Annotated in this window: 29 protein-coding genes, 5 tRNA genes, 3 rRNA genes and 1 pseudogene (1 of these 38 running past the window's edge); 30 read left to right on the top strand and 8 right to left on the bottom strand. The window is 45.9% G+C overall.

What is annotated here, in order from left to right; genetic code table 11:
* A protein-coding gene (locus GJV44_RS01110) for a valine--tRNA ligase (protein WP_226806673.1) crosses the window boundary here: on the bottom strand, positions 1-2,025 show its 5' portion. It extends 837 nt beyond the left edge of the window; 2,025 of the gene's 2,862 nt are visible here — the first part of the coding sequence; it begins with the start codon at positions 2,023-2,025; its stop codon lies off the left edge, out of view.
* Positions 2,026-2,230: 205 nt separating this feature from the next.
* Here GJV44_RS01110 and GJV44_RS01105 point away from each other — a divergent pair, with 205 nt between their 5' ends.
* Positions 2,231-4,600 carry a UvrD-helicase domain-containing protein gene (locus GJV44_RS01105; protein ID WP_226806852.1) on the top strand — a complete coding sequence of 790 codons (2,370 nt, stop codon included), beginning with the start codon at positions 2,231-2,233 and terminating at the stop codon, positions 4,598-4,600.
* Between the two features lie 125 nt (positions 4,601-4,725).
* On the opposite strand, the gene GJV44_RS01100 is transcribed toward GJV44_RS01105, so the two are convergent.
* From GJV44_RS01100 to GJV44_RS01090, 3 genes are all read right to left on the bottom strand, one after another.
* Positions 4,726-5,514, bottom strand: a complete 789-nt coding sequence (locus GJV44_RS01100) for a BPSS1780 family membrane protein (protein ID WP_226806672.1) — start codon at positions 5,512-5,514, stop codon at positions 4,726-4,728.
* Positions 5,505-6,473 carry a homoserine kinase gene (locus GJV44_RS01095; protein WP_226806671.1) on the bottom strand — a complete coding sequence of 323 codons (969 nt, stop codon included), beginning with the start codon at positions 6,471-6,473 and terminating at the stop codon, positions 5,505-5,507. Before GJV44_RS01095 ends, GJV44_RS01100 begins: the two co-directional genes overlap by 10 nt.
* A gap of 94 nt (positions 6,474-6,567) precedes the next feature.
* A complete protein-coding gene (locus GJV44_RS01090) occupies positions 6,568-6,978 on the bottom strand; it encodes a hypothetical protein (protein ID WP_226806670.1) in 411 nt (136 codons plus the stop codon).
* Between the two features lie 1,806 nt (positions 6,979-8,784).
* Here GJV44_RS01090 and polA point away from each other — a divergent pair.
* The 5 genes from polA (at position 8,785) to folE2 (ending at position 16,275) form a co-directional block, all read left to right on the top strand.
* A complete protein-coding gene (gene polA, locus GJV44_RS01085; protein ID WP_226806669.1) occupies positions 8,785-11,526 on the top strand; it encodes a DNA polymerase I in 2,742 nt (913 codons plus the stop codon).
* A gap of 726 nt (positions 11,527-12,252) precedes the next feature.
* Positions 12,253-12,528 carry an exodeoxyribonuclease VII small subunit gene (locus GJV44_RS01080; protein ID WP_226806668.1) on the top strand — a complete coding sequence of 92 codons (276 nt, stop codon included), beginning with the start codon at positions 12,253-12,255 and terminating at the stop codon, positions 12,526-12,528.
* A gap of 5 nt (positions 12,529-12,533) precedes the next feature.
* Positions 12,534-13,415 carry a polyprenyl synthetase family protein gene (locus GJV44_RS01075; RefSeq protein WP_226806851.1) on the top strand — a complete coding sequence of 294 codons (882 nt, stop codon included), beginning with the start codon at positions 12,534-12,536 and terminating at the stop codon, positions 13,413-13,415.
* A gap of 107 nt (positions 13,416-13,522) precedes the next feature.
* Positions 13,523-15,391, top strand: a complete 1,869-nt coding sequence (gene dxs, locus GJV44_RS01070) for a 1-deoxy-D-xylulose-5-phosphate synthase (protein ID WP_226806667.1) — start codon at positions 13,523-13,525, stop codon at positions 15,389-15,391.
* A 71-nt stretch (positions 15,392-15,462) separates the two neighbouring features.
* Positions 15,463-16,275, top strand: coding sequence for a GTP cyclohydrolase FolE2 (gene folE2, locus GJV44_RS01065; protein ID WP_226806666.1), 813 nt, complete (start codon positions 15,463-15,465; stop codon positions 16,273-16,275).
* A 143-nt stretch (positions 16,276-16,418) separates the two neighbouring features.
* On the opposite strand, the gene tsaD is transcribed toward folE2, so the two are convergent.
* Positions 16,419-17,450: a tRNA (adenosine(37)-N6)-threonylcarbamoyltransferase complex transferase subunit TsaD gene (gene tsaD / locus GJV44_RS01060; protein WP_226806665.1), complete on the bottom strand. Its 1,032-nt coding sequence runs from the start codon at positions 17,448-17,450 to the stop codon at positions 16,419-16,421.
* A gap of 1,318 nt (positions 17,451-18,768) precedes the next feature.
* Between tsaD and dnaG the strand changes: the two genes are divergently transcribed.
* The 10 genes from dnaG (at position 18,769) to aroC (ending at position 33,977) form a co-directional block, all read left to right on the top strand.
* Positions 18,769-20,679, top strand: coding sequence for a DNA primase (gene dnaG / locus GJV44_RS01055; RefSeq protein WP_226806664.1), 1,911 nt, complete (start codon positions 18,769-18,771; stop codon positions 20,677-20,679).
* A gap of 334 nt (positions 20,680-21,013) precedes the next feature.
* Positions 21,014-23,050: an RNA polymerase sigma factor RpoD gene (gene rpoD / locus GJV44_RS01050; protein WP_226806663.1), complete on the top strand. Its 2,037-nt coding sequence runs from the start codon at positions 21,014-21,016 to the stop codon at positions 23,048-23,050.
* Positions 23,051-23,079: 29 nt separating this feature from the next.
* Positions 23,080-23,158 (top strand) — tRNA-Ile (locus GJV44_RS01045).
* 1,045 nt (positions 23,159-24,203) lie between these two features.
* Positions 24,204-25,734, top strand: a 16S ribosomal RNA gene (locus tag GJV44_RS01040).
* Positions 25,735-25,802: 68 nt separating this feature from the next.
* A tRNA-Ile gene (locus GJV44_RS01035) sits at positions 25,803-25,879 on the top strand.
* A 52-nt stretch (positions 25,880-25,931) separates the two neighbouring features.
* A tRNA-Ala gene (locus tag GJV44_RS01030) sits at positions 25,932-26,007 on the top strand.
* Between the two features lie 251 nt (positions 26,008-26,258).
* Positions 26,259-29,144 (top strand): 23S ribosomal RNA (locus tag GJV44_RS01025).
* Between the two features lie 152 nt (positions 29,145-29,296).
* A 5S ribosomal RNA gene (gene rrf / locus GJV44_RS01020) occupies positions 29,297-29,410 on the top strand.
* The 16S, 23S and 5S rRNA genes sit together here with 2 tRNA genes alongside, the layout of an rRNA operon.
* 1,286 nt (positions 29,411-30,696) lie before the next feature.
* Positions 30,697-32,043 (top strand): YihY family inner membrane protein, encoded by a 1,347-nt coding sequence (locus GJV44_RS01015; protein ID WP_226806662.1) that lies wholly within the window; start codon positions 30,697-30,699, stop codon positions 32,041-32,043.
* A gap of 833 nt (positions 32,044-32,876) precedes the next feature.
* The gene (gene aroC, locus GJV44_RS01010; protein WP_226806661.1) at positions 32,877-33,977 is read left to right on the top strand and encodes a chorismate synthase; all 1,101 of its coding nucleotides are present in this window, start codon (positions 32,877-32,879) and stop codon (positions 33,975-33,977) included.
* A gap of 69 nt (positions 33,978-34,046) precedes the next feature.
* Here aroC and GJV44_RS01005 read toward each other — a convergent pair whose 3' ends face one another.
* Positions 34,047-35,717: an electron transfer flavoprotein-ubiquinone oxidoreductase gene (locus tag GJV44_RS01005; RefSeq protein ID WP_226806660.1), complete on the bottom strand. Its 1,671-nt coding sequence runs from the start codon at positions 35,715-35,717 to the stop codon at positions 34,047-34,049.
* Between the two features lie 844 nt (positions 35,718-36,561).
* Here GJV44_RS01005 and GJV44_RS01000 point away from each other — a divergent pair.
* The 8 genes from GJV44_RS01000 (at position 36,562) to GJV44_RS00965 (ending at position 44,230) form a co-directional block, all read left to right on the top strand.
* Positions 36,562-36,638 (top strand) — tRNA-Val (locus GJV44_RS01000).
* Between the two features lie 228 nt (positions 36,639-36,866).
* Positions 36,867-38,774, top strand: coding sequence for a threonine--tRNA ligase (gene thrS, locus GJV44_RS00995; RefSeq protein ID WP_226806659.1), 1,908 nt, complete (start codon positions 36,867-36,869; stop codon positions 38,772-38,774).
* Between the two features lie 49 nt (positions 38,775-38,823).
* Positions 38,824-39,348 (top strand): translation initiation factor IF-3, encoded by a 525-nt coding sequence (infC, locus tag GJV44_RS00990; protein ID WP_226806850.1) that lies wholly within the window; start codon positions 38,824-38,826, stop codon positions 39,346-39,348.
* A 202-nt stretch (positions 39,349-39,550) separates the two neighbouring features.
* A complete protein-coding gene (gene rpmI / locus GJV44_RS00985) occupies positions 39,551-39,748 on the top strand; it encodes a 50S ribosomal protein L35 (protein ID WP_226806849.1) in 198 nt (65 codons plus the stop codon).
* A 28-nt stretch (positions 39,749-39,776) separates the two neighbouring features.
* Positions 39,777-40,136, top strand: coding sequence for a 50S ribosomal protein L20 (gene rplT / locus GJV44_RS00980; RefSeq protein ID WP_226806658.1), 360 nt, complete (start codon positions 39,777-39,779; stop codon positions 40,134-40,136).
* A gap of 140 nt (positions 40,137-40,276) precedes the next feature.
* The gene (gene pheS, locus GJV44_RS00975; protein WP_226806657.1) at positions 40,277-41,302 is read left to right on the top strand and encodes a phenylalanine--tRNA ligase subunit alpha; all 1,026 of its coding nucleotides are present in this window, start codon (positions 40,277-40,279) and stop codon (positions 41,300-41,302) included.
* Positions 41,303-41,326: 24 nt separating this feature from the next.
* Positions 41,327-43,795: a phenylalanine--tRNA ligase subunit beta gene (pheT, locus tag GJV44_RS00970; protein ID WP_226806656.1), complete on the top strand. Its 2,469-nt coding sequence runs from the start codon at positions 41,327-41,329 to the stop codon at positions 43,793-43,795.
* A gap of 69 nt (positions 43,796-43,864) precedes the next feature.
* A complete protein-coding gene (locus GJV44_RS00965; RefSeq protein ID WP_478210272.1) occupies positions 43,865-44,230 on the top strand; it encodes an integration host factor subunit alpha in 366 nt (121 codons plus the stop codon).
* A gap of 885 nt (positions 44,231-45,115) precedes the next feature.
* Here GJV44_RS00965 and GJV44_RS00960 read toward each other — a convergent pair.
* Entirely contained in the window at positions 45,116-45,727 is a 612-nt protein-coding gene (locus GJV44_RS00960) for a phosphatase PAP2 family protein (protein WP_226806654.1), read from the bottom strand.
* A 1,762-nt stretch (positions 45,728-47,489) separates the two neighbouring features.
* Here GJV44_RS00960 and GJV44_RS00955 point away from each other — a divergent pair.
* From GJV44_RS00955 to GJV44_RS00940, 4 genes are read left to right on the top strand one after another with little or no spacing between them, the layout of a single operon-like run.
* Entirely contained in the window at positions 47,490-47,993 is a 504-nt protein-coding gene (locus tag GJV44_RS00955) for an iron transporter (protein WP_226806848.1), read from the top strand.
* A gap of 30 nt (positions 47,994-48,023) precedes the next feature.
* Complete coding sequence (locus GJV44_RS00950) at positions 48,024-48,341, top strand: cupredoxin domain-containing protein (RefSeq protein WP_226806653.1); 318 nt, start codon at positions 48,024-48,026, stop codon at positions 48,339-48,341.
* A gap of 32 nt (positions 48,342-48,373) precedes the next feature.
* Positions 48,374-49,195 carry an FTR1 family iron permease gene (locus GJV44_RS00945; protein WP_226806847.1) on the top strand — a complete coding sequence of 274 codons (822 nt, stop codon included), beginning with the start codon at positions 48,374-48,376 and terminating at the stop codon, positions 49,193-49,195.
* A 22-nt stretch (positions 49,196-49,217) separates the two neighbouring features.
* The gene (locus GJV44_RS00940) at positions 49,218-50,633 is read left to right on the top strand and encodes a 4Fe-4S binding protein (RefSeq protein ID WP_226806652.1); all 1,416 of its coding nucleotides are present in this window, start codon (positions 49,218-49,220) and stop codon (positions 50,631-50,633) included.
* A 504-nt stretch (positions 50,634-51,137) separates the two neighbouring features.
* Here GJV44_RS00940 and fabI read toward each other — a convergent pair.
* Entirely contained in the window at positions 51,138-51,950 is an 813-nt protein-coding gene (gene fabI / locus GJV44_RS00935) for an enoyl-ACP reductase FabI (protein ID WP_226806651.1), read from the bottom strand.
* Positions 51,951-55,250: 3,300 nt separating this feature from the next.
* Between fabI and gltX the strand changes: the two are divergent.
* Positions 55,251-56,378: pseudogene (gltX, locus tag GJV44_RS00930) on the top strand (glutamate--tRNA ligase); the annotation flags it as partial.
* Between the two features lie 66 nt (positions 56,379-56,444).
* Positions 56,445-56,520 (top strand) — tRNA-Ala (locus GJV44_RS00925).
* The last annotated feature ends 1,151 nt before the right edge of the window (positions 56,521-57,671 follow it).

The following is a 57,671-nucleotide window of genomic DNA, read 5'->3' as shown; positions in this document are numbered from 1 at the left end:
CAGCCACCGATCGACCAGCGAGAAGTCGAGCATATTATGCAGCCTACAATCGCTTTGAGGCATCACGATACCGCAATCATGCCCCTCGCAATTCATTAACACAAAGCGTGTGGCATTCCATAATTTGTTGCAAAAGTTCCGATACCCCTCGCAGCGTGCTAGATCAAAATTTGCGTTACGCCCAAGCGTAGCCATCGACGCCATGGTGCAGCGTAGCGCATCAGCGCCATGGGCAAGAATCCCCCTTGGGAAGGCCTGGCGTGTCTTTTTCGCAATCGATGCTGCCTGCTCTGGTTTCATCAACCCAGTTATGCGTTTATTGACGAGTGTCTCTAGGCTAATGCCATCAATAATATCGATTGGATCAAGGGTATTACCGCGGCTTTTAGACATCTTTTGGCCTTCGGTATCACAAACTAAGCCGTGTACATACACGGTATGAAACGGAACTTTTCCAGTGAAATGAGTGGTCATCATCACCATTCTAGCAATCCAGAAAAAGATGATGTCGAAACCCGTCACTAGCACTGTTGACGGAAGGAAGTGCTCGAGTTCCGGCGTCAATTTTGGCCATCCCAGCGATGAGAACGGTACAAGCGCAGATGAGAACCAGGTATCAAGCACATCCTCGTCGCGTTTAAGCGTACCGCTATAGCCTTGCATACGGGCCTGTTGAAGAGCATTGGCTTCACTGTGTGCGACGAAAACCTGGCCATTATCTGCATACCAGGCTGGAATCTGATGGCCCCACCAGAGTTGGCGTGAGATACACCAGTCTTCGATGTTTTCCAGCCACTGATAGTATGTAGTGGTCCAATTTTCCGGTACAAATTTAATATGGCCAAACCGCACTGCATCTAAGGCAGTTTGCGCAATCGACTTTCCTGGATACAGCGTGTCTTTAGGCGCTGGCCGGCTTGTTGCGACAAACCATTGATCAGTAAGCATCGGCTCGATGATGGATTGTGTACGATCACTACTCGACACAAGTATCCGGTGCGGTTTAACCGACTCGAGTAGTCCAAGAGTATTTAGATCTGAGACGATGCGCGTGCGTGCATCGAAACGATCTAAACCACGGTAAGCAGCTGGCGAATTTTCGTTAATCTTTGCGTCGAGCGTGAACACAGTGATTTGGGGCAATCCGTGGCGTTTCCCGATCTGGTAATCGTTAAAATCGTGCGCTGGCGTGACCTTAACGGCGCCGGTGCCAAACTCGCGCTTCACATAGTTGTCAGCGATCACCGGGATTTCGCGTCCAACTAATGGTAATATAACGGTTTTACCGACTAATGCTGCATAACGCGCGTCTTGCGGATGCACCATCACTGCAACATCACCGAGCATTGTTTCTGGTCGTGTGGTCGCAATAGTCAAGTAGTCTGAGCTATCAGTAAGCGGATAGCGGATATACCAGAGCTTGCCGTCTTCCTCCTTGCTGACAACTTCTAAGTCAGATACCGCGGTCCTTAACTTTGGATCCCAGTTTACAAGCCGTTTTCCGCGGTAGATTAACCCTTGCTGGTAGAGGCAAACGAACACATCAGTAACAACGCGAGACATACGCTTATCCATCGTGAAATACTCGCGCGACCAGTCAGTCGACGCGCCGAGCCGACGAATTTGCCGCGTGATCGTAGATCCTGATTCCTGTTTCCACTGCCAGACGCGTTTTATAAAGCTTTCCCGTCCTAATTCATGCCGTGATTGCTTTTGCTCATCAAGTTGACGCTCTACAACGATTTGCGTAGCGATGCCAGCATGGTCTGTGCCGGGTATCCACAACGTGTTCTTGCCGTGCATCCGATGGTAGCGGGTTAACCCATCTATAATCGTCTGATTAAACGCATGACCCATGTGCAGCGTACCGGTTACGTTCGGTGGCGGCAGATGAATTGCAAAGTCGGACCGATGTGGATCTAAAGTTGTCTTCGTGTGGCCACGTCTTTCCCATTCTGCTCCCCAGTACGCCTCAATTGTTGAAGGATTAAAACTTTTTGCAAGCCTGGTATTTCTATCGCTCATTGTCGAAATCTGCCGGAAAGACGGTGAAAATGCGGTGGAATAAATGGCTATATTTAATTATAAGGGAGCTAGTGATGCGCTGGTGCTGATTACTTCAACGCATGCTTATGCAATTTTCTCTATAGGGCTGTATACAGCGGCATTCGATGAACGCTTGTTTGACTACGGTCATATAATGGCAGGCTTATTTTGCCTCAAACTACTCATGTCTGATTTTCTTGCCAATCTGAATCCAGAGCAATGTGCAGCGGTGACGCTGCCCAATGAACCCGCGCTAATTCTTGCGGGAGCAGGTAGCGGAAAGACTCGCGTGCTCATTACCCGCATTGCATGGTTAATCTCGCGCGGCAAAGCAGACCCATCAGGCATTCTGGCTGTCACTTTTACGAATAAGGCAGCGCACGAGATGCTGGTCCGCCTCGAGGCGATGCTGCCAGTTAGTACGCGCAACCTGTGGATTGGTACATTTCATGGATTATGCAACCGGATGCTACGATCTCATTACGGCGATGCTGGGTTACCACAGAGCTTTCAGATCTTAGATGCGGCAGATCAGTTGTCAATAATCAAGCGGCTGATGAAGAGCCTGAAAATCGATGACGAGAAATATTCCGCAAAGAATTTTCAGTACTTCATCAACAACGCGAAAGAGCAAAATTTGAGATCTGAGCAGGTTGATGCGAATGACAATTTTCATCGTAAGTGCGTAGAGCTATATGCTGCCTACGAACAACAGTGCCAACGCGAGGGGGTTGTCGATTTTTCAGAATTACAGCTGCGTTGCTATGAGCTGCTGCAACACAACCCGGCTCTGCGGGCACATTATCAGGCCCGATTCCACCATATTCTAGTTGACGAGTTCCAGGATACCAATAAATTGCAATATGCGTGGCTGAAGCTGCTTGCCGGGCAGAACGACACAATATTTGCGGTTGGCGACGACGACCAGTCGATTTATGCATTTCGTGGCGCTAACGTTGGAAACATGCTCGACTTTAAGCGCGAATTTAACGTCCAGCATCTCATCAAGCTTGAGCGAAACTATCGTTCGCACGGCAATATTCTCGATACCGCTAATGCGCTAATCGCACATAATTCTAAGCGTCTTGGCAAAAATCTGCGTACCGATGCTGGTCACGGAAAACCGGTGTTAGTCTATAGGGCAATGACCGATTCACAAGAAGCCAGTTGGGTTGTCGAGGAAATCCGCGCTCTCATTGACACGGGCCTATCGCTCAGCGCGATTGCGGTGCTTTATCGAAGCAACGCTCAGTCTCGTATAGTCGAACATACACTAATCAATGCCGGGATTCCATATCAGATCTATGGCGGACTGCGTTTTTTTGAGCGACAAGAAGTCAAGCATGCGCTTGCGTACCTGCGGTTGATTATTAATCGAAATGATGATACTGCATTTGTTCGGGTAGTTAATTTCCCAGCCCGTGGTATTGGTGCACGCTCGCTTGAGCAACTAGCCGATGCTGCTCGGCTATATAACTGCTCGATGGTAGAGGCAATTCCTTATATATTCGGTAAGGCCGGCCAGACCCTTGGCAGGTTTCTTGAATTGATTGAGCTGATACGTAGTGAAACCTACGTGATGAGCTTGCCAGATATGGTTGAGGCGGTGATTCGCTTGAGTGGACTAGAAAAATTCTATGCTAATGAGCGTGACGGCCAGGAACGCATTGATAACTTGCTGGAACTAGTGAACGCGGCTAACGCGTTCGCCTCGGAGGAGGGTTATAGCCTTGATATACCGGCGCACCCGATTCCGCTTGCTGCGGGAAGCGAAAGCTGCGTTTCGATGCTGCAGTGGTCGGATAATAACGGCGGGCGGGACCTACTAGATGAGTCACGACTTGATCTACTAGCACAGCATTCTGACGAGATGACGCCGCTGGCCGGTTTTTTAGCGCATGCCTCGCTCGAGGCGGGCGATAATCAGCTACAGAATAGCGAGCACTCGGTAAAATTGATGACAGTGCATGCTGCTAAGGGGCTTGAATTTTCCGCCGTCTTTATTACTGGCCTTGAAGAAGGCTTGTTTCCGCATGAAAACAGTATGATCCAGCGGGATGGGCTTGAGGAAGAGCGTCGCCTGATGTACGTTGCAATCACACGCGCCAAAGAGCAACTTTACTTGTCGTTTGCCCAAAGCAGAATGCTGCATGGTCAAACACGCTATAACGTGCGTTCACGTTTCTTTGATGAATTACCGAATGCGGTATTGAAGTGGCTCTCGCCTAAGCGAGAGCACAGTCCATACCTAGGAAAACCGGGAAAAAGCGTTAATTCTAGTGACTCTACTAAATGGAGGAAAAATTGGTCTAGCCGCGGCGGTGGTAGCCAGAAAAACGTGCACTTTGATGACCGTGTTCCGGCATTTTCGAACCAGCATCGCACTTCGAAAAGTGGCTTTTGGATTGGTCAACCCGTCTTCCACGAAAAATTCGGCGAGGGCAAGATTACTGCATTAGAAGGAGAGGGAGAAAACGCGAAAGCACAAGTTATATTTAATCGGCGCTGCACGAAATGGCTTGTACTAGCAGTCGCAAAATTGCGGTCAATATAACAAACCACTGTCAATCTTTAAACAATGCAGTTAAATAGCCCCCCCGTTCTGCGATACAACGCTGGTCACTCGCATTGTGCCACTCACATTGCAACAGATTACGCGTCAGGCAGTGAAATAATGCACTATTCGATAGTGAAACAGCCGCGATAAGTCGCGTAAAATGAGCAGTAAATCATTGCCCACAAGATTATACTCACAGGCAAAAGTACAGTCAGAACACCGTTTGTTAAGCCGCAGGCGTTCAGCACGAAACCGAGCATCAGCGATACAGCTATTACGAGCATGAACCACGTAGCTAGGTAGACGAGAAACGCACTACGGTTATACCAACAGGCTACGACGCTAAAAAACATTGCCTTGATTGGCGGCACACGATGCCAAGCGGTTAGCAGTGGCGCGAACCAGAAAAGCATCATTGTCGGCACGTGGATAATCAAGCCCATTGCGATATGGGAAAGAAAGATACCACTGGTGGAGACATCGTTATTTGGCTTTAACTCGCTAACAATAGTTTTGATCAGCGATCCACCGTGAATTAGCGACATTATAGATAAGCTTGCAGTAATTAGCCCGAGATAGATTAGACCGAGCTTAAATAGCTGTCGTATGACATCACTACGATGTACGCGAAAGCTGGTAAATAACGCGAGAGGTAACACATGATGACCAGCAATCACATCGCGGCATATACTCATAAACCCAACGAATAAGCTCGGTACAAGTATCAGCCATAGCATGGAACCAACTATCGGTAGATGGGTGACGAGCAGCATCGAGACAAAATAGGTAAAGAAAATTGTCAGGAAGGTCAGAGGGCTCTTGCTGAAAAGCCAGATACCTTGGCGGAACCAGACATAGCCGGATTTCGCTGGTGTCTTAATTAGTCGCATAGCAGAAAAGATTAAAGCCACGGCAACGCGCTGGTGCCGATACGCTCACGCAACACGCACTCGAAATGAGTGGGATTGTGCGGCTTGAGGAGATGAGCATCGCGTGGCAAGTAAAAATCATACAGCCGAGATAGCCAAAAGCGCAATGCACCAGCGCGCAGCATGTTGCGCCAATGCCGCGCCTCAGTAGAGGTAAAGGGTCGAACAGTGTGGTATGCACGCAACAACGCCTGTGTTTGTGCGTGATCTAGACGACCGGTATCTAGATTTATGCACCAGTCGTTGACAGTTACGGCGACATCGAACAGCCACTTATCACAGCCAGCAAAATAGAAGTCAAAAAAGCCACATAACGTATCTCGCCCATCACGCGATTCGAAGAGTACGTTATCACGAAATAAATCGCAGTGGCATGGCCCGCCGGGCAGCAATGCATAGTCGGGCGAGGAAAAGAATATCTGATGATACGCTAATTCACTGACTAGCAACTGCTGCTGTGCATCAGTAATGTAGGGCAATACCGCTGGGACATTATCTTTCCACCAAGATAAGCTGCGCAAATTCGGCTGTCGCATGAGGATATCTTCCCCGGCAACGTGCATTTTTGCTAGCATTTGTCCGACTTCGGCACAGTGCATAGGCTGCGGTGTTAGACGCGGAGAGCCCTCCAGCCGAGTCACAATTGCAGCTGGCTTATCCATTAATATACCGAACAACGCACCGTCGTCTCGGCGCATTGGATCGGGCACTGGCACGTGATGTGCTGCTAGATGTCGCATCAATTCCAAGTAAAACGGTAACTCATGTGCATCAAGCTTCTCAAAGATGGTTAGCACGTACTTACCAGTGGTTGTCGTCAAGAAAAAATTGCTGTTTTCGATTCCCGATGCAATGCCGCGGAAATCGATAATTTTGCCTATCGCGTAGTGCTGAACCCAGGCGGCAAGTTGGGCTTCGGGAACGGCGGTGAAAACGGCCATGCAGACGTCGTTGGACAGGTTCAAAGGCTGCCACCAGAGAGGTGATCAGTACTTGAGTGTTAAGAGCAGAGGCCGTATAAACAGCGTGTCACTCTTATTTATTTATGGCGAAGCATTCGGCAAAGCACTGATCTGGTTGCACATGTCGAAGTTCGAATGGACCTGGATCTCGATGTGTTTGCCACGATTGCAATATTCGGTCATTAATATATCGTTCGGACTCTTTTAATGAAGGCTGGATGTACGGGGTATATCGAATGCTGCTGTTGCATATGTAACGCCGGCAGTGTTGGTGTGTGACCTTTCGATTCGAAAAGATAACGGCCTCTTTTATACCCCTCAAAGCGGCGGCGATACCCGTCTTTTTGCTGCGGCGTCCGACCTTAATAAGATCATCTGTAGAAACGATCATGGCAGTAAATGCCTGGGTAAGTACTACTAACATGGTCGCGGCCCAGTTCGTAACGCGAGCGGTTGCTTCAAATGCAGTGTGGAACGGCTTCATGACAATTCTCCGAAACAGTTGGCTGATTTTAACAAACCAGCGTACGTAATATGCGCTAGCGTAATTTTGTTGCTGTATTTTCGCACCCCATATCCTAGCCATGTTCTGTGATATATCGATCAGCGCAGATCTGTGCAGGCGCGCTGCCCTCTTTTGTGCTCATGCCATTGCAATCTACTCTAGATAACAATAATGAACGCATCTGCTGTATTTTTCGCGGAAGCTTTCAATAATCTTGGCAGAATTTCCGGGTAGCTATCCGCTATTTATCACATCATCAATGCATCGAAACGTATATCAGTGACATGTATATCTACGAGTCTTACCACTTGTATAGTTTGCTCGTGGCTCCTAACATTGATGAAACTATGCCAATAACCCCAGTGGGCTTGTTCGCTCACTACTACCGTGAATAATGCGGATTACTCGTAAAGAATCATAAAATCTCGATCGAGATAAGGTATGCGCGGTTGTTCATTACGACTTATCCCGCATCTGCGGGAAGGGCATCTACTTGGGCGGGGGGTTGGGATGTTGACCGCTTGTGGCAGATACGCTCCCTCTTTGATACACCAAGTCTGTCAGTATTGGATAGCCGCATTGTAAAGGCTGACAGTGGTGCGCATTCTACTGTTTTATATCAGTACCTGCGTTGTCTAAGTTATATCGTAGCAAATAGTATTCACTTACGCGTGCAGTACTGGGCTGTCAAGCTGCTGCACGACAAACTGGAGGATGTTCAGGAATTTGTAGATCGGTTTTGCTATGTGCAGGTAAGATCACTATAAATTAGCGTATAGACGCTACAGCGTCTATACATAGTAGACGAGATAAATCTACTACATAGCCTCAATGCGCCTAGTTGTAATGTAGTAATATTTCAGTAGTAAATCTATATGAGGCAGTAGTGTTGTCGGCCTCGCCTAATTTTTCTTTATCTATGCTTATCTTAGGTAGGTTAATTAGTGCGGCTTATAGACACAGGAAAATACATTGATTTCCCACAATTTTCTGTTGTGCGCAGTCTCAGCATGTTTTTTGTTCCGGAGATTCTTCTCGAGTTAAACAAGATAGTTTGGGTTCGACGTCTATAAGTAGAGCATTTGGTCTTCGTCGCTCTTGGCCTGGATTGTGAGGTAGCACTCATGTTTCGTAGAATGCAAGTATATTCTCCGCATGACAGCCTCAGCTGATCGAACAGTTATATTAACTACGATATCGGGTGGGTCAATTAAGTCTTATCGGCTCGAGCAAATTGTGGAGCTAGTCTAGCAGGCCCATTCGAATGCACTTTTTTAGTGTGTATCGGCGCCCACACTTTTTTCGCGTATGTCGGAAGCTCCGAACTCATCGAGAATGATGATTACTCATCCGCATTTTCCGCGAATGTAATCTTATAGGCGAAGAATAGAGTGAGGCGTAGTGAAATATTCTAATATCGCTGCCGATTTACTCATGCTGCAACTCGAGATTTAGATCGACTCAAGGGGTGTTTTGGTCCGCATGCGCTTCTTTTTGTTGATAGATTCAAATAATGCTGTGATCTGTTATACAGATCGCTAAAATCTAGCATGGAGATGCCTGTAGGTAATCGAAGTAGCAAGTTTACGTTGTCGGAAGTTAAGCACAAGGTGGGTAAAATTATAGATGGAGATAGATGAATAGATTATAGATAAGTACTCAGCTGTATCGATCTACTCTGCGATAATCATGAGCACCCTCCAGAATGGATAACCATTTTTGGCTGTCGCTATTTTTTAATATGCGAGCAAACGCAGCCTCATAGTCAATTTTCTGTTGGTTATAATGCTCGAGAAGCGAAACCTCGAAGGTGAAACTCTGCTATTAGTCGATGGTTCGAGTTATTTGTACCGATCATATTATGCGATGCCGAACTTGCGTGGGCCGGATGGTAGTCCGACAGGTGCGCTATTTGGTCTGATTAATATGATGAAGCGATTGCGTCGCGACATTTCAGCAAAATATAGCGCGTGCGTGTTCGATGCAAAAGGCAAGACATTTCGTGAAGACTGGTATCCGGACTATAAAGCAAACCGATTACCAATACCAGAAGACTTGTCCCAGCAGATTGAGAAAATCCACGTTGCGGTACGTGCGCTAGGCTGGCCGCTGCTAATGATCGAGCATGTAGAAGCTGATGACGTGATCGGAACTCTGGCAGTGCGCGCCGCGCAGGCCGGTATGCATGTGGTGGTGTCCACCGGGGATAAAGATCTCACGCAACTGGTAAACGAGCGTGTCACATTGATTAATACGATGACCAATCAGTGGCTAGATCGTAACGGCGTGATCGCGAAGTTCGGCGTGACTCCTGAGCGTATCGTCGACTACCTAGCGTTGATCGGTGATACTGCCGATAATGTACCTGGCGTGGATAAATGTGGGCCAAATACTGCACTTAAATTGCTTGCGCAATATCAGTCTCTAGATGGCATTATCAAGCATGCGAATGATATCAAGGGTACAATCGGCAACAATCTACGTCGTGTACTCACATTCCTACCCACTGCGCGCAGGCTCGTCACCATACACACTGCATGCGACCTGTCCTCGCATATGCAATCCATTGCAATGTCTCTACAGACGCGAATAGAAGATAAAGACGAACTGCGCGACGTCTATTCGCGATGCGGTTTTAAAAAGTGGTTACGCGATCTCGATAGCGAATCCGGGCACGTTAGATGCGTAACTAATTGCGAGACTCAGTGCGCGCCTGACATCGAACGGCAGTATGAAACTGTTAACGCATGGGAGCAGTTCGAGCAATGGTTGGCCATGATCGAGGTGGCACCACTTACGTCTTTTAGTACTAAAACTACGTCGCTGGATCCAATGTGCGCGCACATTGTCGGAATATCATTTTCAACTGTGCCAGGGCGCGCTGCATATATTCCACTTGCGCACTGTGGACCGGATCACCCAGTGCAACTCTCTCGCACTGAGGTACTCAAACGACTGAAGCCGTGGCTGGAGAACTCTGCGCATAAGAAAGTTGGCCAACATCTTAAGTATGATGCGCAGGTTTTAGCTAATTACGCTATCACGCTAACCGGCATTGAGCACGATATTTTATTGGAGTCGTATGTACTCGAATCGCACTGCTCACACGATATCAGTACGCTTGCGATGCGGCATCTCAGCGAACAAATACTGAAGTACGAAGATGTGACTGGAAAAGGCACGGCACAAATTAGCTTCGATAAGGTCGAAGTGGGTATAGCTACCCGATATTCTGCCGAGGATATAGACATTACATTACGGTTACATCGGGTTCTATATTTCAAAATCCAGGTTGAGAAAGGGCTAGACTACGTCTACCGATCAATCGAGCTGCCAACGTCTCGAGTGCTGCAGATCATCGAACGCAATGGGGTTCTAATCGACAAGAATCGGCTAATAAGACAAAGCAACGAACTTGGCATTCGGCTGCTGGAATTACAGGCTGAAGCGTATGCACTAGCCTGCGGCGAGTTCAATTTAAACTCGCCAAAGCAGATTGGGAAAATCTTCTTTCAACAATTACAGTTTCCGGTGATCAGGAAGACTCCATCAGGCATGCCATCCACCGATGAGGATGTATTACAAAAACTCGCCGAGAATTATCAGCTACCCAGGGTATTGCTCGACTACCGTGCGTTAACTAAGCTCAAGTCCACTTATACAGATAAGCTTTCAAAAATGATTAAACCGGATACCGGCCGTGTGCATACACAATATGCACAAGCGGTAGCTGTAACTGGTCGACTGACATCTAATAGTCCTAATCTACAGAACATCCCGGTTCGTACGCCGGAAGGTCGGCGCATTCGAGAGGCATTCATCGCTCCGCTGGGTAGCAGAATCGTCTCAGCCGATTACTCGCAGATCGAATTGCGCATCATGGCACACATCTCAGCCGACTCAGCACTAATAGAGGCTTTCAGACATGGCGAGGATGTGCATTGTGCAACTGCATCGGAACTTTTTGGTGTGACGAAGCAGGACATCACGAGTAACCAGCGGCGCATTGCAAAAGTCATCAACTTTGGCTTGATTTACGGCATGAGTGCGTTTGGCCTTGCATCGAATTTGGGTATCTCGCGCGATACGGCCAAGCTCTATATCAACCGCTATTTTTTCCGCCATCCTGGGGTCGCGCAATATATAGATGAGACTCGGGTAAAGGCGAAATCGTGTGGTTTCGTCCAGACCGTGTTTGGTCGCCGGTTATGGCTGCCGGAAATTAGTGGTGGCAACAGCCTGCGCCGTCAAGCTGCTGAACGTGCCGCAATTAACGCGCCAATGCAAGGTACTGCAGCCGACCTGATCAAAATGTCGATGATCGCCGTACAGAATTGGATCGAGCGCGAGCGCGTCAATTCTCGACTAATTATGCAAGTCCATGATGAACTGGTGCTGGAGGTGCCTGACAACGAATTAGAGCTAATCCGTACTAAGGTTCCTGAACTCATGTGTTCAGTCGCTACATTTAACGTGCCCTTGATTGCTAAGTTAGGCGTGGGCGTCAATTGGGAGGAAGCGCATTAACGTGGAGTAGTTCCAGAATTAGGCCGATATTTTAGCGAGCAGCAGCTGCCTGCTGGATGCGTTGATCCATTTGATAGACTGTACCGGTCATAACATAGGAAAAGTTCAAAATACCGGCAGAGCAAGTTGCTGAGACTTGCTCATATAATAAACGATCTGTATGAGTAAGACGTTTAATAAAATTGCGATTAGACAGGTATCACAAATTTTTTGGCATACTAGCGGTGCGGCAGGAAGATAATATTATCGACATGTATACGCTCATTGAGCATAATGCTTTAATAGTGTTGGTATGTATTTTCTAGCAGTTCGATACAACTAAATAGATTATACATTCCTCAGTATACAACCTGATTCTCTTCGGATATAGCGAGATAATCACTCATCTTCTACATTTAGCATCATTATTTAATGACCTATATAGTATCGTTCGCGTTTTAAAATAGGAAATCGAGCTTATGTATAGAAAGAGCTTCGTCAAAATAGGCAGTCGGCTATGAATAGCCTTAAGCTACATAGCAGATTACACATTTCTACTTTTCCATATGGAGGCGTAGAAAGTAAACACAAACTAGCCATATAAAAAATAATGTAAAGCGCCTAAAAGTATATCTATTGCGAGAAAATAAAATTATCTAAAGTATGCGGCGCGCGGAATGCTGATTCCGCATTTTCTAACAGCCGATATTTTCCTAAAAATAGGCAACTTGAAAACAATACCTGTGCATGATTCTGAACACTGCTGCCCAAGCCTATGATGGAACACATACCCCATTGCCAGATAATTACGAAACAGCACTTAGTGAGCTAGAGCGCTTAGTAGAGCAAATGGAAGAGGGCACGTTGAGCCTCGAAGCATCTCTTGCAGCATATCATCGCGGTTCAGCTTTGGTTGGGTATTGCCAACAGCAGCTCGAAAAAGTCGAACAACAGGTTCGCGTACTCGATGGCGAAACGCTCAAGCCTATGAATCGATCGATGGACGACGGAGAATACACATGAGCGATATGGCATTTAATGAGTGGGTATGTGAAGTGCTGCTGCAAACCGAAGCAGCGCTCTCAGCAATACTACCGTCAGCGGATATTGAGCCAATACGTTTGCATCGGGCAATGCGCTATGCGGTTCTAGGAGGCGGTAAGCGTGTGCGCCCGATGTTATGTCACGCAGCTGGCCAGGCACTGGGCGCACCAGGCCAGCTGCGTGACACAGCGGCTTGCGCGCTCGAGTTAATTCATGTGTATTCACTAGTCCACGACGATTTGCCGTCGATGGATGACGATAATATGCGTCGCGGTAAGCCGACCGTACATATACGATATGAGGAATCAACAGGACTTCTCGTCGGTGACGCGCTGCAATCGCAGGCATTTATTGCGCTCTCTTCGGATGCGCTCGACGTGCACCGGAAAGCCGCTTTGATGCGTGAACTTGCTTATGCAAGCGGTTCGCTCGGCATGGCTGGCGGGCAGGCGCTCGATTTAGCAAGCGTGGGCGTGCGGTTGTCGCAAACGCAGTTGGAGGCGATGCATCACATGAAAACCGGCGCACTGCTACGTGCAGCGGTCAGGATGGGTGCGCTATGCGGTAACGGTCTATCAGCCGATATCGAGGAGGGGCTTGATGTGTATGCGAGAGCGGTAGGCCTAGCATTTCAGATTGTCGACGACATTCTAGACGTGACAGCCGATTTAACTACACTCGGCAAAACAGTCGGTAAAGATGCAGCTAACAAAAAACCAACCTATGTATCAACCATTGGACTGCAAGCGTCTCGAGAACTTGTAACACAACTACGTCGCGACGCGCATCTAGCGCTAGCCCCGCTGGGCGAACGTGGGCTGAGGCTTGCGCAAATTGCTGACCTGGTGGTGGAGCGTATGAATTAAGATGATCTATTGGCAGTAGGTATGCTAGTAGCAACATACCAGCATTAGGACACATTAGCTAGGAGCATTGGCGCATGCTCTGCAGGATTATTTAGAATGGAACGACGATGTACGACCTTCTGAAAACCATCGATAACCCCACCGCTCTGCGGTGTCTAGAACTCCGGCAGTTGCAGCCGCTAGCCGATGAGCTGCGCGCTTTTGTGCTTGACAGTGTATCGCGCACTGGCGGCCACTTATCATCGAACCTTGGTACCGTCGAACTAACGATCGCCCTGCACTATGTATTCGACACACCGCAGGAACGGATCGTGTGGGATGTAGGCCATCAAACCTATCCGCACAAAATCCTGACCGGGCGGCGAGATAAGATGAGCACACTGCGTCAGTGGAATGGAATCTCGGGTTTCCCTCGTCGCTCGGAGTCAGAGTACGACACTTTTGGCACTGCGCATTCCAGCACGTCTATTTCGGCAGCACTAGGTATAGCCGTTGCTAGTCAGCTCAATAGCGAAGACCGGTATACAATCGCCGTGATTGGCGACGGTGCAATGACTGCCGGTGAAGCATTCGAAGCGCTGAACAATGCTGGCGTATGTGAGGAAATCCCATTTTTAGTGATTTTGAACGATAATGATATGTCGATTTCGCCACCCGTCGGTGCACTGAACCGGTACCTTGCGCGATTAATGTCAGGTAAGTTTTATGCGACCGCAAAAAAAAGTGTTGAGCGGGTGTTGCGTCACTCACCGTCGATGTTAGAACTTGCGCGCAGACTCGAAGAGCATGCAAAAGGCATGGTGGTACCAGCAACATTATTTGAAGAATTTGGTTTCAACTATATTGGCCCGATCGATGGGCACGACCTCGATTCACTGATTCCAACGCTGCAGAACATCCGCAGACTGCGTGGGCCGCAGTTCTTACATGTAGTAACAAAGAAAGGTCAGGGCTACAAGCTCGCCGAAGCCGATCCGGTGCTATATCACGGTCCAGGTAAATTCAATCCCGCAGAGGGCATTAAACCGGTTGCATCTTCTGAGAAGACATATACACAGGTCTTCGGTGAATGGCTGTGCGATGCAGCAGAACTCGACTCGCGGGTGGTTAGCATTACGCCGGCAATGCGAGAGGGTTCAGGGTTAGTCGAATTTGAGCGGCGTTTTCCGAAACGCTATTTTGATGTCGGCATTGCCGAACAGCATGCAGTAACCTTTGCCGGTGGTTTGGCTGTAGAAGGATTGAAGCCGGTGGTAGCAATTTACTCGACGTTTCTGCAGCGGGGCTATGACCAGCTCATCCATGATATAGCGTTGCAAAATCTACCAGTACTATTCGCGCTAGATCGCGCGGGCCTGGTAGGCGCGGATGGTGCCACACATGCGGGTGCATACGATATGGCTTATCTGCGCTGTATCCCGAACATGGTGGTGATGGCGCCAGCTGATGAGAACGAGTGTCGGCAGATGCTGCATACAGGCTTGCGGCTTGATGGGCCGAGCGCAGTACGCTATCCGCGAGGTACGGGTCCGGGGGTGGCTATACAAAAACAGTTGCGCGCGTTGCAGGTTGGCAAAGGGGAAATCCGACGGAAGTCGCATGCTTCGGCTGGCCACCGCATAGCGATCCTGGCGTTCGGCTCGATGCTAACACCGAGCTTGACAGCGGCCCAGGAGTTCGACGCGACGGTTGTGAACATGCGTTTTGTGAAGCCGCTTGACGAAGCGCTCGTTCGGCAGATCGCCGATACACATGAGTTGCTTATAACTGTCGAAGAAGGCTGTGTAATAGGCGGTGCTGGCTCTGCATGCATCGAGTCCTTACAAACTGCAGGGGTAAGAAGACCAGTATTACAATTGGGCCTTCCTGATCATTTCGTCGACCATGGTGATTCAGCGCAGCTGCTTGCTTTATGCGGTCTAGATGCAGTAGGAATTGCTAATGCGATCCGCGATCGCTTTTCAAGCATGGCATGAAAAACCATAATGGTAACAAGAAAACGTCGAAATAGATTGGGGAGCGCATCGGCTGGCGTAAAGGAATTCGAATGAATCAGATAAATCCCCCCTTGGGGATGCTAGACGTGCAAAGCGCGTCGGATACTCGACAGATCCCGATTCAGCGGGTCGGTATCAGAGCTGTTCGCCATCCGATGATGGTAAGGACGGCGCAAGGCGATATCCAACCAACAGTGGGATACTGGGGTCTCAACGTGCACCTTCCCGCTGAGAAGAAGGGTACGCATATGTCGCGCTTCATGGCGCTACTACTAGACCAAGCGCAGACGCCGTTAGATATTACTCATTTTCGCGCTATGATAGCGACTATGCTAGAAAAACTCGAAGCTACGTCGGGTCGAATCGAAGTCACGTTTCCTTATTTCATTCGGAAAACAGCACCCGTATCTGGCGCACACAGCTTACTTGACTATGAAGTAACGCTCAGTGTCGATACGCGCGATGGCGTTACACAACTATTCACTAAAGTGCTAGTACCAGTTACTAGTCTGTGTCCGTGCTCAAAAAAGATCTCCGAATACGGCGCACATAATCAGCGTTCACACGTGACGATTACCGCTGAAGTGGCTGATAACATGCCGGTTGAAGACCTGGTACGGATAGCTGAAGAAGAGGCATCATGTGAGTTATGGGGGCTGCTCAAGCGCCCAGATGAGAAGTTTGTTACTGAACGGGCGTATAACAACCCGAAGTTTGTTGAAGATTTGGTGCGCGATATTACACAGCGGCTCAACGCCGATCCACGAATTGTTGCCTATGTACTTGAAGCGGAGAATTTCGAATCGATTCACAATCATAGTGCATACGCGTTGATCGAGTATGATAAGCGGCTTTCCAGATAACCCTGAGTATCAACTCGAGAATCTGAATCCGTTATAAGGTGTGCGGCCACATCCACGGAACGAAGCTCTTAGATGTGCAAGGATTTTTATTAACCTCTATACAAGAATATATGCTAAATGTTGTTGTGTTTCTAGGCTAGCGATTAGTCTCGATTATAGATAGCGCTCAGATCCCAATTAGGCTTTACAGTAAACGCATACGATGTATTCGATTCTGCAGGATTGCGTTGCAATCGCAGCGCGCCCACGAGTGCAATCATTGCTCCGTTATCAGTGCATAGTTCGAGATCAGGGTAGTATACGTCAAAGCCGCGTTCATCGGAAATAATAGACAGCGCTTCGCGTAACTGGCGGTTGGCACCAACCCCACCTGCCACAATAAGCCGCCTCATGCCTGTGCGATTTAAGGCGGCAATTGCTTTCGCGACTAGTATGTCGACGGTGGCATCAATAAAGCCACGTGCTAGATTGGCTTTTTCCTGCCTGCAAACGTTTGAGCCGATCCGACTCAGGTGCATGAGAGCTGCTGTTTTTAATCCACTAAAGCTGAAGTTAAGGTCTCCAGAATGGAGCATGGGGCGCGGCAATTTAACAGCGCCAGGTACACCAAACTCAGCGAGACGCGAAACTTCAGGACCTCCTGGGTAGTCTAGTCCTAGTAATCTTGCAGTCTTGTCAAACGCTTCACCAGCGGCATCATCTAGGGTTTCGCCAAGCATTTGGTAGGCACCGATATTATCCACCTGCATCAGTTGCGTATGGCCTCCAGATACTAACAGCGCAACGAATGGAAAGGGCGGCGGCATTTGTGTAAGCAATGGCGAAAGTAGGTGTCCCTCGAGGTGGTGAATGCCAATTACAGGTTTGTTAAGTGCCAATCCTAATGCATTTGCAATGCTAGCTCCGACAAGCAGCGCACCGGCAAGCCCAGGTCCCTGCGTAAATGCAATCGCATCGATTGATGTGCGTTCAATCCCGACCCGCTGCAATATCTTCTCTAGTAATGGTAGCGCGTTCCGGATATGGTCGCGTGACGCAAGTTCTGGCACTACGCCACCATAGTCTCGGTGCATGATGATTTGTGAATGTAGTACGTGTGCAAGCAGGCCTCGCTGGCTGTCGTATAGTGCGATCCCGGTTTCATCACATGAGCTTTCGATACCTAAGACCAGCATGAGATTCAGATAAAATAGAGATCGATCTTGATGCAACGTTGTTTGTTCTGCCGACTTGCTAAAGTAGTATTACGTGGTAAGCGAGGTCCATAATATGACTTGGGTATTATAATACCATTATAGTACAATGGCTAATATGTTCATCAATCCCATAGAGTGCGAGCCATAGAATGATGGGATATCGCTATAATTAGCGCTGTCGCTGCGAGCAGATGTATATGGCTATCGTTGTCAGATTAAGCTATATCGTTTTAATTAATTACGAACCACTTCTTTCTCAGAAATTCGACATTTCTAGAAGAAGTGAATTTCATCAGCGTGTATACGAACTCGGCTCTCTACCTGCCTACGACCCTGTTATTTTTCTCCACGCTCTGTGCTATATGCTTCAAGATTTGCTAACGCTGTTACGCGCACTATGTATGTCAGTGTGATGACACTTACAAGAAGCAGTTTGTCTCGACTATTGTAGCCTGACGATTAGAAGATATGCTCCAGCACCAATATAGCACTTTTGACTATATTTTTAGCAGAACGCGTGCTGACCAAAAGCATTATAGGTGCTCGTGATGGTAGTAGCCACACTTTTATAAATGACGGTCAGCACAGTAGTATTAACAGACCTATAGATCATTCAATCATAATGATTGAAGTCAGGCACTAGAGTTATAATTTTATCTAAAAAGTCGTATACTAATGATATTAGCGGATTTTAGTAAAATTGCCAGTATGCGTGTGATTTGTAGTTGTAGTGGATCGGGCTGCTGCATCGTTTTTACTGTTGGAAAACGCTTAAGGCAAAAATAATCTGTGCGTATATCTGCTATAATTCTAACACTTAGGCATGTGTTAATACACTACACAGTCCCATTAAAAAACGAGTCCTGTAAGGTTTTTATATACTATCTCAAGCGTACGACGTGTTAAATAACAGATTGCTGTCTTTGTGTAGTGAGATACTTTCGAAGTAATCCTTACTTATCTATTGCGCTGGTTTGGCAGTTTGGTTTAAGCGGCTCTCCTTAAATCTGTGTCGCGTACGCATTCACAGGAACACTGCCTATAAAAAGCAATGTAGGATCCATTATACTGCCTAGACTCGATTCTAGATCGAGTACTGGACAAGGTTTATTCGAAACATCAGCTTCTAAATTTTAAAGTTTTATAGGTAAGCCTCGTCTGTTAGGTTGCAATACAGATCAGATGAGCTTAAAAATCTCACTCATTCCAGCCTCGCAGAGGGGAGGCGTTTCGATATAACAACGATACCTGAAAGTAAAAGTGACCTTGCCAGCAAAATAGCCTTGCCGGGAAAATAGTGATTCCACATTCATTCCTACAAGACCTACTAAACCACGTCGATATTACCGACGTGGTAGGACGCTATATTCAATTAAAAAAAGGTGGGAAAAATTTCAGTGGGTTGTGTCCATTCCATAGCGAAAAAAGCCCATCGTTCACCGTCAGTTTGACTAAACAGTTCTACTATTGTTTCGGCTGTGGCGCGAACGGCACCGCGATCGGTTTCCTCATGAAATATGCTGGCTTAACATTTCTTGAGGCCGTTAATGAGTTGGCGCAGTCCGTTGGGCTTACCGTTCCATATGAGCCCGCCGCAGTGAATACATATAGTCGTTGTAGTGCGTCCCGACCGCGGGATAGCGTTGATCGATTAGCCGCCAATCACAGCAAAAGACGTTCGCTCGTCGACATCATGCAGGTCGCGGCTGACTACTATCGCACTCAACTGCGAAGTTCGCCAGATGCAATCGAGTACTTAAAGGGGCGAGGCTTGACCGGTGAAATCGCTTTACGTTTCGGATTAGGATATGCGCCGGATAGATGGCAGAACCTCGAGGCAGCATTTTCGAACTATCGCAACGACGCGTTGCGTGCCGCAGGTCTAGTAATTATTAGTGACAAGACTGCGAGTAATGGCGAAGCCCGCCGCTATGACCGCTTTCGCCAGCGCATCATTTTCCCTATTCGCAACCTACGTGGCTGGGTGATCGGCTTTGGAGCACGCTCCCTTAATAGTGTTGAGGAGCCAAAGTATTTGAATTCACCGGAAACGCCACTATTTAATAAGGGAACTGAATTGTATGGCTTATTTGAGTCACGCCTTGCAATCCGAGAAAAGGGTTTTGTTCTAGTTGTAGAAGGTTATATGGATGTCGTTGCGCTGGCACAGTTGAGCTTTCCAAACGCAGTAGCGACTCTAGGCACTGCATGCACGCCAATACATGTCCACAAACTACTGCAGCAAACAGATACGTTGATTTTTAGCTTCGATGGCGACGCCGCAGGCCGTCGCGGTGCGCAGCGCGCGTTAAACGCCTGTCTGCCTCATGCGGCAGATAATCATACCATTCGTTTCCTGTTTCTGCCTGCAGAGCACGATCCGGACAGCTATATCCGCGAGTACGGCGCTCGTGCATTTTCGGAGCAGATTGAGATGGCAATACCGCTATCGCAGTTCCTGCTCAACGAAGTACTAGCGGGCAAAGAAATTGCTCAGCCAGAGGGACGAGCTAAAGCCCTGTATCACGCTAAACCACTACTGCAAATACTGCCGTCTAACGCACTAAGAGCTCAGATTATACACATACTAGCAGATCGTTTATCGACACCTATCGAAGAAGTAGCACAATTCTGTAAAATCAACTTGTGTCAGTCTACTGCGAACTATAAGCACAATGCATCAACACGGTCTAATCGTTGTTATGTTACTAATAATGAGAATCGGGCACTACGAAACATAATCATGTATCCAAGAATTGTCTCAATGCTCGATGCACGAGATTGTGACACACTAGCTATGCTGTCCCGACAGGGAAGCTTATTTTCTGAGATAATCGAGCATGCACGACAACTAGGCGATGCCGCTGAGTATCGATTGTTAAAAGACCTATTACTTAATTCTCCACATGCTCCGACGTATGAGAAAATCTTCCGGAATATTCTAATCTATGACGAAAATATACGAGATTTGCTGCATGTGCCGCTAGACGAAGACACCGCGAAGCGGCGTGATGAGCAAGAGCAGATCGCATCTGATGAAGTCAGAGCAGTAGTCGAGAAAATTCGTTATAACGCTTGCTGTGAGAGGCTTACAATCTTGTCTCGGCAGACTAGATTAGAAGGAGAGCAAGCTAGGGAGTTTGTCGAGTTGTTAAAGCGACGGGCCGAGCTAAAACGTCGAAACGCATTGCCCTCGCTTGGGGGGTAAATATAAGCACTATGCTAGAATTGAAAGTTTTTAGCTAGATTGTTGTCCGGTTAGCTGCAAATAAAGCGGATCAAAGTTGGGTGAGACGCACAGCGAAATCATTGGAAAGCATCGCGCAATCGAGGTAGCAGGGGGAGACCGGGTTGATGTAGCTCTATCCGCCAGCGCAGTCCGCCCCGAGTAAGTTCATGATATTTACAGGGCTGTAAAGTTCTAGAAAAAAGCGAGTCAGCAGAGGGGGGTTACCGTCACTGGGCACTAACTAGGATAGTTGTACTAAAAGAGTATCTACGATTAAAGCGGCTTCTGTCGAAGAGCCGTAATGGCGATATCCATGACGAAAAAGCTAAATGAGGTACCAGTTGATAAGGAGGCCAGCCAACTTGATGAGTTAGCCGGTTCGGCCACACCGACAAAGAGTGAAAAGACTAAAGCACGAGATCGCAGGGCTAAAGAAAAAGCGCTGCTGAAGGATGCGTTCGCGTCTCACCAGCCAGGTACTGCTGAGGAGCTTGAAGAGCGCCGCTCAAAGCTGCGAGCGCTCATTAGGCTAGGTAAAGAACGCGGCTTCTTAACGTACGCTGAAATCAACGATCATCTACCAGATAATTTCGCAGAAACTGAGGCGACTGAAGGAATTATCAGTACGTTTAACGATATGGGCATATCTGTCTATGAACAGGCGCCTGATGCAGAGATGTTGCTCCTCAACGACAACGCGCCATCAGCGTCATCCGATGACGAGGTCGAAGAAGAAGCTGAGGTCGCATTATCAACGGTAGACTCTGAATTTGGCCGTACAACTGACCCGGTTCGCATGTACATGCGCGAAATGGGTACTGTTGAGCTGTTAACGCGGGAAGGTGAAATTGAGATTGCTAAGCGTATCGAAGATGGTCTAAATCATATGGTTCAGGCAATTTCAGCGTGTCCGACGACTATCTCCGATATCCTGTCGATGATCGAGCGGGTCGCGAACAATGAAATCCGCGTGGATGAACTGGTGGATGGTCTACTCGATCCCGACACCTTAGATAAGGATGGCTTTAGCACGTTAGACGCAGATGAGATCGAATCGGAAACCGATGTCACTAACGAAGGTGATCATGAAGAAGACGAAAGTGCCGTGGCAGCCGCTGCTAGCGCCGCGCAGCTCGAGTTGCTAAAGCGTACATCACTAGAGCGCTTTGCACTAATCCGAGAATGGTTCAGCAAAATGCGGTGCGCGAATGAGAAGGAAGGCTACAAGTCTAAGTCGTACTTAAAGGCACAAGAGGCAATTCAAGCTGAATTAATGTCGATCCGCTTTACTGCCCGGACGGTTGAGCGGCTCTGCGATACATTACGCGCTCAACTTGACGAGGTTCGTCAAGTTGAGCGCCAGATTTTACATATCGTCGTAGACAAGTGCGGTATGCCGCGCGCAGAATTTATTGCGCGTTTCCCAGGTAATGAAACTAACCTAGACTGGACCAAAAAAATTGTCGCTGGAGAACATCCATATAGTGTAGTGCTTGCGCGCAACATCCCGGCGATCCGCGAACAGCAGCAGCGTTTAATCGACTTGCAGGCGCGTGTTGTGTTGCCACTGAAAGATTTAAAAGAAACTAATCGCCGGATGGCGGCCGGCGAGCTCAAAGCGCGCCAGGCCAAGCGCGAAATGACGGAGGCTAACTTAAGATTAGTCATTTCTATTGCAAAAAAGTACACGAACCGCGGCTTACAATTTCTAGATTTAATTCAGGAAGGTAATATCGGCCTAATGAAGGCTGTTGATAAGTTCGAATATCGACGGGGCTATAAGTTCTCCACATATGCGACGTGGTGGATTCGTCAGGCAATTACGCGGTCAATTGCAGACCAGGCGCGCACAATTCGGATTCCAGTTCACATGATCGAAACGATTAATAAGATGAATCGAATCTCACGGCAAATCTTGCAGGAGACAGGTCTTGAGCCGGACCCAGCAGCACTCGCTGAAAAAATGGAGATGCCAGAAGATAAAATCCGCAAGATTATGAAAATTGCTAAGGAACCGATTTCAATGGAGACGCCGATTGGCGACGACGATGATTCTCACTTAGGTGATTTTATCGAAGACAATAATACAGTGGCCCCGGCCGACGCTGCATTGCACGCCAGTATGCGAGACGTTGTAAGGGATGTACTAGACTTATTAACTCCACGCGAGGCTAAAGTATTGAGAATGCGCTTTGGTATCGAGATGAGCACAGACCATACACTAGAAGAGGTTGGTAAGCAATTTGACGTGACACGGGAGCGAATCCGTCAAATTGAGGCAAAGGCATTGCGAAAATTGCGTCATCCAAGCCGATCAGATAAACTAAAGTCCTTCTTGGAAGGCAACTAAACTTTATTTTTACCTATAATTACTACTTTGGGCCTCTAGCTCATGCTTGGTTAGAGCAGCGGACTCATAATCCGTTGGTGCCGTGTTCGACTCACGGGAGGCCCACCAATATCTACGCAGATTTTCGCGAATTGCGCGATCTTCTGCGTTTCTTTTGGCAGGTTTGAACTAGCCCGTAATAACTATTACATATAATGTAATAATGTAGATTTATTCAAAATTTAAAAAAATAGGCATCAACTACATTAATAGCTACAATACAAACTTATGTAATGACTTCATCTATTCATTATACGCAAAGCAGCGCGCCTGATAACATATATATAGATATCATCTATCTAGCACAGATACCGCCCAATCCTTAACTTACCTATTTGAGAAATAATGTACTCATGCGAGTAGGAGGGTATTGAAACAGAGTATTAGTTTTTAAATTAAAGAGGGTATCCAGAATTATCTAGTAAGTTGTGCATATCGTTCACGTACGGGGCACTAGAAGATAGGCAAAATATTCAGAACAAGGCAGCATGCCAAGATTGGAACAATTTAAAAATTTACAAATTAAAGCATATACCGCACACGACACTTTACATATCTACGCTTCTATATTACAATAATTGGAATAGAGTAAAAAAAGTAACTTAACAGAGTAATTAAGCATAGTCATTGTATCATTACAAAAAACTTAGCAATCATCAAAGCAGTGTTAAGTATTTTGGGGCAATTGTAGAATTACAAAAACGCACCAGAAAATATGCGGACAGCGATAGCTAACTTAATTTAAGTTGCAGCGTTAAGTCAGTAAATTAGTTTATAGCGATCAGCGTCTCACTGACCGCTTCAAGAAACTGCTTGACGCTTTGAAAGATTATGTTCACAATCGTTGTTCTGTACTACTTACGTAGTAACGCGACCAGAATGCCAAGCTTAAGTAGGTAAAGCGTGGCTAACGCAATGTTCTTTAACAAAAAAAAGCCGATAAGTGTGGGCACTTGATGGATAGATAAACTGCACCTGCTTTTAAATTCAGGCGCAGAAAAGCAAAGAAAATCATCAGGTTTTATTCAAATAAAGACAATTTTTAAGAAATTAAAAATTGTAAGAATTTTGAGTTAACCAACTAGCTCGAAAGAGCTAGATAAGTAACAAATTTAAACTAAAGAGTTTGATCCTGGCTCAGATTAAACGCTGGCGGCATGCCTTACACATGCAAGTCGAACGGCAGCGCAGGCTTCGGCCGGGCGGCAAGTGGCGAACGGGTGAGTAATACATCGGAACGTGTCTTAGAGTGGGGGATAGCCCGACGAAAGCCGGATTAATACCGCATATTCTCTAAGGAGGAAAGCGGGGGACCTTTGGCCTCGCGCTCAAAGGGCGGCCGATGGCAGATTAGCTAGTTGGTAGAGTAAAAGCCTACCAAGGCGACGATCTGTAGCTGGTCTGAGAGGACGACCAGCCACACTGGGACTGAGACACGGCCCAGACTCCTACGGGAGGCAGCAGTGGGGAATTTTGGACAATGGGGGAAACCCTGATCCAGCAATGCCGCGTGTGTGAAGAAGGCCTTCGGGTTGTAAAGCACTTTTATCCGAGAAGAAAAAAACCTGGCAAATACCTAGGTTCAATGACGATACCGGAAGAATAAGCACCGGCTAACTACGTGCCAGCAGCCGCGGTAATACGTAGGGTGCAAGCGTTAATCGGAATTACTGGGCGTAAAGCGTGCGCAGGCGGTTTGCTAAGACCGATGTGAAATCCCCGGGCTCAACCTGGGAACTGCATTGGTGACTGCCAAACTAGAGTATGGCAGAGGGAGGTAGAATTCCACGTGTAGCAGTGAAATGCGTAGAGATGTGGAGGAATACCGATGGCGAAGGCAGCCTCCTGGGTCAATACTGACGCTCATGCACGAAAGCGTGGGGAGCAAACAGGATTAGATACCCTGGTAGTCCACGCCCTAAACGATGTCAACTAGTTGTTGGGGATTCATTTCCTTGGTAACGTAGCTAACGCGTGAAGTTGACCGCCTGGGGAGTACGGTCGCAAGATTAAAACTCAAAGGAATTGACGGGGACCCGCACAAGCGGTGGATGATGTGGATTAATTCGATGCAACGCGAAAAACCTTACCTACCCTTGACATGGTTAGAACTCCACTGAGAAGTAGAGGTGCTCGAAAGAGAACTAACACACAGGTGCTGCATGGCTGTCGTCAGCTCGTGTCGTGAGATGTTGGGTTAAGTCCCGCAACGAGCGCAACCCTTATCCTTAGTTGCTACGCAAGAGCACTCTAAGGAGACTGCCGGTGACAAGCCGGAGGAAGGTGGGGATGACGTCAAGTCCTCATGGCCCTTATGGGTAGGGCTTCACACGTCATACAATGGTCGGAACAGAGGGCTGCCAACCCGCGAGGGGGAGCTAATCCCAAAAAAACCGATCGTAGTCCGGATTGTAGTCTGCAACTCGACTGCATAAAGTTGGAATCGCTAGTAATCGCGGATCAGCATGTCGCGGTGAATACGTTCCCGGGTCTTGTACACACCGCCCGTCACACCATGGGAGTGGGTTTTACCAGAAGTGGCTAGTCTAACCGAAAGGAGGACGGTTACCACGGTAGGATTCATAACTGGGGTGAAGTCGTAACAAGGTAGCCGTATCGGAAGGTGCGGCTGGATCACCTCCTTTCTAGAGCAAAATATCTAAACTTCAAGTGTTCACACTTATCGGCTGTAAAAATCACAGAGGCAGACAAAGGGTCTGTAGCTCAGTCGGTTAGAGCACCGTCTTGATAAGGCGGGGGTCGTTGGTTCAAATCCAACCAGACCCACCATACAAATCTAATAAACGACAAGCACTGTGTAAATCAAAAAAAGCTAAAAAAAGGGGGTATAGCTCAGTCGGGAGAGCACCTGCTTTGCAAGCAGGAGGTCGTCGGTTCGATCCCGTCTGCCTCCACCACTGATCAATCGAGAGCGCTTAAAATCTGAGCGTTGACGATTGATTTTAAAGTAAAATCAGTAAAATATAGTTGTAACGTTCTTTAACAATTTGGAATAGAAGCAAAATATTCATTACATCTAGAGATGAATGTAATGAATAGACGGGTAGTAGTTCAAAATACTTTTTAAGTAGTTGAATTAGTTTAAACAACTCAATACATACAGCGCAAAAACTAAACGTTATCGCGCTGTAAGACGGACTTGTTATAGGATCAAGCAAACAAGTGCATGTGGTGGATGCCTTGGCGATCACAGGCGAAGAAGGACGTGGTAGCCTGCGAAAAGCTGCGGGGAGCTGGCAAATAAGCTTTGATCCGCAGATGTCCGAATGGGGAAACCCGACCCATATGGGTCATCCATGACTGAATACATAGGTCATGTGAAGCGAACGCGGCGAACTGAAACATCTAAGTAGCCGCAGGAAAAGAAATCAACCGAGATTCCCAAAGTAGTGGCGAGCGAAATGGGATCAGCCTGTATCATTTATCACTATAGTTAGCTGAACGTTCTGGAAAAAACGGCCATAGCAGGTGATAGCCCTGTAAGCAAAAACTAAAGTGTAGAACTAAGGGTACGACAAGTAAAACGGGGCACGTGAAATCCTGTTTGAAGATGGGGGGACCATCCTCCAAGGCTAAATACTCGTGATCGACCGATAGTGAACCAGTACCGTAAGGGAAAGGCGAAAAGAACCCCGGGAGGGGAGTGAAATAGATCCTGAAACCGCATGCATACAAACAGTCGGAGCCTTGTAAGAGGTGACGGCGTACCTTTTGTATAATGGGTCAGCGACTTACGTTCAGTAGCAAGCTTAACCAAATAGGGAAGGCGTAGCGAAAGCGAGTCCGAATAGGGCGATTAGTTGCTGGGCGTAGACCCGAAACCAAGTGATCTATCCATGGCCAGGTTGAAGGTGCGGTAACACGCACTGGAGGACCGAACCCACTAACGTTGAAAAGTTAGGGGATGAGCTGTGGATAGGGGTGAAAGGCTAAACAAACTTGGAAATAGCTGGTTCTCTCCGAAAACTATTTAGGTAGTGCCTCGTTTATCACCTTCAGGGGTAGAGCACTGTCATGGTTGAGGGGTCCATTGCGGATTACTTCACCATAGCAAACTCCGAATACCGAAGAGTGTAATGACGGGAGACAGACGCCGGGTGCTAACGTCCGACGTCGAAAGGGAAACAACCCAGACCACCAGCTAAGGTCCCTAAAATTGGCTAAGTGGAAAACGAAGTGGGAAGGCAAAAACAGTCAGGAGGTTGGCTTAGAAGCAGCCATCCTTTAAAGAAAGCGTAATAGCTCACTGATCGAGTCGTCCTGCGCGGAAGATGTAACGGGGCTAAGCCAATTACCGAAGCTGTGGATGCGCACGTTAAATGCGCATGGTAGGAGAGCGTTCCGTAAGCCTGCGAAGGTGTACTGAAAAGTATGCTGGAGGTATCGGAAGTGCGAATGCTGACATGAGTAGCGATAAAGGGGGTGAAAAGCCCCCTCGCCGTAAGCCCAAGGTTTCCTACGCAACGTTCATCGGCGTAGGGTAAGTCGGCCCCTAAGGTGAGGCAGAAATGCGTAACTGATGGAAAACAGGTTAATATTCCTGTACCGTTGTTAGATGCGATGAGGGGACGGATCGCGGAAGGTTGTCCGGGTGTCGGAAATCCCGGTCCCTGCATTAAAGAAGGCGCTTTGGCAAATCCGGGCGCGCAATTCAAGGATGCGGGGCGAGCAGCTTTTTAAGCTGCGAAGCAATTAGAAGTGGTCCCAAGAAAAGCCTCTAAGCTTCAGTCTAACAAGACCGTACCGCAAACCGACACAGGTGGGCGAGATGAGTATTCTAAGGCGCTTGAGAGAACTCGGGAGAAGGAACTCGGCAAATTGGTACCGTAACTTCGGGATAAGGTACGCCCTATTAGCCTGACTGGCCTGCGCCAAAAGGGTGAAAGGGTTGCAATAAACTGGTGGCTGCGACTGTTTAATAAAAACACAGCACTCTGCAAACACGAAAGTGGACGTATAGGGTGTGACGCCTGCCCGGTGCCGGAAGATTAAATGATGGGGTGAAAGCTCTTGACTGAAGTCCCGGTAAACGGCGGCCGTAACTATAACGGTCCTAAGGTAGCGAAATTCCTTGTCGGGTAAGTTCCGACCTGCACGAATGGCGTAACGATGGCCACACTGTCTCCTCCCGAGACTCAGCGAAGTTGAAATGTTTGTGATGATGCAAACTACCCGCGGCTAGACGGAAAGACCCCATGAACCTTTACTGTAGCTTTGCATTGGACTTTGAACCGATCTGTGTAGGATAGGTGGGAGGCCTTGAAGCGTGAACGCTAGCTCACGTGGAGCCGTCCTTGAAATACCACCCTGGTTTGTTTGAAGTTCTAACCTAGGGTCCTGAATCGGGCTCGGGGACCGTGCATGGTAGGCAGTTTGACTGGGGCGGTCTCCTCCTAAAGCGTAACGGAGGAGTACAAAGGTACGCTAGGTACGGTCGGAAATCGTACTGATAGTGCAATGGCATAAGCGTGCTTAACTGCGAGACCGACAAGTCGAGCAGATGCGAAAGCAGGTCATAGTGATCCGGTGGTTCTGTATGGAAGGGCCATCGCTCAACGGATAAAAGGTACTCTGGGGATAACAGGCTAATACCGCCCAAGAGTTCATATCGACGGCGGTGTTTGGCACCTCGATGTCGGCTCATCTCATCCTGGGGCTGTAGCCGGTCCCAAGGGTATGGCTGTTCGCCATTTAAAGAGGTACGTGAGCTGGGTTTAAAACGTCGTGAGACAGTTTGGTCCCTATCTGCCGTGGGCGTTGGAAGTTTGAGGGGGGCTGCTCCTAGTACGAGAGGACCGGAGTGGACGAACCTCTGGTGTACCGGTTGTCACGCCAGTGGCATCGCCGGGTAGCTATGTTCGGAAAAGATAACCGCTGAAAGCATCTAAGCGGGAAACTTGCCTCAAGATAAGACTTCCCCGGGGACTTAATCCCCTTAAAGGGTCGTTCAAGACTAGGACGTTGATAGGTCGGGTGTGTACGCACAGTAATGTGTTAAGCTAACCGATACTAATTGCCCGTAAGGCTTGATCCTATAACTAGTCCGTTTTACCATTATGCAGTTAATTTACACTACCCTCTTATTTACTGTTTCTAATCCAAATTGGCTGTCGGTACCCCATTAGCATACGATCTGCAAAGCACATGTAGATACTACGGTGGAAGAATCGACTGCATCTCTTTTTGCCTGATGACCATAGTGAGTTGGTCCCACCCCTTCCCATCCCGAACAGGACTGTGAAACGACTCCACGCCGATGATAGTGCGGATTTCCCGTGTGAAAGTAGGTAATTGTCAGGCTTCTCCTTCTCTCCGTCACGCCCGATTTCTGCCCAAATCGGGCGTGACGCTTTTTGGGAATCGCTCTGTATTAAAAATAATTCACACCATATAAAATCCGATATAGCAAAAAACAGTTGAATTAACACCATATAAAATAAAAATTTTTACTAAATTTTTAAAAAATTAAGTGGGAATATAAATAGTATTATGGATGCTACGTGCTGATCGACACGTAGCTGATTTTATATTCTGATGCTACTCGCATAGCTCGAAAATCTATTTTTAGTCTTACAGACAGCGATTTTCGGGGTAGCTATTTCCATTCTCCCAGAGACCTGGGACCTGATCTGCGCTGCTTTCGTGTTAATACGCCTGCATAAGGGAAGTGGGAAGTACGGCAGTGTAGTACAAGGTGTTATGAATGAGTGTTTAGTCGAGGCATAATAGGCAGCGTTGGCGTACTAAGTAGTGTTCCTGAATAGCGTGCGATAACTGAGTACGCTAATTTAAGATTGCATGGCTGCCGGCATTACTGATTGCGCGTACAATACCTTTATTAATTAAGAATTAATATAATGGATAATTGTATGTAAACATGCAGTAAGTGTATTAAAAACTTAACGCTGAGCTATTAGCGTATACTTTCTATCTAGCTAGATGCTCCGGCTTATGCCTAAAACTAACCACTATAAGTAATGGTATTAAGCAAGATTATCTATAGCCAGTAAAACTGATGCAGACACCGTGAGTGCTGGGTTATTATCCTGCGACTTATAACCCGCTATCCCGAGTGAGTGCTGTTGCCAAGTGCGTTCACTTAAGACACTCTTCCACAATAAAAGCTTGGCTAAATAATCGCCACCGTTTCTTATCCCAGCGACGTAAAAGCACTTCCGCATACTCTGTAGAGCTTCTCAATCAGCTCAGATCTCATGTGCCATCCAAAAGTGGTGTCTGTTGTACGGACTACTATAGGTAAGAGCGCGATGGGCTTATCTGTCAGCGCCATCATGTGGCTTGGTCTAAATCGAGTGCACTTCGGTTAGTTTACGCAACCCTAAATATGACGGATCATCATCCGGGATATCCGAACTAGTAGCTCTATAGTTTATGGAAATAAGTGACTCAATACATAGGTATGCCTGTCAGGCGGGTTGCACTATCTATGCTTCGGCCGCTGTAGTTCTAATGAGTTCCTAAGTGACATCGAAGTAACGTTACTCTGACCGTAGCAGATAGATGTTTTTTATACTTTGTATTGCAAACCATTGTTCTTATAGAAATGTAAGGAGAGTTAGCCTTTAATGAAGTTCAATATTAATCTGGACGAATTAAAGCGACGCGCGCGCTTTGTTGCTACTCGCAGCGCCGAGGACCGGATCCCACAAGTGGCAGGTAGTCTTACATTTACGACCGTATTGTCTCTAGTTCCGCTAGCGACAGTAGCTTTCGCACTATTTACCGTGTTTCCAATCTTCGCGTCATTCCAAGAATCTCTCCAAGGATTTCTAGCCGACCATCTGATGCCGCCACAGATTAATAGCCAAATATTTAAATATCTAAATCAGTTTGCGGAAAAAGCAAAGGGGTTAACAACAGTCGGGATGATTACTTTGGTAGTTACCTCAGTGATGACGATGATGATCGTCGAATCGGCATTTAACACAATCTGGCGCGTACGTAAGTCGCGGCCTTTTGCACAGCGTATTCTAGTATATTGGGCAGTGATTACATTAGGACCGCTGCTAATCGGTGTAAGCCTATCGATGTCATCTTACCTGCTCACGCACTCAATGTTTGCTGGCACAGTCGCTAATGTAACTGGCGCAGCTACCGCAGCATCGGGCGCTGCGTCACGTGCAATGCCAACGTTAGTTGAATGGGCACTAACCGGTGCAGTGCTTCCTTTGTCGGTGTTAGCGTTTACTTTATCCTACGTTTATTTACCGAACTGCCGAGTAGCATGGCGTGATGCATTTATCGGTGGACTGTGTTCGGCGATTGCGTTTGAGCTTGCTAAGCGAGGTTTCGGATTTTATATTCGGCGCATGCCAACCTATACAGCTGTATATGGCGCATTTGCGACGATTCCGATCTTCTTATTATGGGTCTACCTGAGCTGGTTAATCACGCTGTTCGGTGCAATGTTGACATCCGCATTGCCAGAGATCCGACTCGGGCACTTTCATCGCGTCGATTATGCTGGTGGCGATCTACTAGATGCGCTAGAGCTGATTGCGTGGCTTAATGATGCCCGCGATACGGGCCGTTCCAGTTACACGTTGTATGAACTCGCGCGGTTGCAGTGCTGCGGATTACAGACAGCTGCTCGACTGCTGGATCAGCTTGAGACTATCGACTGGGTTGCCCGAATACAGCGCGAGCATGATTCAGATCACTACGTACTTCTAGTAAATCCGCAGCATGCGAGCTTACGCCAACTTCATCAATTGTTTGTGATCAATCGCAATGAGTTTGCTTATCAGCTTAATCTTAATACCACCCACGTCGATGGCCCGATGCTACTTTCTGCGTTGGACCATGTCGGTCTAGACATATCACTTTCCGCATTGCTGAGCGCTCGCCGCCGTTGCAGCAGCCACACCAAGCAGTCTAACGGCAAATATACTCCACCTGTAGCGACTGTCTAGCGCAGTCTGGTATATAGTTCAGCCAATAAACATTCCGGTTTTATTTGACGTAATTTTGCATTAGGTTATGAACTTTCTATGCATTGGCGTGGTGCTAGGCTGCGAAAATGCGTAATACTATACAGGTACAATCGAATGGCACGTCTAATTAAGATTATTATAAAGAAATACATGTTTTTCATTATACACTTAATCTATGACATGGCTAAAGCGGTAATTGAGAAGAAGTTTAAGAACCAAATTCCTATATATTATATCATAATTAGTTGCCAAATAGAATACGTGTGAAGCACGCTAAGGACCGCTCTAAAATCGAGAACTTGCAGCCATTATCCAAATTCCACAATAAAGTACGCATTGTTATATGTTATAACGTTTATAGCTCTGTACGAGCAAAGTTTTTCTCACCTCCGGTTATTTCTCTGTGAGGCCGTTTTCCGAACAGCGAGTCGTTGTCGCGTTTTTTATTATAAAATCCTGCTCTTTTATACGGGCAACCTAATTACCCTAAGTTTAGTAAAATGTTGCCTATAACTGCTACAGATATACAAAATCGTTATAATGTCGATCGAGTGAGGTTAGCTTTTGCGAGTGACGCATTCTTTTTTCTGGTTCCAGTTATTGATAGAAGATGTCTACACATTAGCGTTCAGTCTTACAGAGGTAAGCGTATCTATACTACAGCACCTACTAGCAAGATGTACACCGCGATAGAAGGTGTTCGACGATAGGCAGAAAAGAACTAAACTAGTAAAGTAGTACACTTTTTACTGCGATACAGGCTGCGACGGCCCTGGCATCATAATAGTTTGAGTAATTTTTGGACAAATAGTATGTCGGGTAATACTTTTGGTACGCTTTTTACAGTGACGACCTTCGGAGAATCTCACGGTCCAGCTATTGGTTGTGTAATCGATGGATGTCCTCCAGGTCTAAAGTTAGTTGAGACTGATATACAGATAGAACTCGATCGCCGAAAGCCAGGTACCTCACGCCACGTGACACAACGCCAGGAAAACGACCGGGTAGAAATCTTATCTGGCGTGTTTGACAGCGTTACAACGGGAACACCGATCGCATTGCTGATTCGTAATACGGATCAGCACAGCAAAGATTATAACAGCATCGCGGAAACTTTCCGGCCAGGTCATGCAGACTACACATACTGGCATAAATATGGTGTGCGAGATTATTTTGGAGGCGGACGTGCATCCGCGCGGCTAACTGCACCGAATGTTGCAGCAGGGGCAATAGCGAAGAAATGGTTAAGAGAGCGCTTTGGTGTCCAAGTTCGGGGCTACATGAGTGCGTTAGGAGAAATTGACATTCCTTTTGTTGATTGGGTGCATGTGGCCAATAATCCGTTTTTCGCACCGAATTCACACATCGTACCGCAGCTTGAAGCTTATATAGATGAATTGCGCAGGAACGGCGACTCAATTGGTGCCCGAATCTCGGTTATTGCCTCCGGCGTATGCCCTGGATGGGGTGAACCGTTGTTTGATAAGCTGGATGCAGATATTGCTTATGCCATGATGGGCATTAACGCAGTGAAAGGCATAGAAATTGGCGCTGGATTCGAAAGCGCGCGCCAGCGTGGTTCGCTACACAGCGACGAGCTTACACCTGAAGGCTTTATGAGCAATAAAGCGGGTGGCGTGTTAGGGGGAATTTCAACTGGCCAGGATATTATAGTATCAATTGCAATTAAACCGACCTCGAGCATTCGCATCTCGCGGCGCTCAATTGGTAAAAATGGTGCGCCTGTGATGGTCAAGACGCTCGGACGTCATGATCCATGTGTTGGCATCCGAGCTATACCAATTTCCGAAGCGATGCTTGCATTAGTGTTAATAGACCATGTACTGCGGCACCGGGCGCAATGCGCAGACGTTCAGACAAAGACGCCTATAATCCCCATACATGCGCCCTAAATATTTAATTTTGAGGTATTTTCCCTGAACAGCGATAGTATCGCAGATATGCTGCGATACTGAGCCCTATTACATGTTTGAGTAGTTAGGGCCACCGCCTTCGGGTGTGACCCACACAATGTTTTGTGTCGGATCCTTGATGTCGCAGCACTTGCAGTGCAAGCAGTTCTGCGCGTTAATAATCAGCTGATCGCTGCCATTTTCCTCGTGCACGAACTCGTACACTGCTGCTGGACAGTAGCGGCTTTCCGGTCCTGCATACTCGTTTAAATTAATGCATACCGGTACCTTTTCGTCTTTGAGTATTAAGTGCGTCGGTTTATTCTCCCCATGATCCGTGTTCGAGATAAACACCGATGAGAGCCGATCGAATGTTAGCTTACCATCTGGCTTTGGATACCTAATCGGTTGACACTGCAAGGCTGGTTTAAGCTGTTCGTGATCTTCATTTCGGTGATGAAGAGTCCATGGAATACGCCCGCCTAGCAGCTTCTGTTCAATAAATACCATTGGCGATCCTACGTATAATCCCTTGCTCATCCACTGCTTAAAGTTTCGAGCCCGGTATAGTTCCTCATACAGCCACGACTGCTTAAATGCTTGTGGGTACGCGATCAGTTCATCGCATAGACGACCTGCTTGTAGCGCTTCGAACGCTGCCTCAGCGGCTAACATCCCTGTTTTGATTGCCGCATGGATACCCTTGATGCGCGAAGTATTAAGGAATCCCGCCTCGTCCCCCACTAACACTCCACCAGGAAACGTGAGTTTAGGTAACGACATCAGACCGCCCATAGTAATCGCTCGAGCTCCGTACGAGATCCGCTTTCCACCCTCTAAAAACACGCGGATCGCTGGATGTGTTTTGTAGCGTTGAAACTCCTCGAACGGTGATAGATACGGGTTTTTATAATCCAGTCCAACTACTAACCCTACAGCTACCCGATGGTTATCTAAGTGGTATAGAAAAGATCCTCCGTAGGTCTTCGCATCTAGTGGCCATCCTGCTGTGTGTATCACCAACCCCGGTGTATGCCGGACTGGATTTACCTCCCATAGTTCCTTGATGCCAATGCCATATACCTGAGGATTTACTCCCGTGCGCAAACTAAAACGATCCTGTAACTGCTGCCCCAGATGCCCGCGCGCGCCCTCGCAGAACAGAGAGTACTTCGCGTGCAGCGCTATGCCAAGCTGGAAATTCGCTGTAGGCTGACCATTTTTTCCTACTCCTAAGTTGCTCGTGGCTACCCCGTTTACCGCACCACGCTTATCGTATAGCACCTCGGCTGCTGCAAATCCTGGAAAGATCTCGACTCCTAATGTTTCAGCCTGCTGGCCAAGCCAGCGCGTCATATTACCTAAGCTTGCTATATAATTACCATGGTTTTTGAAGTTTTCCGGTAGTACCCAATCTGGTGTCTGTAGTGCTCCTATGCGACTCAGAAACAAAAACCGATCCTTAGTTACCGGAACTGTTAGTGGTGCGCCACACACACGCCATTGTGGAATCAGCTCATCGAGCGAGCGCGGGTCTATTACCGCTCCTGATATAATATGCGCGCCAATATCCGTGCCTTTTTCCAGAACGCATACCGTCAGCCTTACCCTTTTCTTTGCTGCTAGCTGCTTTAGATGGATCGCTGCCGATAACCCTGCCGGACCACCGCCTATTACTACTACGTCATATTCTATCGACTGGCGCGGCCCATACTGATCGATCCAGCCTTTCGGGGTCATTTATATCCTCCTTATTGGAGATCGTTTTAGTTGAGTGTAATTGTCTTGGGCGAAATAAGGATCAAGTGGTTCGATTAATCTCGAAAACAAGATCTTTTCGTGATCATCAGCGCCTCTAGCGGATTAGGTGAGCATTGCGAACAGAGTTCCTACCGAACCCAGGTGAGATAGTGATGATCACTAAATCAACGCGCTCAGGAAAGTGCATGCCACAGAAGATGGCCAAATGGGTCACTACCGGCTTTGAATACATTTTTAGATTCATATGTACAGCAAATTTAAAGAAGGTAACTAGTTAACTAGAAAAATGTTGCCAGCCTTGGCGGGCCAGCGAGATTGCTGGCTTTATAAAACAAGGTGGAGAAAAAACATTCTATGACAAGAACTGAGCAAGCTTTTTATATAGCCATATACACTAGAGATAGATATGTAGAATACAGTTTAATCTAGCGATATACTCCGATCCAAGGATAAGACATTTACTCAATCAACTGAACGGTCGAAGACGTTGACTATCAGTGGGTATCTGCATATCATTGCCAGAATACATGCACGCCAAAAAATGTATTTAGTTAGAATCAAGATTCAGACGTGTCGTGACATGATGCATATATCATTCTTTTGTTAAAAATAGTATGCAAGTGCAGTGCATTACCACGCGTTAATAGACGGCCTGCAAAAAAAGTAATACAAGCAAAGCGGTGCCACAAAATGCTAGAAAAAAAAGACGAATTCATTCGTCGGAAAAAGCTATCGTATAGTATATAAAGCTTAGATTATTTAATCTTCCTTATATGAAGCACTTGGCAACAGATAAAAATCCCAATATAGTTGTACTTAATTCAGGCTCGTAGCTCAGCTGGTTAGAGCATCACCTTGACATGGTGAAGGTCGTTGGTTCGATTCCAATCGAGCCTACCAACAAATATAAATTTAACAAAACCTTAATATAGGAAAAAATCTACCTAAAAACCGCATTTTTAGGTGAGATAATTATGAGACTTATCATATCAACCAAAAAATTTTTTGGGGTACTAGTCAAGAATATTTTCCAGACTTAGGCGTTTAATAAGATGAAACCGCATTTTTTAATCTAGTTTTTAGAAATCAAACTTCACTGCATACGTAGCACAGCGTTAGGAGAACGCAATGATTTCAGTGCGACTGCCCGATGGCTCTATCCGGAAATACAATTATCCGGTTACGGTAGCCGACGTGGCTATGTCCATTAGTCCAGATCTTGCGAAGGCAGCGCTTGGTGGAAAAGTCAATGGCAAGCTCGTGGACACATCGACTGTCATTCAGTGCAATACTGATCTTTCAATCGTTACGGATAAAGACCCGGAGGGGATCGAAATAATCCGTCACTCGACAGCACACTTGCTTGCATATAGTGTAAAAGAGCTTTTTCCTCAGGCTCAGGTGACAACCGGTCCAGTTATAGATAATGGGTTTTATTACGATTTTGCTTATCATCGCGCCTTCACACTCGAAGACCTAAAAAAAATCGAGCTGCGTATGAAGCAGCTCGCTAAAAAAGACGAGCCTGTATCGTGCCGCGTGGTATTACGTGATGAAGCGATCCACTACTTTCAACAAATTAACGAGCGTTATAAGGTTGAGATTATCGAGTCAATTCCGCCACTCGAGCATATAACGCTCTATTCACATGGCGATTTTACAGACCTATGCCGCGGTCCCCATGTGCCGTCTACGGGTAAGCTCAAGATATTCAAACTAATGAAGCTGGCTGGCGCCTACTGGCGCGGCGACCCAAAAAACGAGCAACTGCAGCGGATTTACGGTACCGCATGGGCTAGCACAGAGGAGCAAGATGAATATCTTTACATGCTTGAAGAAACTGAGAAACGCGATCATCGCAAGCTTGGCAAGCAGCTAGACTTGTTTCACCTGCAAGACGAAGCTCCTGGGCTCGTGTTTTGGCACCCCAAGGGCTGGACGCTGTGGAAGCAAGTTGAGCAATATCTCAGACATCGGCTTGACGAGGCTAACTACCTCGAGATCAAGACGCCGATAATCATGGGACGTTCCCTATGGGAACGCTCTGGCCACTGGCAGAACTATCGAGAAAATATGTTCACAACAGAATCGGAAAAACGCGACTACGCGATTAAGCCGATGAACTGTCCAGGGCATGTGCAAGTCTTCAATCATGGCCTTCATTCATATCGCGATCTACCATTGCGTTTTTCTGAGTTTGGTTCGTGTCATCGCAACGAAGCCTCTGGTGCACTACATGGTTTGATGCGAGTGCGCGGGTTCATGCAAGATGACGCACACATTTTTTGTACGGAAGATCAGGTAATAGCGGAGTCGGTTGCGTTCAATGCGTTAGCAATGAGTGTGTACAAAGACTTCGGCTTTCAGAAAATTGACATTAAACTAGCATTGCGGCCGAAGCAGAGAGCAGGAACCGATGACATATGGGATCGTGCTGAGCAAGGCTTGCGAGAAGCCCTTGCTGTATGTGATCTGCGGTGGCAAGAACTCGGTGGTGAGGGGGCTTTTTATGGCCCGAAGGTTGAATACCACATTCAAGATGCGCTAGGGCGGTCGTGGCAGTGTGGCACGCTGCAATTAGACTTTGTACTTCCAGAGCGCCTCGGCGCAGAGTATGTAGCTAAAGACAATAACCGCTGTCGCCCAGTGATGCTACACCGGGCGATTATAGGTTCGATGGAGCGCTTCTTAGGAATCTTAATCGAACACTACGCTGGTTCAATGCCGCTGTGGCTGGCTCCAGTACAAGTGGTAGTGATAAATATTGCAAATAATTCATCTATCTATTCCAATAATATTGTCAAATCTTTGAAGAAACAAGGGATTAGAGCGTCTCTCGATTTGCGTAATGAAAAGATTGGTTATAAAATACGGGAACATACTCTGAAAAAAGTTCCATATTTAGCGATTGTTGGCGAAAAAGAGCATGATACGCAAACGGTAGCTGTACGTACTCATGGCGGAGTTAATTTAGGTGTTATGCCAGTCAAAGATTTCCTTGACTATCTCCACAATGAAGTACGAGTCTTCAAGTAAGCTACTATTTTAGTCTAGACGGTTTTTTATTTTTTAGAGGAAACGTAACATCGCTACTGATAAGTCATCGCAACGCATCAACGGTGAAATTAGCGCACCAGAGGTGCGTCTAGTTGGGGTTAATGGAGAGCCTATTGGCATCGTGAAGCTGGCCGAAGCCTTCCGTTTATCAGAAGGTCTTAATGTCGATCTTGTTGAGATTGCTCCACATGCACAGCCACCCGTGTGTCGCCTAATGGATTACGGAAAATTCAAATACCAAGAAGCCAAAAAGCAGCACGAGGCAAAGCTCAAGCAAAAAGTAATTCAAGTCAAGGAAGTCAAGTTTCGCCCAGGCACCGACGACGGTGATTACAATGTCAAGATGCGTAATCTGACAAAATTCCTAGAAGAAGGCGATAAAACAAAAATTACATTGCGTTTCCGTGGGCGAGAGATGGCTCACCAAGAAATTGGTATGCGAATGCTAGACCGTCTACGTCAAGATCTCGACGAGCATGGCCAGGTTGAACAAATGCCGAAGATAGAAGGTCGTCAGATGGTAATGGTGCTGGCGCCCAAAAAAAAGAAGTAATGGTGCGTGCCTTGTACGCGGCATGTTACCGTTTGCAGTGCAACTTGTAATACGAGTCTCAGGGGCAGGAAAGTACGGCCTCTTTCGAGAAAACGGGCGCATAACGCGATTTCAAAGCACGCCAAAATAAATGATCATCGGGTTTTTCAAGGGCGGAGTATTCGGCCGCACACCCGTGACCATAAAAACTGGAGTGGTAGCAATGCCTAAGATGAAGACCAAAAAAAGCGCATCTAAGCGCTTTGTCGTGCGTCCAGGCGGTACCGTGAAGCGTAGTCAAGCCTTCAAGCGTCACATCCTGACAAAAAAAACGACAAAAAATAAGCGCCACTTGCGTGGCAGCACAGGTGTCCATGCGTCAGACGTCAATTCCGTTCACGCGATGATGCCGTTCGCGTAGCCCTAAACTACACTCATAGGAGAGAAGTATGCCTCGAGTAAAACGAGGGGTTACTGCACGGGCCCGCCATAAAAAAGTTATTAGTATTGCAAAAGGTTATCGTGGCCGTCGGAATAATGTATTCCGGGTAGCTAAGCAAGCGGTTATGCGTGCTGGTCAGTATTCATATCGAGATCGACGTAATAAAAAACGAGTATTTCGGCGTTTGTGGATCACGCGTATTAATGCAGCAGCGCGCCAACACGATATTACCTATAGCTTATTGGTAAATGGCCTAAAAAAAGCATCTATTGAACTTGATAGAAAAGTTCTTTCTGATATGGCCGTCTTCGATAAGCCTGCTTTTTGCGCCGTTGTTGCCCAAGCAAAGGCGGCCATTACTCACTAACCGAAAAGATAGTTAGTGCCGGGTCGGTTAATATTGCGCACATCAAGAAAATACCGACCCGTCCCGTATAAATAGGAGTTCGAGTACTGCCCCTTCGTTTTATTAGCTGCACGCCTTTTTACTATACTAAAAACATTGGAATGATAGGATCTCCTGATCTTGAGCAGATCATCGCCGATGCACAGCGTGTTTTTGCGAATGCTGCAGATACCGCGACACTCGAAAAAGAAAAAGCGCGCTTCTTAGGTAAGAATAGTGCGTTAACCGCATTACTAAAGGGTTTGAGTAAGTTAGATCCGGAGGTTCGAAAGAGGGAGGGTGCTGGCATTAACGTCGCAAAACAGCGTGTCGAAAAAGCATTAAATGCACGTCGACAAGAGTTTTCTGACGCTCTAATTAATCAGAGGCTAGCAGCCGAAGCGATTGATGTAACCCTTCCAGGACTCCGCTCTAGTGTAGGCAGTCTGCATCCAGTAATGCAAACGTGGGAGCGCATCGAGCAGATTTTTCATTCGATTGGCTTCGATGTGGCTGACGGTCCAGAGATCGAAACAGACTGGTATAACTTTACCGCGCTAAACAGTCCTGAAAACCACCCAGCACGCTCGATGCAAGACACATTTTATCTAGACGCGAAAGATGCGCAAGGTAGACCATTATTGCTTCGTACGCATATGAGTGCGATGCAAGTTCGGTATGCGCAGATACATAAGCCACCGATTAAGAGTATCGTCCCTGGACGCACTTATCGTATCGATAGTGACGCGACACATTCGCCGATGTTTCACCAGATCGAAGGGTTGTGGATCGATGAAAGCATTAGCTTTGCAGACTTGAAAGGTGTGTACATAGCCTTTCTAAGGCAGTTCTTTGAACGTAACGATATCCTAATACGTTTTCGCCCGTCGTACTTCCCGTTTACTGAACCGTCTGCTGAGATCGATATGAGGTTTGAGCGAGGAAAAAATGCTGGTTGCTGGCTTGAAATTTCTGGCTCTGGACAAGTACATCCGAACGTATTGCATAATATGGGGCTTGACCCAAAGCTCTATACTGGTTTTGCATTTGGCAGCGGCCTCGAGCGACTAACTATGCTACGCTACGGTGTAGATGATATGCGCTCGTTCTTTGAGAACGATCTACGCTTCCTGCGCCAGTTCACGTAAGTAGATCTTCTTTATCAACACCATATGCAATTTACTGAGTCCTGGTTAAGAAGCTTTGTTGATCCTCAACTGTCGAGTGAAGAACTATCATATGCACTGACAATGTCGGGTCTTGAGGTCGAAAAATTAGCGCAGGTGGCACCACCAACATCGAAGATCGTTGTTGGAAATGTTCTTGAGGTCATCAAGCATCCAAATGCCGATAAGCTAAAAATATGTCAAGTTGACGTAGGTACGGGAAAGATACTGACGATTGTATGCGGTGCAACGAACGTATTACCCGGTATCAAGGTGCCTACTGCGCAGATCGGTGCGATATTACCACCTGTCGCAACGGGTGGTGCGCCCTTCGAGCTTAAACCCTTAAAGCTGCGCGGAATTGAAAGCCAGGGCATGCTATGTTCGGCAAGCGAATTAAAGTTGTCAGACGATTCTAGCGGGCTATTAGTGTTACCAAACGATGCGTTGATCGGAGATAATATCCGCGATGTATTACAGCTCGACGACATGATTTTTAAGATCAAGCTGACACCGAATAAAGCTGACTGTTTATCGGTGTTTGGTATTGCGCGTGAGGCAGCTGCAATTACTGGCGCGCCGCTCAACATGCCATCTTATCCCACTGTTCCGATTACCTGCGACGCGCGGTTACTAGTGTTCATCGAGGCCCCGAAGCTTTGCGGACGCTTTTCTGGCCGCGTGATTCGAAATGTCAATGCTCAAGCTCGCACTCCTGCATGGATGGTTCGGAGACTAGAGCGAGCGGGCCAGCGTAGTATCTCAGCGCTCGTTGATATTTCAAACTATGTAATGTTCGAGCTCGGACGCCCATCACATCTATTTGACATAGATAAGATTAATGGCGGCTTACATGTGCGCTGGGGTAGGAGCGGAGAAACACTGAAGCTGCTGAATGGCAGTACAATTAAGTTAGATGAAACGGTCGGTGTGATCGCAGATGATCAGGGATATATCGAAAGCCTTGCCGGTATCATGGGTGGTAGTAGTACTGCGGTGATGCTTAATACGCAGAATATCTATTTAGAAGCAGCATTTTGGTGGCCGGATAGTATTCGTGGACGTGCGCGTCAATATAACCTTTTCACTCATGCTGCATATCGTTTTGAGCGAGGAGTTGACTACTCAACTACCGTTGAACATATCGAGTACCTGACGTACTTGATCACGACAATCTGCGGTGGTAATGCCGGTCCAGTAGATGACCATATTTCCAATCTACCGCAGCGCAAGCCAGTCTTAATGCGCGTATCGCAAGTAAAGCGAATTATTGGTATGCAGATCGATGCGAACGAGATTGCTAGCATATTTTCGCGTTTAAATCTATTGTTCGAACGCTCAGTAGATAGCGATATGTTTATGGTAACGCCTCCAGCCTACCGTTTTGACATCGAAATCGAGGAAGATCTTATTGAAGAAATTGCTCGCATCTACGGATTCGAAAAGATCCCAGCACGATTGCCAATAACAACCAGCAAGATGCAGCCAACAAATGAGACGCGGCGGTCTATTCATACATTACGTCGCATATTAGCAATACGCGATTACTCAGAAACAGTTAATTTTAGCTTTGTTAATGCTACACGGGAAGAAGACTTCGCGTGCAATAAACAACCCATCGCATTACTCAACCCGATCGCAAGTCAGCTGTCGCTAATGCGTTCAACATTGTTTGGCAGCTTGATTGATGTTCTACGATATAACTTAAATCGACAGGTAGAGCGCGTACGTGTATTTGAAGTTAGTCGGATCTTTTACGTGGACTCAACAGTGAAAGCGGCAGAGTTGGCGGTGCAAGGCGTTGCTCAACCAAAGATGATCGGTGCATTAGCCTATGGCTCAGTCGTTAATGAGCAGTGGGGAGTATCAACGCGATATGTTGATTTCTTCGATGTAAAGGGCGACGTACAGGCGCTATTTTCACCGATAGTCCCTCGATTTATACGGGACTCACATGTAGCATTGCACCCAGGGCGTAGTGCACGGATCGAAATTGATAATCGCATTGTCGGTTGGATCGGCGAGTTGCATCCACGTTGGCTGCAAAAATATGATCTCTCACATGTACCAGTACTATTTGAGGTCGAGGTAAATTCGGTGTCTGAGCATGTACTACCGAGCGTAACTGAGATCTCAAAATTTCCTCTAGTGCACCGTGATATTGCCGTGATTGTACCAAAACATGTTGAAGTGCAATCGATACTTGATGAGTTTTCTCGGGTGCGGATGCGTAACAATGCACTCCGGTTTGTACAAGATATAGCGGTATTTGATGAATACCGGCCAAAATTTATTGAAAAGCAAAACAATGTAAGCACTGTTCCTAATGAAATCTCAGTTCATGAAAAAAGCATTGCGTTCCGGTTAACCTTGCAAGATACTGATGGTTCTCTGCGGCATGAAGAAATTGAGCCTGCTATAGCAGCCTTAATAAAATGTTTCGCTCAAGTTTTTGGTGCAAGGTTGCGTGGCTAAATACAATCTGATTTGACCGAAAAAAACTAGATACTACTTCAATTCGAGTCACTTCTGCAGCACTGCTGTCTGAACAACAGCAGTACGAAAAATTATAATAATCTACTCTACATGAATCTAGTTTTATCCGAAATGCCGACGCTGACAAAAGCCGAGCTAGCTGAGTTGATATTCGATCAAATCGGGCTGCATAAGCGCGAGGCAAAAGATATAGTCGAAGCTTTCTTTGAGGAAATATGTGATGCTCTCGCAAGCAGTAAAAGCGTTAAACTATCTAGGTTTGGCAACTTCCAGTTACGTCACAAGACGCAACGTCCAGGACGTAACCCGAAGACCGGTGAAGCTATCCCGATTTCAGCACGCTGTGTTGTGACTTTTCATGCGAGCCAAAAGCTTAAAGCACAGGTCGAGCATAGTGCTGCCATAATAGTCTAGTTACGCTGGACTGTAGAGACACTCCAGACGTTTACCTCATTTTGTTAGTCCTTCCGATGATGTCAATCTAAGATTAATCATCTTACCCTCGATACCTGCAAAGCGATATCTTATAATCAATGAGTTAAGCATACTAAACATTCACGCGGTTAAAGCCGGCTAGGCACTGCGGAAACCAGCAATATTATCAATATTTTAAATACAAGAAAGGATGCATAGTAAACGGTATGAGTAGCTGTCCTTAATTTATACGATGCGCTATTACCCTGGTCGGTTGTCACCTATCATGACTCCTCTTGCTGATGCACATGATACGTATCTCGACTGATTTGTCAGCATTCTATCCGTCCTCCGTATTATTCTATTCAATTGCTGTAAAAATGTATCACGAATTATGCGATTTTTATAATCGCAGTTTCGACTAAAAGTCGATCTTCCGGTATTCAAAAAGAAGCGAGGCAGCTAGCTAAAAGTTTTTTTATTGTTTTGTCAAAGTGATTAAGCGTCTATCACACTTAATCTAATTTTAAGCATTGTGCATTCAGATATATAGTTACAACTATAGCTACTCTCACTAGTCAACTATTATCTCTTCTTAAGGAGCTTTTCCCATGTTTGCTCAAAAGACTACGCTTAGTCGAGCAGTGCTTTCATATAAGCATATTAGCTAACTCACATCATCTAGTAACTGTTAGTTTTTCTTATACAACTTAGATGCCCGATATCGGGTTTATCTACTAGTACACGGAGGTAAGACAGTTAATCAATACTGCTATAAATTAGCAATTTTCTAGACTGGATGAGTATAGTCAAAGCTGACTACAGCAGATCGTAGCGTATAAGTAGCTTATTGCTATAATGTACTGACTCGTACATCTATCGGCTTTATTTTAAGTATCTGGTCTGGCTCAATATTGGTGCCTGGTGAGCCTTCCAGCGTGCTCGTACAAATGGCCGATCATGGCCTGATAGGTATACGGCAATCTGTGTAACCCACCGATGAGTCCGTGCATGATAACCATGCAGTGATATAGTAAGCCCAATAAGACTTACTGCCACGAGCCAGCGCGATACGGGTGCAGTCACGTTTAGCTTGTTCGGCGCTGCCCATATGATCCAGCCCAACGAAACAGCCGCACCAAGTGCGAATCCAGCGATAACCTCTGAGACTGAATGTGCATCTACAGCAAGGCGCGATACGCTAATAATAGCACTTGCAACTAGTCCAACGATTAACATTGTTAGTCGCAATACGACTGGTACAGAGCGCGTGCCCAAGAACACTGCAGCCGGCAGGACAGCAGTCGCGAGCATGGAGTGGCCACTGATGCCAGTGAAGTCCAATGAGCGTATGCCAACACCCCAGCCGAGGAAGGCTATTTTCGTGACTATAACCAACGCGATACCAATCATGAGAAGGCCGGACCATGCTATTGCGCTGCGCCAGGTACGGCCTACGATAAGCCACAGCGCGATAGCTGCAGCAACGGGGAGCATAACGCCAGCTCCGCCAAACGCGGTAATAAAAATCCAAGTAGTTGGCGAAAAGTTTGACATAGTGGGGTAATAATATAAAATCAACGCCGAACAATTTGTGAAAAGCCTGAGTATAACTCCATTTTATACGCTTATTATACTTGCATGAGATGGGAAGAGTAGTTTCTGGTCCACGATCGCCAATTTTATACATCCAACCCTCGTTATTATATTTATTTTTGCTAATTATGTAGCGATAGCAGGTAGGTGAGGTGCCGTATTAATTTATCTATATCTTCGCAAGAAGCTGCGGGATAACTAGTCCATCATCCTAGTGAATATAACACTTACGTAGTACAGCTATATGCAGAAGTGAACGTCCTGCATTTTTTTTCTGTACTAGCAGTAACCTAGCTAAAAAGCTGTTTAGTTTATTTCCAGCATTGAGCATAAGTCTTATTTTGTGGCTGTAACTCTATTTTTCTTGTTAAATATATTCTATGTCGGGTGTATTATTTAGCGGAATACTCGGCCATGTATTTTTGGCTAAATGTCATTGAAGTATGTCCGGTATTTAATAGAGTGCTGATCGAGAATTTCATTGCACGAACCCATCAGGTTCTGCTAGATATTAATTTAAATTTTGAGTTCCAGTGTTATCAGAGATAGCTATCTGGTATATGACTAAAACTGCACAACTGACTGATTATTCAGAGGAATAGCAGAGAAAAAACTATACGCTACTATCCGATCCGGAGTGTAGCTCATATATGTGCATATCCGGTATGTTCTAGCTCGATAAGTGGTATGTACATTTGAGTGCAGCATTTTGACTACAGATCTAGATTTAGTGCTATATCGTTCGAAAACAATAAAATCTTGTTTACTTATCTAAGCTAAAAGAAATGCGTATATGTATTTACATTATACCTTGAGAATAATAGCTTGCTCGACAAGCGTAAATTTGTTGTCTTCGACAGATTACCCTATTAGTCATACCAGTTGTTTTTACTGGCAGGATCACCATCTCGGTGATAACCTTGCGTTCCAACCGCTGCTCAGTAAAACTGGCTTAGGTAAATATCTGCGATAGAAAACGTCATCGCTCGACCTAGCTGACCGGCACTAGTATTGACACCGAATACAACTCTAGCTGCGTAGCTATATTCGAGTGCCGTAAGCTTTAACGAATCGTATAGCTGAGTAACTAATAGATTCTTGTGCTAATAGTGGTTGATAGTTCGTTTACAGCAATATGCATACGGTCAAGCGGATATCTGAAGATCTGCAACTTGAAATCTTAACGTGCAGGTCAGTGTTTATATGCTACACGAAAGGTTTCCATATGCTAAACGCGCAATAATGGAGGCGATTAGGAAGGCCGCCTACAGCGGCAGCGGTTGCGCGTTTATGGAATATAATCACTAATTATGATGTAGCAGGCGCTCGCCGATCTTCGATCGAAGCAAGAGGTGCGCGAGATAGCGAAAGTGCCAGATAAGCCAGCTTGAAAAAGCAATTAAAAGCTTGAAAGGTAGATGCTTGATTGCGCATAGAAATTCGAGTTTAAGAAGGTAGCGCAGATACGCGACCAATTAACATAGCTCACGCGGCTTATATCTAGCATACATACTAACTTTGGATAACTTGCAGATCGGTGCTACACTAACTGTGTATTGAGAATTGTTCTTATTCCGGTATTGACACATGATAGCAAGGAATATCCATGGTAGGTTTTCGTCCAGTTTTCGTCATTACCACCGCGGCATTATGCGCGCTGATAATGAGCGCTGCAAGCGTGGTATTAGCAGCCGAGTATCCACTTGGGAAGCCGAAAATCCAAAGTGGAATGGAGATCGGTATGGTATACCTTCAACCGATCAGGATGGACCCCGAAGGTATGATGCGCAAATCGTCTGACTCGGACATTCACCTGGAAGCGGACATTCATGCAGTTCAGAATAATCCATCCGGATTTGCCGAGGGTGATTGGATACCATACCTGAAAATATGCTACGAGTTGACTAAGTTCGGATCAAACTACTTTCAAACAGGTAATTTAGTAGCAATGGTAGCGAGTGATGGTCCGCACTATGGTGACAACATAAAACTCGCAGGACCTGGTAAGTACCATCTGAAGTTATTCATTGCACCTCCCGAGCGGACTGGAAACATGGCGTTTGGCCGCCATATTGATAAGGAAACTGGTGTTGATTCATGGTTTAAGTTATTTAAATTGCATTACGACTTTCCGTTTGCTGGCATTGGAAAAAAAGGTGGGTACTGATTGATAAGGCATGCACTTAAATTGTATGGTATGGCATGGCTACTGGCGTGGGGCACCGCCTTTGGCAGCGCCCCACGCTCTGCGAGTCTACCTACATTCCAGCTTGAAATGGTAGACGGAAAGCTCAATCCAGCATGTACCGAGGTGCCGGCTGGCAAACGCATTAAAATTGAGCTGCACAATATCGGCCAGGATGCTGTCGAATTTGAGAGCATTCAACTGCGCAAGGAGAAGGTGCTAGCGCCGGGCGCCGAGTCGTTTGTTGTGATCCCGCCGCTGTCACCGGGTGAATACAAGTTCTTCGATGATTTTCATCAGAGCGCGCAAGGTGTGATAGTGGCAAAGTAATACGTCACGCAAAGGAAGATGTAATGAGTCAGATAAGTCAGATTCTATTCATCGTATGGCGGGAAAGCGTTGAGGCACTGCTTGTAATTGGCATCCTGCATGCTTGGTTGAATAATAGAGATTCCGGTATGCGTAAGGGATTGCCGTGGCTCTGGCTTGGCGTCGGCGCAGGATTGATAGCGGCAATTGGCCTGGGTGCCGCGCTGACCGGTCTAACTAACATACTGTGCGGTGATACTCAAGATTATTTCCAAACGGCCATGCTTTTAGTTGCATGCGTGCTTATTGTTCAGATGGTACTGTGGATGAGGCAGCATAGCCGCGATCTCAAGCAAAACATTGAAGCATCATTGTCCGATACCTGGCGCAGTGCAAACTTTTGGGGCATTGCAGTGCTAGCGGCGCTAGCAGTCGCGCGCGAAGGCAGTGAAATGGTGATTTTTTTATATGGGTTAGGCTTCGGTCGGTTAGCCTACGTCGATACAATGCAGTGGCTGGCTGTGTTAATCGGTTTAGCACTTGCATTCCTTACGTTTTATCTACTGCAACTAGGTAGACGGATATTCTCATGGCGCGTGTTCTTTAACATCACTGAAGTTATGCTGTTGTTCCTTGGTGCTGGTCTATTCGAAACGAGTGTCGATAAGCTCATAGACAAAGAAATTATTCCAACTGGCATTGATATAGTATGGGATATATCGCACATTTTAGATGACTCGAGTAGCGTTGGTTCGCTAGTAGCGACATTGACTGGCTATCGGGCTCATGTGGCACTGACTAATCTTATTGCATACGCCTTGTTCTGGTTAGTAGTCTGGATATTACTGCGCCAGACTCGGCAGCGCCAACCTTAATCTATACACAGAGAAAGCCCGAATGAATCTGATGCCTGCTTCCAGCTTTAGCTGGTTATCTTGGGCTGGATACTGGTTGCGGCGCAATCGTACAGTTATCCGTAACGTGCAGCTAATCGTCTTACTGGTTTATGTAATACTGATCCTGGTGCCTGTATTTATGCCGCTACCAGATGATACTTCGCATATCTGGTCTAACTTTACGGTATTCACGAAGTTTGTGTTTTGGGGAATTTGGTGGCCATTCGTTCTACTATCGATAGTAGTTCTCGGGCGTGTATGGTGTGGCGTATTATGTCCGGAGGGCACGTTATCTGAATTCGCAAGCCAGCATGGATTGAATCGTTCGATTCCGCGCTGGATGCGCTGGGCCGGCTGGCCTTTCGTTGTGTTTACGTGCACGACGATCTATGGGCAAATGGTCAGCGTGTACGAGTACCCAAATGCAGTACTACTAGTACTTGGAGGATCGACTGTTGCTGCCATCGTGATTGGTCTCCTATACGGCCGGGGAAAACGAGTATGGTGTAAGTACCTTTGTCCAGTCAATGGTGTATTTGCACTATTAGCTCGGCTTTCCCCGCTGTACTATCGGGTAGACACGAAAGCGTGGATCCACTCATATACGCAGAGCGAGCATAGCCATCGCGTAATACCGGTGAACTGCGCACCGCTCTTGCCATTACGAAATATGAAGAGCGCATCGGCTTGCCATATGTGTGGCCGTTGCAGCGGGCATCGCAATGCGATTATGCTGAGCTGGCGATCGCCAGCTCAGGAAGTTATTGAGCTTGGAGGGACGGCGGCGAACCGATGGGATACTGTATTAATTTTGTATGGGATGCTCGGCATTGCGATCGGCGCATTCCATTGGACCATCAGCCCGATCTTTGTCTTGATCAAGCAATCACTTGCCGCATGGTTAATCGACCACGACATCATGTGGCCATTGCAGACTAATGCGCCATGGTTTATCTTTACCCATTATCCAGATCAGAATGATGTATTTTCGTGGCTCGATGGCGGCCTAGTGATTAGCTATATCGTTACCACTGGTTTATTGTATGGCACAGCGCTGCTGGCATGTATCTCTATCGGGAACTTACTGCTCGGTCCGTGGAATTCTTCTCGATTACATCACTTTGCGCAAGCATTAATTCCTCTGGCCGGAATGAGCGTATTCCTCGGTTTATCATCTACCACAGTATCGATGCTGCGCGCTGAGCATCTGCCGCTTAGCTGGGTCCCAGACGCGTGGTTTGCGTTATTAGCACTAGCCAACATAGTGAGCCTATATCTCGCGGTCAAAATCATTATTAGATACACGTACAGGATTAGTGCCGCAGCGGTGCGGCGCGTAGGAGCACTACTATGCTTTTGCGTAGCGTTGGCGGTCACTAATAGTGCATGGTGGCTGATGTTTTGGCGCTGGGCCTAGTGCTTTAAGTCGGTGCTCACAGCATCTTCAAACTCTGTGTAGTATTACGTAGCTATCTAGATTAATAGCTAATTATTACAGCTGTTTAATGTACTGCATCGACTTCTATCTCAGTTTGGATAATAGTCAATGAGATTATCGGGGGGCGCTAACCCGGCACTGAAACATATGCTCGGGAAGTTTCTAGTGGGAAAGGGCTATTCCAATACTGCAGATGTGTTTAATATACACGCATTCTGCACCTGGTTTGCAAAGGGTGCAGAGACATCGCGTATCAGTAGCCGAATTTTCACTTGGTTAACCCCGAGACTGATTGAACTATTAAAGGCACCGCCAGTGCAAGATCCTCTGCGTTGAGGGATTGTTTATGCACTAATAAACTATTTAGTATTGCTGTATTCCGGTTTTTTCTGTTTATCTGTGAGATATATATCCCACAGCCGATTTATATCGCTCGGGAGCTATGCATTCCGCTTTGAGATGGTATGCCTCAGCACAACGCGTTTAGTTCTCGTGGCTTAGCTCATTGCCGGTGCTGAATAACCCGCCGGCGACTGCGTTGAATCCGCTATCAACATGGATAATCTCGGCGGTAATTCCGGAGGATAGCTCGGACAATAGAAACGCGGCTACATTACCAACCTCTTCAATGGTTATATTCCGGCGCAGTAGCGCATTATGTTCGACAAATTGCAAGATCTTACCAAAGTCCTTAATGCCGCTGGCTGCCAACGTTTTAATGGGACCAGCTGAGATACCATTGACGCGCACCCCTCGTCGTGGGCCGAGCGAGGCTGCTAGATAGCGCACACTGGCTTCCAATGAAGCTTTGGCGAGTCCCATTGTGTTGTAATGTGGTACTACGCGCTCTGCGCCCAAGTACGTTAATGTCAGCAATGACGCGCTATTTGCTAGCATCGGCTCAGCTGCCTTAACTATGGCCGGAAAGCTGTAGGCAGAAATATTGTGTGCGATACGGAATCCTTCGCGCGACAAGCCATCTAGGAAATCGCCTGAGATTGTCTCACGCGGTGCAAAGCCGATAGAGTGTACAAACCCGTTTAAGTTATTCCAATACTGTCTTAGTGATGCAAATAGCGCGTTTATCTGCATATCGTCAGCAACATCGCAAGGAAAGACTAACTGGCTGCAGAATTCGGCAGCGAACTTGGTGATGCGTTTTTTAAATCGTTCGTCAACATAGGTGAAGGCTAGTTCAGCACCTTCACGATGCGCAGCCTGCGCGATACCGTATGCAATCGAGCGGTTTGATAGCAAACCCATAACGAGAATGCGCTTACCAGCTAGAAAACCCATGAATATTTCCTATTAGCTATATACCTGGTAGTTATATACCGATCAAGACGCACAATAGCGAGAAACGCTTGCTTCTAAATTTCCCGTCAGATTGTCGAATAATTAACATTTAGGTTCTTTACATAATTCCCAGTCTAGATAGTTTTTCTCGATGTTAACTTTCCCTCATTACTATTGTACTGTTTCTACTAGAATTAGAAGTACCCGCTACATATAGTACTGATACGATAAAATAGTATGTTAAGCTAATCTCCATGCTACGCAAGGTTTTCTCGATTTAACTACATACTACATTTATCTATCTACCTTGAAAAACAGCACACTGAGATGCTAGTCAACACAGACCGACTGTCTTACAAATTTTAGACACCTCAAATCTGCTTATAATTTCCCAAAATATCGTGCTAGCAGTCGACTGGATGTTTGAGGGGCCGATAAGTGGAAGCGTTTTGGACTAGCATTAACCTACTATGAATCTAATATCCGATAATGCATAGATGAGACTAAATCTGTCTGTATAGACGTAAACGTCGTGTTTATTTCTTTACTATTAGTGCATAGCTATGTAAAAAAATACCTTAAAGTAGTGTACTAGTTATGTACAAGTTTCGCTAACCTATGAAGTATAGGATTTCGCAGTTAATACATAGATACGCGTTACGCGTTCCTCCAAAATATATGCATGCGGCTACACGCTTAATTGATTGACTAATTTCAAGGAATGGAACTAATAACCATTGTATGAAAAGTAAGACCAGTGAGCTAGTAGTGCAGTGTTATGCTGAATCCAGCTTAATTTTTTTATTCTTGTGCTAGCGCACTTGCACATATAAAAACATATATTGCGCGTTCCTGATGGAATACTATTTAGGTTCGAGCTCATCCGCGATTTAGGCAATGTCAAGCACAGATTGTGGAATAATATTATTCATGCTCCGAACAAGCGCCGCATCAAGTAGTTCAGGCTTTATACTATAGCTAGACTATAGTAGTTCGGCTGTGCGTATTCGACTTAACATGCCTCCATGTGCTATCGGAGCGGTTCAATTCTGAGCGCGGAAAATCTATACTTCTTTACAATCGCCTGCCGGCCGCCTATGTCTATACACATCAGCTAGACGTGTACCCAATGAACAAAGAAGGTTGAACCACACGAAAAAGTGATTACTACATTGCGAAAAGTCGTCAATAGTCGCAGAAAGTAATGCTATTCTATCTGCATAAATTTTAGAATGAGTAGTATGAGAAAATCCAGAGCGCTAGCGCCTTAATTATCGAACTAAAGATTTTAGTGTTTTATGAGTCAACCCAGCTCTTCAATCATATACATTGAGCAGTCAATACATCGAGTTCTATGTTGTTTCATGGTTACGACAAAACACAACCTAAGCTATGCGCTCATTTCATGCAAGCTGATACTTGTTTCAACTATTTACACCTGATCAGATCATCTAGGGTAACACGGTAGCAGAAGCTATACATACTAGTAATATAGTATATACCGATCTATCTTAATAATAACAAGTTATTAAATATCGTGTATTTACGTAAGGTAAGAAAAATCAAATTTAAGGAAAATGTGAGTAAATAATATTTTTAGTTGTTTATAAAATTCAAAAAACACTAATTAGTATTAAATAAACACCGTATTTTTTAATATTTGTGAGATTTCAATAATCCACTACCAAATAAATGAAGTATATTAATTGTAAAAAATTTTACGCACGAATTATTACTAGCGTATTTTTCAGTATACTAATAACTGGAGTAGGTGGAGTATACGCTGACGCAATAGTAATCCGGAAAAAAAGCGTAAAAACAGGGTGGGGGGCAGCACAAAACAGCATGACGCATGGCGATGCTAGGAGCCCTAAGCCAGGCAGAAGCCGGACTTTTTTATCGCAACATACCCATTCGTTTTTTTACGGCATGGCATGTGTGGGCTGGAGAGGTGGGGTGGGGGGAGAGAATATGGTGAGGGGATGGTTGAGGTGGGGGGTTGGAGTAATTTGGAGGAATGGTGTGGTGTGGGATTGGTAATGGTGGTGGGATATGGTATAGTGAGGAATGTAGTTGAAGAGGGAGGTGTGTTTGGTAAGTTGGGATTGTTTGGATTTGTAGTTGTTTAGAATGGGGTAGTGGGTGTTATTGTTAGTTAGGAGAAAGGTTGGAGATGGGGGTTTAGTGTGGGGAGTGTTTGATGGAGGGATGGAGAAAGAGTAGGGAGGTATTGAAGAGGAGTGGTTGGTGTGTTGTGTGTAGGGGTTATTAGTTGGATAGGGGATAGGAGGAGGTTGAGAGATATGAAGAGTTTGGAAGGTTGGGATGGTTTTGGGGGGTTGGGTGGGTGATTGTTTGGGTATATGATTTGGGTAATATGTTTTTATGTTGGTATATTTTGGTAGGTTTTTTTAGAGTTGTTGATATTTGTTATATATGGGAGTTTTTTTGGATTATTTTTGTGTAGATAAGGTGGGTTGTTTATGTGGAGAGTTTTAAGTGGTGGGAGGTTAGATGTGTGGGGGTTGGTGTAAGGAAAATAGAATTTGAGAATGAGATTGTTGTTAGTTGGAGAGAAGGGATGGTGAGGTATTTTTATAGTGTTAGGGTATTGGGGGTGTGATGGGTGGTTAGTGTTGTTGGGGGTTGAAGTTAGGTTATGGAGTACTGTTTTAGGTGGGGGTGTGAGGTGTTAGTTGTGGGGGTTAGAGTGTTTTTTTTAATATATGTAATATAAATGGGATTTGAAAAGGATATGAGTAGATGTTGAATGTTATATAGCGATGGTTTTTTATTAAATTGTATGGATATAATTGAGTAAGCAGTAGTGGAGTTGAATACAATCGTGTAGGGAGTGTGGTGGGAAGGGGATTAAAGAGGGGTTGTGAGGATGCATATAAGGATAAAGAGTGTAATGAAATTTAAAAAGGAATGAGACAGAGATAATAAGGTTGGATATGGAATTGACGGGAGAGTAGAGTTAGAGGAGCGAGTGATGAGTTTATCAAATTGTTGTGAGTTGGGAAAGAGGAAGTATAGGTACAGAGGGGGAGAAGTGGTAAGTAGGGAAGATGTAAGTGGAATAATGAGTGAGGAAGGAGATACGTTGGAGGGAGAGTTTTAATGATAGGGTAAGGGGGATGAGATGAGGGGGGGTTGTGATAGTGAGTGGAAGAGAAAGAATGGGGTTGGAATGTAGTATGAAGTGGTTTGGGTTTTGGGAGTGGGAAGGGTGGGGGGGGATGTTGGCCTGAATAACAGATGACGGATGGAGAGTTAGGAGAAGGGATGTAGATATATCTTGATCAGGGCCTGGCATACACATGCTACATGTCGACCGAGGAACTAAATAGACTACGCGCACGACAGCGTACAGCAGGCCTAAAGCCACGCTATGATGGCACCTGGCGGCCCGAGCCAGGTAAAATTTTACCGATTCCAGCCGCCGGTGTGCAGCCCGTTGTGCGCTTTAAAAATCCGTTAGATGGTGCGGTAGTATGGGACGATATGGTAAAGGGGCGCATCTCGATTTTAAACGAAGAGCTTGATGATTTCGTTATCGCGCGGTCAGACGGCTCACCCACATACAACTTTTGCGTGGTTGTCGATGACTGTGATATGGCGATTACACACGTAATCCGTGGAGACGACCACGTGAACAATACGCCGCGACAAATGAATATCTTACGTGCGCTAGGCGCCACTCCCCCCATGTATGGGCATATGCCCACGGTTCTGAATGAGCAAGGCGAGAAAATGAGTAAACGCAATCATGCAATGAGCGTGATGCAATATCGCGATGAGGGTTACCTGCCCGAAGCAATATTAAATTATCTCGCTCGACTTGGCTGGGCATACGGTAATACCGAAATCTTTTCGCGGGAACAATTCATCGAATGGTTCGATCCCAAGTATCTAAGTAAGTCACCTGCACAGTACGATGCTCATAAGTTAAAGTGGCTTAATAGTTATTATATAAAAGCAGCTGAGAATGCGAGGCTAGCATCACTTGTGTTACCAATGTTAACTGAGCTTGGTGTTGATGCGACGCAGGGTGCGCCACTAGAAAGCGTCGTTGCGTTATTTAAGCACCGCGCGAATACCCTTAAAGAAATTGCCGAAAATGCGGTAATGTTTTATCGGATTCCAGTAACGGAATCATGTGAATATAATTTTTCACTAAAAGACGCGGCACGTTCCGCACTTATTGAGTTCATCGAAGCCCTTGCGAGGATTGACTGGACGAAAGAAGCTATTAATGCAGCGTTGAAAGATGCGCTAGCGGCTTACAAGCTACAGATGCCTCAGCTAGCGATGCCCGTACGTCTACTGATGACTGGAACGATTCATACTCCATCAATCGATGCAGTTCTATATCTTTTTGGTCGCGACACTGTACTCAAGCGGCTGCGGATGGTATTATCTTAAACTAAAAAAACAGTCTATATCATACGACTTTACAGATACTTTTTTTATATATTGGATTAATGTATGGGGGGTATAGCTCAGATGGGAGAGCGCTTGCATGGCATGCAAGAGGTCAGCGGTTCAATCCCGCTTACCTCCACCAAGAGGTAGCTACTCATGCACAAAGTGTAAAAACTAAAAAAATATTAAAAATCACGTTTTAATAATAATTTAAATTCGATTAATTTGACTAAATACTAAAGATATCGACTCGATATAAAAGTACGATATAAAAATTTATTTATCTAGAAAAAACTAGATATTTTTCAGTTCAATTATTGAATTGACAGTATAAACGAATTAGTAAATATCTCAAGTTTAATAAAACTGCTCTATAAATAGCAGTAATGTCTATATAATTCAATTATTAAAAAATTGATAAGAAATATATATTATTAGACTATTTCTGAGAAAAATACAAAAATGCAAATTTACATTTTTTATAAATACAAATCTTATTAAGATAGATTAATACTTGTGTTATTTGACATTTGTCAGATATCGTAGTATTACATCAGCTATCATCGGACTTTTCCATATAAGAAATTGATTCGTAAAAATATTACGCTGTGCAAACACTATATTTAACACGGGCGATATCTACGTTGTTAGTAGATAGGGTAATGTTTTCTGCATGTTGCGTATTGACATTAGTATCAAAATTACGACAAAAAATTCTGTAGATTAATATTAGAAAGACAGCTATTTCTTTAGCTAAATAAAGTTTATTAGTATGTTCGGCGATTACGATACAGACTATAAATAGCAAGAAATTAAGAAAAATATTATCAGTACGTATGATATAATTTTTCGAGTTGGTTAGATCAAAATTACAGTCTAATAAGACTGGGTATAATCATCGATTTCCTGTAGTCAGAAAGCATTAAGTCCGCTACCTTAGATAAATATAGGGTAAAACGATAGACTTGCACATCATAACACAAGGTGTATCTCTTATAAATTGAGCGTTGTAGCTTTATATAATATAAAGATAAAAATAAAAATGCTTGTGTTAAAATTTGGGGCATCGTCATAGCTAGTCATATAAGTATGATGTATTATATTGACTACAGAGTTTGTATAGCTTAATAATAAAAAAATATTTCAGTATAGATACAACGTAGATGATTAGTAGGTCGTTAAATTTATATTTAAATCTATCGATAGTGAGTGTAACTAAATAAAATAAAGTATCAAGCTTTTATATAAAGTAAAATTTACACGAATAACGACCTATAAATTTGTACGTAAATT

The organism is Candidatus Vallotiella adelgis, from assembly GCF_020541305.1.
GTDB lineage: Bacteria > Pseudomonadota > Gammaproteobacteria > Burkholderiales > Burkholderiaceae > Mycetohabitans > Mycetohabitans adelgis.
This window is presented reverse-complemented; position numbering and strand designations above follow the sequence as displayed.

Excerpts from the sequence above, each read along its gene's own strand:
- GJV44_RS01105 (WP_226806852.1), top strand. The coding sequence starts at position 2,231 with ATGTCTGATTTTCTTGCCAATCTGAATCCAGAGCAATGTGCAGCGGTG.
- GJV44_RS01095 (WP_226806671.1), bottom strand. The coding sequence starts at position 6,473 with ATGGCCGTTTTCACCGCCGTTCCCGAAGCCCAACTTGCCGCCTGGGTT.
- GJV44_RS01090 (WP_226806670.1), bottom strand. The coding sequence starts at position 6,978 with ATGAAGCCGTTCCACACTGCATTTGAAGCAACCGCTCGCGTTACGAAC.
- polA (WP_226806669.1), top strand. The coding sequence starts at position 8,785 with ATGCTCGAGAAGCGAAACCTCGAAGGTGAAACTCTGCTATTAGTCGAT.
- GJV44_RS01080 (WP_226806668.1), top strand. The coding sequence starts at position 12,253 with ATGATTCTGAACACTGCTGCCCAAGCCTATGATGGAACACATACCCCA.
- GJV44_RS01075 (WP_226806851.1), top strand. The coding sequence starts at position 12,534 with ATGGCATTTAATGAGTGGGTATGTGAAGTGCTGCTGCAAACCGAAGCA.
- dxs (WP_226806667.1), top strand. The coding sequence starts at position 13,523 with ATGTACGACCTTCTGAAAACCATCGATAACCCCACCGCTCTGCGGTGT.
- folE2 (WP_226806666.1), top strand. The coding sequence starts at position 15,463 with ATGAATCAGATAAATCCCCCCTTGGGGATGCTAGACGTGCAAAGCGCG.
- tsaD (WP_226806665.1), bottom strand. The coding sequence starts at position 17,450 with ATGCTGGTCTTAGGTATCGAAAGCTCATGTGATGAAACCGGGATCGCA.
- rpoD (WP_226806663.1), top strand. The coding sequence starts at position 21,014 with ATGACGAAAAAGCTAAATGAGGTACCAGTTGATAAGGAGGCCAGCCAA.
- GJV44_RS01015 (WP_226806662.1), top strand. The coding sequence starts at position 30,697 with ATGAAGTTCAATATTAATCTGGACGAATTAAAGCGACGCGCGCGCTTT.
- aroC (WP_226806661.1), top strand. The coding sequence starts at position 32,877 with ATGTCGGGTAATACTTTTGGTACGCTTTTTACAGTGACGACCTTCGGA.
- GJV44_RS01005 (WP_226806660.1), bottom strand. The coding sequence starts at position 35,717 with ATGACCCCGAAAGGCTGGATCGATCAGTATGGGCCGCGCCAGTCGATA.
- thrS (WP_226806659.1), top strand. The coding sequence starts at position 36,867 with ATGATTTCAGTGCGACTGCCCGATGGCTCTATCCGGAAATACAATTAT.
- rpmI (WP_226806849.1), top strand. The coding sequence starts at position 39,551 with ATGCCTAAGATGAAGACCAAAAAAAGCGCATCTAAGCGCTTTGTCGTG.
- rplT (WP_226806658.1), top strand. The coding sequence starts at position 39,777 with ATGCCTCGAGTAAAACGAGGGGTTACTGCACGGGCCCGCCATAAAAAA.
- pheS (WP_226806657.1), top strand. The coding sequence starts at position 40,277 with ATGATAGGATCTCCTGATCTTGAGCAGATCATCGCCGATGCACAGCGT.
- pheT (WP_226806656.1), top strand. The coding sequence starts at position 41,327 with ATGCAATTTACTGAGTCCTGGTTAAGAAGCTTTGTTGATCCTCAACTG.
- GJV44_RS00960 (WP_226806654.1), bottom strand. The coding sequence starts at position 45,727 with ATGCTCCCCGTTGCTGCAGCTATCGCGCTGTGGCTTATCGTAGGCCGT.
- GJV44_RS00955 (WP_226806848.1), top strand. The coding sequence starts at position 47,490 with ATGAGCGCTGCAAGCGTGGTATTAGCAGCCGAGTATCCACTTGGGAAG.
- GJV44_RS00950 (WP_226806653.1), top strand. The coding sequence starts at position 48,024 with ATGGCATGGCTACTGGCGTGGGGCACCGCCTTTGGCAGCGCCCCACGC.
- GJV44_RS00940 (WP_226806652.1), top strand. The coding sequence starts at position 49,218 with ATGAATCTGATGCCTGCTTCCAGCTTTAGCTGGTTATCTTGGGCTGGA.
- fabI (WP_226806651.1), bottom strand. The coding sequence starts at position 51,950 with ATGGGTTTTCTAGCTGGTAAGCGCATTCTCGTTATGGGTTTGCTATCA.